The organism is Paenibacillus luteus (assembly GCF_006542765.1).
Lineage (GTDB): Bacteria > Bacillota > Bacilli > Paenibacillales > Paenibacillaceae > Pristimantibacillus > Pristimantibacillus luteus.
Genome location: NZ_SKCD01000009.1, coordinates 14,911 through 72,581, shown reverse-complemented (window position 1 = coordinate 72,581; position 57,671 = coordinate 14,911). Strand labels below are relative to the sequence as shown.

Sequence of the window (57,671 nt, the reverse complement as noted above, 5' to 3'; positions counted from 1 at the left end):
TCGTATTAGAAATCTGGAATATGGTTGTGAGATCTTGAATCGACAACGGTTCTCTCATATTTGTTTTCATATAAGTCTCGATTTGTTGATAAAGATCTTCTCTGCGATTGTTTTTAGTTTCAGGATTCCACGTGTGTACAATAAAATTCCAGTAAGCTTCGGCAGCCTCCTGAAAAGTAGGCGTTGTATAGACAAGCTCCTCTACCCGTAATTCGAGCTTCTTTAACACATTAATGTCAGGTACAGGGGATTGGTTCTCGATCAAATGCAGTATTCTTTTTAAATATTTCTCAAGATAAATGGAAGGGGTTTGTTCCTTTTCCGCAATCTGAAATATTTGAAGGATATATCGTTTAATCGAAGACCAGTCCTTGTTTGACAAATAGGAAACAAGCTTGTATTCATCGGAGACGGTCAGAAGGACAGCGAATGGACGGACTGTGCTGGGTGCTTCGGCAGCCCTAATGAGCTGATGCTTGCCGATTACAACACTTCCGTACAGACGCTCATTTAATAGCACATAGACCTCTTTGAGTTTTTCAATTATTTGGAATCGCTCGCTGTACACAATGGTCACAGGCTCATCAGCATGGTAGAAATACGTCTGCGTATGTGCCATAATTTTATCCAATAGGCTTCTAGGCAGCTCATATCCAGCGATGAGCACGGCGATTTCTTTGCCAGACTTTGTGGCAAATGCCCAGAGCTCATCAGGAGCGCTTACAAACGGACGGAGGGAATCAAGATAGAACTCAGTGGGATCCTGCGTTTGCGGAAACATAAAGTCTATATCTATAGACGATTGGTTTTGTGAAATGAGAATCAGAACGTATTGCTCGTAAGGAAATATCATTTCTTTGATTTCAGTGGGAATTTCTAGAGGATGCTCCGAGAGGAGCATCCTCTTTATAATTTCTTGGCTGCGTAAAGTCGCTTTTTGCTGTTGCTGCTTGTACAGATTCAGGATCGTTTGATTGAAGACTTCGTTAGACAAAGGTTTGAGCAAATAATCGGCTACGTTGGAGCGCATCGCCTCTCGTGCGTAGTCGAAAGTAGAATGTCCGCTTACCAAGACAACCTTAATGGCAGGCCATCTTTGTTGAATGGTCCGGGCAAGCTGCAGGCCGTCTACTCCCAGCATCTGTATGTCGGTGAATATAATGTCCGGAAGCAAAGCTGGAATTTGCTCAATTGCTTTCTGTCCGTTATAAAATTCATGAATGACCTGCAAGGGGATCTCTGGGTAATCGTTATTAAACTGCCTAATCAAATGCTTCAGTTCCTCGATAAAGATCGGCTCATCATCTACTAGGATTATTCTCATACGTCTGTCTCCCTCTATTATGCGTTAGTTTATGATTTTTCCAATTAGAATGACGGATGAGCCGTGGTCCGGGTTGTTCTTCAATTCATACGTAAATGACTCTTTCGCAAACAGCTTCATTCTGGCCATTGTGCTGATCAGTCCCATCCCGCCGAATGTCAATTGCGCATTGGGCTCCGTATCGAGCCCTGAAATATAATTTTCAATTTCCGTTTTACAACGGTTCAGGTTATCGAGTGTCCATCCCACCCCATTGTCGCATATGGTTATTCTCCACTCTTGCGAGTCAACGGTAGCATGCAGCTTAATAATTAATGGACGATCATCATCGGGAAAGCCATGCTGAATACAATTCTCTACCAAGGGCTGCAGGGTGAGTTTAGGCAACAATAGGTTGGCTAGTGCGTCGTCAATTTGTATGTCATAATGCAAGCGGTGCAAATAACGTGATTTCATTAATTCAAGATATTTCGTCGTATAAGCAGCCTCCTTATCGAGCATGACGATAGCGGATCTTGTTTCAATGGAATACCTGAGAAAGTCAGCCAGGTTGCTGCAAATGTAAGTTAGCTGTTCGGTTTGCTTGTTCCTGCTCAGAGCCTGAATGACTCCAAGCATGTTGAATAGAAAATGGGGATTGATCTGGGACTGCAGTGAATTGAAATGGGACTGCAATTGCATGGTTCGAAAATGAATCGTCTCTTCAAGGGAATGGTGCAATCGTTCATTCATTCGACGAAACGAGCGGTTAATTCGTTCAATCTCGTTCATTTTGTATTTGTTTTCAATTTCAAGCTTGTTGTCTTCAAGATCTATGGAATCAATCACTTTTTTCAGCTTAGTTAAAGGTGAGGTTAAAGCTTTGGAAAGGATCAGAAACAAGATTACGGAGAAGAATAGAACAACAAATATCGTGAGTAGAGCGACATTGCGAAACAATTTAATAGGACCAAGCAGCTTGTTCTCGGGAATGGCAAGTACAACAGAAAGATCCATTCTATCCGAGGATTGCATAAATAAGTGTTCATTCCTATCGGTAGTTTGATGGACGAACGACTGCTTGGAAGACTCTTGAATGAAATTCCGATAGCGGATGATATCATTTGCTAAGAGATGGTCAGGTGCACTAGAGCTTGTCCAAATCACTTCGTCGTGGGCTACAATGAGGAAGTGATAATCGGTTAATTGCGAGACTTTGTAAAGACCGACAATATTCGCGGCTTCGATCTGGACTTCGATATAGCTGGATTGGTTAATACTGTCCAGTGCGCGAGTAAACGAGACGGTAGAGACATTATTGCTTGGCATCCAGTGATCACCTGAATCAAAACGAATGACAGCGGCTCCTTCCGCACTTCTAGCTGGCGATAGCCAGTTGTCGTGCAGAATGGATTGAGCGAGAGTCAGCTGAACGGGCTTAGTGGAGAACTGTTCCCCTGATTCATTAAACACAGAGATGCGATAATAATTCTGATAAATCGAGTTCATCAGCAAGAGGAATCTATCAATGGATTGACGGGAGTAGAACTCTTCCAATTCATTGTTGGAGGAGGTAAGGTTTTTAAGATAATCAATCATATTGTGACCAGTATTATCGTAGCTCATATAAAATTGAGTGCTGATCATATTAAACTCGGTTGAATAATCCTCGAGGTTTCCAGTAATGTTGGTTATAATTTCATTTAAATTGCTCGTAATATTATCTTCAATATTGTTTTCTAAATAGGTATAGATCGGAATCGCTACTCCAACGCCGAGCAGAATAAGAATGAGCATATAGGTTATAAAAAGCTTGGCTTGCAGGCTCTTAAGCATCAGGCCAGGTCACTCCTCTGCTCTTTCGGCATGTAATTAAAGTGATTGTAACATAGATCCACATTCATTTTGGATAGATGGAGGATAATCCACATGGTTGTTGTACAATAATCTATTTAACTAAACCCCTTATGTTCGTAAAATAAATTTGAAAGCGCTAACAGTTATTGGTTGGCACTTGAAAGTATATAACGAACTGGGGGTATATTTAATGAGGTTAAGAAAAATGATGTGTTGGATGCTTGTGCATGTGTTAATTGTCGCCAGCATATTGCCAGCTTCGGTATCGGCGCGTCAATTGACAGATGAAGCTGCAGTGAAGTTTGTTGATATGCCGAATGATTGGTCGACAGAGGCATTGCAGTTTGCTATTGACCAAGGTTTAATGAATGGCACAAGCACCAAGGAGCTCAAAATTTCTCCAAAGGGCATAATGACCAGGGCGCAATTAGCCGCTATTATGAACCGTGCTTTCGGCGCGATTCATAAGGCTGACCTTGCTGGGGTCACAGACGTTCCCAAGACGGCTTGGTACGCCGAGGAAATTGCCAAAGCCAAGTATATGAAAACGTTAGTTGGCGTAAATGCGACAGGCAGTCAAATGTCTCCTGAACGTGCAATTACACACGAAGAGGCATATGCCGTATTAGCTAGGGCATTCAAGTTACCGGCAGCATCGGATGCTCAGATCGCCGAGTATAAGGACCACGCCCGAGTATCGCCTTGGGCTGTCGAGTATGTTAAGGCGCTTGCCGGGAACGGTTATCTGGCGGACTTGCCTATTACCGAGGACAAAGAACTACGTCCTAAGGAGCCGATTAGCCGTGCTGAGTTTGCTCATGTGCTCTATCAATTGACGGGCGAATTAATTAGCAGCGAGGGTACTTACAGTGATGATATTACCGGTAATCTTCTCGTTAGAACCAGTAACGTGACATTGAAGGGAATGACCATTAGCGGTAATCTGGTGCTCGGCGATGGAGTTGGGGAAGGCAATGTTACGCTAAATGACGTTACTGTAGGTGGTGATGTCATTGTACGCGGCGGCGGAGTCAATTCGATCATTATTACAGGTAATAGCAAAGTGGGTAACGTCATTATTGCCAAGGTTGGCGGCAATATTAGAATTCAGGTTACCGATCATGCATCCGTATCATCCGTTTATGTGGACGATGGACAGGAAAATATTATTCTACAGGGTGACATTGATTATATTGAAGTGAATACCTCAAATCTGACAGTTGTTGTGCATAATGCGAAAGTCGACAAGCTGGTTGTCAAGGGCTCGAACGTTATAATTAAAGCCAATGCGGCAACGAGAATTGGTCAACTCCGCAGCTCGGAGCTTGCCAAGAACACCGTGCTTCTTATGGAAGGCAAGGACGGAAAAAACATCCCAAGTGGAACGGAGCTCGCTGTAGGTTCTTCAAGTACAACAGTGACAACCGTCCCGAATGTTCCGGCAGAACCTTCAACACTATCGCTTGATCAATCATCCTTGCAATTGCTAGCAGGTGAAGAACATCAGTTAGTGGCAACCACAAATCCTTCAAGCTTGGCCAGCGGTATTGTCTGGACATCGAGCAATCCGGCAATTGCAACGGTTGATGCTTCTGGAAAAGTTAAGGCTGCAAGCATTGAAGCTTTGAAATCATTGACCAAGAGTCAAAGAATAACGACGATAACCGCAACGGTCAATGGCATAACGAAAAGCTGTACCGTTAATGTCGGCCCGGTTAAAGTATACTTTTATCAAACCGGGGACGTTGAACTGAATCAGGTAAAGGAAGGCGTGCAAGCCATCTGGAGCAATTATAGCGCCGATGCAAAAGAGCTCGTATTTTCTCAACCTCAGTATGTAGACGGTATGACAAAGGTAACTTTCGATATTGCGACAACGAAAAACATAAATACAACGGTAAAAATAAGATATATTAATCGCTTCTATAAGCCGGGATCAGGGGTTAATATTTTCGAGTATGCATTGCCTGTGAATGTATTGACGGGATCTCATCAGGTGACCATAGATTTAAGTCAATTTCAGGGAACATACGACGGCCAATATAACGGCTCCAACCCGGATTACGCCGGAGCACGTCAACGTGCGTACGAAATTACTCGATTTGAAGTCGCACTATCCGGCAGCACCGCGGAATTGGACACTCAAATTACGAATTTCAAAGTACACACAAATACAGCGTATCAACCACAAATGTTTGACGTATCGAAGTTCAATGAGGTTTTCCCTGAAACTTCTGAGATTTTTTCGGTTCAGAATGAGTACGATGGACAAACCCGTGTGCCTAAAATTTTCATTGCGGATCATTCGCAAGACGCATGGAATCGAATTGACGAATACATCGAAATGGGCAAGGAGTGGCCCGGTCAATTCGGCGTTGATTTCAGCGTCGCCATGTTTGGAGCGAACCGGGAATCGGTAGATAAATTAAATGCTGCCGGCATCAAATCCATGTTTGAAATCAATAAATCGTTCCCTTATTACACTCACTATGTGGAGTCAACAGACGATGCATTGGTTAGAATCGGAGACGATCGAAACAGCCCGTACTTCTTCCCCGCTCATGGAGAAGACACGACACAGCCGGCTGTATTCAAGGCTTTGACGAGCATTGTCGACGAGGCGAAGAGACAAGGCTTCAAGGAATTCCTGCTTGTCGATTACGTCTGGCCCTGGGATGGAAGATGGGGATATGGCGATGCTACGGTCCAATCCTTCAGAGAAGATTTGAATCGTACGGATGAAGGCATGTGGATTGGTGATGGTGCAGGTGGATTTAAGCATGTGTTCTTCTGGGATTATTTGAATATATACTCGGATTACCCTATTACGCCAAGCGATGTAGCCAATTTTAATGCATTAAGCTACACGAATCCTGCTTCATTGACATCATGGGACGAGTATGTACCTGTCAGCGAACCGCAAGCGAGTATCGGCCACGACAAAATTAAGCGAAACTTGTACCTGTTTAATGCACTATGGCACTATGAGCATCTAAAGTTTTATCAGAAGCTAGGAGACTATGCAGACTCTATCGGTATGAACCTGTTTGCATCCTTCAATACAGAGGATACGATGAACGGTACGGATACCTATATGATGGGGATGCTGCGGAATATTGAAAAAGTCGGTTACGAATACTTTGGAAATCCTGGGCAAAACACAACATTCTATCACACGATGAGATATTATACCGACAATATGAATAAGTATGGCCACGACATGTCGCTTATTGCAGAAATTAATGAAACAGGTCATGGTCCTGCCAAACATTCATGGGAAGTTGCTTATGCTTATTATTACGACAGCACAACTGTATCCAAACCGATTGATTACAACAATCAATATATGGAAGGCAGTTGGCACAAGGTTTCTGTCTATGATCCAAAATATACATGGGACAGGTATGCCAATTGGTATTCGGGAGCAGAAGGGTTTTTGCAATCGCACAGGGAAAGCTCTGAGTTGCAGCCTATAAAGTCGACCGTACTCGTGTCCAGTCGCTCGGTGCTGGAATACCAAGCCGGATCAATCAATTCCTATGACCAGGCAGGGAATATCGCGAATGTACTGGATCAACTGCACATCCCGTTCGATTCGGCAGGGAAGGAAGGCTTTGACGATTACGCCAAAGATGCGAAGGTCATTGTATACTCCCCGGCGGAATCAAGCCCTAAGCACGAACAAGCCCTTGAGGATTGGTTAAGCGTGGGAGCAGACAAAGCGCTTGTTACCCATTCGTTCGTGCCGTTCTCTAAGGCTACGGGTATTATTGATTTGACTCCGATGGATAAAGATTTGACATGGGATGGATTCGGAAACTGGGGTACTTCGTTGAATAGCCATCGAATTGACCCGAGTGGGATTGTAGGTTTAACGCTGCAATCTCTAACTCCAACACAAAAAACGATTAGCTACACGGTCAATGGCTCAGTTCTTACAGCCGATTTGGATATTTATGGGCTTGTGGGCAGCCAAGTGCTGGTTAAGGCTGACGACGGCATAACGCCGCTGATCTCGAGAGTTGTCCGTGGCAGCAATGAGATCGTGTATATTAACGCCGACATTTCCAATCGTAAGCAATTAACGCCAGCGAAGGAGGCTATGTATAGAGCGATAGCTGCTAAAGCGATGGAATTTGCGGATGTGAAGCCGGAAGTCGATGCCGATGCAGGTCTAGCGGTGCATTTGTATGAAGTCCCCGGAGGTACTTCCGCTGTCATCTGGGATAAAGCAACATTTGTTGACCAAGGCGTCAATTCTTATGAAACAATCGATGACGGTCGGAAATTCCATCATTTCTATCGGGACGCAATATCGCATGGCGAAGTCCATATACCGGTAGGTAGTAAGAACACACAGTATACGCTGTATGACTTTTTTGCTGATGTTGAAACTCAGGTGAACTCGGGAGCAGAAGGTGTCGTCAACTACAAGGCAATGACTTCCACGGAGTTGTTCTACATGGGCAGATCTGACGATGCCGCGTTTGCTCAAACACTCGCGAATGCCAAAGCTACGAGGGCTAAGCTGGACAAGTTTACAGTTAACATTCCGGAAGCTGATAAGCTGGACGATGCAATTGCTGACTCGCCTGATAGCCGATATTTCTTGGAGATTGATGGCGGCATGACTTACAGCGATTTGATGGCCACGGACGGCACAAGTGTCATATTTGAGGGACGTGATACTTCGAGCGATGAGTGGTACACCATTGGAAGGAAGAACTTTAAGCGAATTGCGTTTAATAGTAATGAAAACTGGGGATTGCCTCTAGGTCAACGTTTGCCGGAGGAAATCAGAGTGACAGTTTCCAGAAATTCACATTCATCTTTTGATTCCACAATTCTTACTACTTTAAAGATTATAGATACGCAGAACCACAATGGAACCGTCTACGATTATTTGACAGGGACACTAACCGAAGTAGGGGTATATAAATACGGTGAATTCACGAATGACGCAGAAGTTTTCAGCGATTCGGGAGCCGTAATGAAATTAAGCAATCGCTTGGACTTTCATCCCCCTTATGGGAAAGCAGAAGGCCAATCTGTTTACGGCGTGTTGAAAAGTGTGCAAGAGGCAAAATCATTTAATGAAATCGTAGCCCAAAATCCCAGTAGTGAGTATTTCCTTTCGTTCAAGGGCGGTATGGATGCTTCTTCTGTTCCTAACACCGACGGAGTAACGTTGATATTCGAGGTGCGAAATGAAGGAGCTTCAGATTGGACGATCTTGGGCAAGAAAAACTTTGCAGATCTCTATTTCAATTCATACGAGGGTATTACGGCTGATACAACCCAATGGGCACTTGCTCTGGGCTCAAATGCGCCAGAGGAGATTCGTGTTACGGCTTTTATGAATGGTCACCCTAGCCACGATATGACGTACCTAACCAAGTTGGATGTGGTTACAGCAACCGACAAAAAAGTGGTAGACTTTCTTTCTGGAACTTTACTCGAAAAAGGGCTGTTGGATGGAGGTGTGTATACGTCGGTACAAGGCGAATACACTGATGCATTCCTGGCACTAGACCAAGGACGTTTAGCGCTGCACCCTGCGTACGGACCTAATATCGGAAGATCCATATATGGGTTGCTAGCCGGAGTTAAGAAGACGATTCCGCAAGCCTTACCTTTTGATGACGCCATTATCGACAGCTCGGAGAGCAGCTATTTCCTTATGTTCAGCGGAGGAATAGATGCTTCGCAGTTGGGAAGTTCAGACGGAACAACGATGAGCGTGGAAGGACGAGCAAATTCTTCTTCTGAGTGGACGCTGTTAGGCGAAGTCAATTTTGAAGGAAAAACGTGGGAGAGTGAGGATTTATGGGCGTTGCCTTTAGGGTCTGCCATTCCGCAACAAGTGCGTGTGACTGTTTTTAAGAATGGTAGTACTTCGGGTGATAGTACGCACATTACTGTTCTAGCTGCGGTGGATAAAAACAAGAATGAACAACTGGATTATCTTTCGTTCGATATCATTGAGAGCGGATTGACGCTGCAGGTCGGAGACACTACACCTGTCGTCATTGCAAATTCCGGAGCCGTTATTCAAAAGGCAGGGGACGGTTCATTGTTCATTCATCCTCCTTATGTATCCAATACGGATAAATTGGTTTACGGAATATTAGCTCCCCCACCCGGAGCCCAATTGATTGCGGATGCAAAATCGGTACATGACGCGAGTGAGTACTTTTTGACTTTTGAAGGCGGTATGGACCCTGCGTATTTGGCGCAAACAGACGGAACGATGGTAACATTCGAAGGTCGTAAAGATGGGAACTCGCCGTGGACCATACTTGGAGAGATTGACTTCAATGGAAGGCCTCTTGACGATGGGAATACGTGGGCATTGCCACTGGGCGCAACTGTACCGCAAGATATTCGGATCAAGGTTTTTATGAATGGAGATACACCATATGATGGGACGTATCTTACAGCGCTTGCGATCATTACTAAAAATGATTTGCCGGTGCACAACTTTCTTGCCGGTTTGTTATTCGAGAAAGGATTCTATAATAATGATGGTAGTTATGATTCGGTAGCGGGAGCCTTTGAGGATGCAGCTATGTCGCTAAATGGCGGCAGGCTTGATATGCACCCTCCATACGCTTCGAATAAAGGGAAATCTGTATACGGTATTATAACGGCAGTGAACTAAGTCAAGCAATCCAAATTATCTTGGTGGAATGGGGAAGCCTCGTTGGAGGCATTTGCATCGCGCTCGGCATGCTGTTGATCAGCATGGAGCGTCAGCAGAAGCCGGCCTCGGCTCTCTGAACAATTCATTACAGCGCCTCCGGCGCCCGGACAGCGTATGCGGCGAAAGCCGCGCGCAAGGAACGGGATGCCGGGGGCGCTTTCTTTTAAAATGGTTTGATTTCAACAATTGACACTTTCGCTAGCGACGTATCCCGGTCGGAGAAGTCGGGTGAATCGCCGCGAGTGAATATGGCTATTAGGAAATTCCAGTACGGGGCCGTGCAAATTATTGTGCATGACGGACGGATCGTCCAGATTTTCGTACGGAGAGAAAACGCTTTGAAACAAACCTTTTGTCCTTAAGTTGGAATAAATGGATTAATTATTGTCATGAGGGGTGGGGTACAAGTACAATTGAAAAAACGGTATCAGCTATTTAGAAAGCGCTACCAAGGGGTGGTTAAATGAAAAGAAGAAAGTTTCTCTTTAAAATTTTTTACGCATATACGGCGATCGTCCTGCTGTACACGTTTGTGGCGACAGGGGTATTCTTTCAGAAAACGAATCAATTCATGAATTATCAATTGTTAAACAGCCATAAGGAATTTCTGCAGCAGGTTCGCGATAAGAGCGACACGCAAATGAGCGTTGCGTTGAATATCGTACAGCAATTGAAATGGAATCCGAAAATTATGAAGTACTCACAAGATAATGAAAAAAATTTTTACGAGATTACGAAGCTAAGCGAGGACCTGGCAACGACCGTCAATTCATTTTCCAACTATGGACTTATTCTGGGCGTTCAAAAGGCAACCGATAATTTCATTATTACCTCCCAGTTTACGGATGTGGAGGATCATTATTTTCAAACCTTAGGGTGGAGTCCAACCAACTATTTGGAAAGAGAAGCCTATTTGAGCAACAAAACCAAGTATCCGATTTTACTTGTTCATCACTATCAAAATAATACAAATACCAGCAACAGATACATCACTTTAGTGAAGAAAGAAGTAACCTCTGCAGGTGGGGAAATCATTTTTTATATTTCATTTTATGAAAACATGATGATTCCTAAGCTGGACACTAATGGACAAAGAGGCTTCGCTGTATTGGATGCCAATGGGATTGTCACGATGTCTTCCTCCGACCCCCTGTCCGTCGAAAGCGCCATTCTCGAGGAAAAGCTGATGGAAATGAAGTCATCCTTTGAATACCGAAACATCAAGCGGGGACAGCAGGTCATCCATTTCGTTAGCTCATTGGTTCTGCCTGATACGAAATACGTGTACGTGACGGATATGCATTCCCTGCAGGAGCAGGTTGCCGCTTTGCTGGGAGATTCTATGCTGATTTTTTTGATTCTGCTTTTACTTGGTGCGATAATCCTGCCTATCGTGTCTATTAGCACGTACCGCCCTTATTCGACCATTGTGCAGGCTAATGAAAAACTGCTGGAAATCGCCGAGAAAAGCAAGCTTTCTTTAAAAGAAAAATATTGGAGAGATCTCCTCTTCGGGTACATGTCGAGCGATCAAATTGAGCAGCGCAGCAAAGAATTCAGTATGGGGAGAATCGAGCTTCCCGTTACGGTGGTTATTTTGGAGTTATCTCAAAATGAGGATCGGGCGGAGCAGTTCTCGCGGGAAGGGATTCGTAAGATGATTGCGCAGCTGCAAATTATGATTAAGGAAAGCTTGAGCGGAGCGGAGCATGAGCTGCTGGAAATGGATTCATCACGCTTTACCATCATCACCTTTGGCTTACATACGGAGGAACTGGAAGTCGTAATCAAACAAATAGTCTCTTCCTTCCAGCAGCTTGTTCATCTTGATTTGACGGCTCTGATCGGCAAGCCTGCCAGATCTTTATCGGGCGTGCAGGAATCATATCAAGCTGCTCTGGAGCTGTTGGAATTGCGATATATGACAACCGTCCATCAGCCGGTTCTGACCGTGGAAAGTATCGGAAGTATAACGGATACAAGCTATTATTACCCCCTGGATATGGAGCGGGAGCTTATTTCCTGCGTGGTACGTGGAAGGCAGGACCAGGCCATCAGCTTAATGAAGCAGTTGACGCAGGAAAATCTGTTTAAACGAAATTTGACAAAGAGCAGAATATCCGAATTATTATTCGCATTAGCGGCAACGGCAAATCGGATTTTGCAGCAGCTGAAACGGGACCCGAACGATGTATTTGTGAAAGGGTATAATATTTATACCGAGCTTTCCGCCTATGAATCTCATCAACAGCTTGAGATGAAGATCGAGGATGTGTTTTGCCGCATCATTAATTATCAGTGCGAGCTTTTGAAGCCGGACGAGCCTGTGTTGGCAGATCAGATGTTAGCTTTCATTCACGAAAATTATCACAAGGATCTATCCTTAAACGATGTTGCGACCCATTTCAAATTATCGGAAGGCTATACAGGAAGATTGTTCAAAGACCGTACAGGTGAGAATTTTAAGAGCTATCTGAATATGTATCGTGTGCAGGTTGCCAAAAAGCTACTGGACGAAAACAATATTAAAATTGATGACTTGGCCAAAATGGTCGGCTGCAATAATGCCATTACGTTTACCCGCATGTTTAAAAAATATGAAGGCATCTCCCCCTCACAGTACGGAAAACAATCGGCGGGAGGGTAATTCAAATCAATGAATCTTTCTGGAAACGGAAAGGTTCGTTTTTGTTAAATGTACGAAATTGTTAAGAGGTGGTGCGAATAGCCGTTATTGTTAAAAAACGCAGAAAACGATTGTTTTACACGTCAAAAGGCTATGCTAGAATGCAGTCATCGGGCTCGATACCTATAAATGATTAGATAAAGGATTGGGGGAAGTGGTGCGGCCATGCTGAGGCAAATTCGAAGAGATTACCTGTTATATCTATTTCTGATTCCATTTTTGCTCTGGTACGCTTTATTTATTTTCAAACCTATGTATGGCCTGCAAATTGCATTTAAGGATTTTTTGCTATTTCGCGGCATTGCCGAAAGCCCATGGGTTGGTCTGGAGCATTTTAAAGTATTTCTTGAAAGCCCTTACTTTACCCGAGTTTTAGTCAATACCTTGGTGCTTAGCTTGTACAGTCTCTTGTTTGCATTTCCAATACCGATTGTTCTTGCTCTTTTGATGAATGAAGCGAAGAATATCATTTTTCGAAGAACCGTACAGACCTTCACGTATTTACCCCATTTTATTTCTGTGGTCATTGTGGCGGGAATTGCAACCAATTTCTTGGCGCCCAATAACGGTGTGATTAACTTTATTATAGACAAATTAGGCGGATCAAAAGTTTACTTTTTAACTGTTCCGGAGTATTTTCGGTCGATTTTCGTGCTGACCTTTGATATTTGGAAGGAAGCGGGCTTTAGCTCCATTGTCTATTTTGCAGCGTTGTCAGGGATTAATCCCCAACTTTATGAAGCCGCAGTAATTGATGGTGCTAATAAGGGCCGTCAGATGTGGCATATTACCCTCCCAGGCATTCTGCCTACGATTATGATTTTGTTGATCATGAAGGTAGGTCACATTATGGATGTCAGCTATGAAGCCATTATTCTCTTGTATCAACCCGTTACGTATGAAACCGCGGATGTTATTAGCACCTATACGTATCGGGCAGGGCTTCAGGAGGGGCATTACGATTTGGCTACTGCCGTCGGTCTGTTTAATGCTGTAATTGCCTTTATTCTCGTCATTGGTGCCAACAAGCTGAGCAAGAAATTTACGAATACTGGATTATGGTAGGTGAATTGGCATGAAGCTAACACGAGGTGAAAAATGGTTTTCTGGATTTAACTATGTCTTATTAAGCTTGACGGCATTAGCCGCCTTGTATCCGTTTCTCTATGTGCTGTCGGCCTCCATTAGTAGTCCTGAGCAGGTTGTGAGGGGAAATGTGCTTCTTTTTCCTAAGGACGTGACGTTTACAGCCTATCGGACCGTTCTGGCAGAGAAAGGGATTTGGCTCGGATATGCCAATACGATTTTCTATACGTTGTTCGGAACGATGGTCAGCTTAATGCTGACGATTCTAGGAGCCTATTCCTTATCCAAAAAGCGTTTGTTTGGCGTTACCGTTATTAATTTCATTATTGCTTTTACCATGTGGATCAATATGAGCGGGGCCGCCGGCATGATTCCGTATTACCTGAATCTGCGGGATTTGGGTTTGTTGAACAGTCGTTTCGGGATCATCATCGCTTTTGCGATCACTACCTTTAACGTATTTCTGCTGCGAACTTTTTTCACTACTGTACCGGACTCGCTGGAGGAGGCGGCAAGGGTGGACGGTGCCAACGACTGGAGCATTATGTGGAGGATCTACATTCCGCTATCTGTTCCGGCTCTAATTACCGTAGGCCTCTTTTATGCGGTGGGGAGATGGAACGCCTATTTCTGGTCGATGGTTTTGCTCACAGACCAAAGCAAGATACCTCTGCAGGTACTGCTCAAGAAAATGATTGTCGAAATGAATGTGAACAGTATGCTGGACAACGGAGGGCCAGTGGATATAGCAAAGGAAACAATTATATATGCCACGATTATCGTTGCCATTTTGCCGATGGTACTTGTATACCCTTACATTCAGAGGTTTTTTGTCCAGGGAATGATGGTCGGTTCAATTAAAGAATAAACATACGGAAGGAAAGATGTGCTTTGATGCATGGAAAAAAGCTAGCAAAAATTGTTTTTTGTGTAACGTTAGTAGCGGCGCTGGCAGCAGGCTGCTCCAATAGCCCTAAACAGGAAGGCACAGTGGCGGTAGACACCAATAATTCGGGAGAAACCAGTAAAACTCCGTTGGAGCTAAAAATTCATTTGCACTATAACGACTCCCGTGTTTTTGATAATAACTCCCCTGTTTTCGCCAAAGCAGCAGAACTGACCCAGGTGACCTTGAAGGGAACGGCTTCCCCAACGGCGACAAACAGTAAGGAAACCTTCAATCTCATGCTGGTTTCAGGCAATCTGCCTGATATTATTCACGGAAGTAAGGATGACATGAACAATGCGGCGCTTCAGGGCGCTTTAGTGCCTTTGGATGACTTGATCAAACAGCATGCACCGCATTTGAAGAAATTTTTGGACGACAATGATTGGGTTAGAAAAGGCTCCGTTGCGTCGGATGGCAAGCTCTACTATATCCCGTTTGTAGCGGATGGCGAAGCATCCAGCGGATTTTTTATCCGCAAGGATTGGCTTGATAAGCTCGGATTGCCGTTTCCTAAAACAGTGGATGAGTATTACAAAGCATTAACCGCATTTAAAAACCAAGACCCGAATGGCAATGGATTGAAAGATGAAGTTCCTTATTTTAACCGGAACAAGGCCGGTGTTATCGAGCTGGCCCAATTGTTCGGAGCCCGATCGGTCTGGTATGAGCAGGACGGAAAAGTTCATTACGGTAAATACGAGAAAGAATATAAGACAGCTATGAGCAATGTTGCCAAATGGTACAAAGAAGGGCTCATCGATAATGAAATTTATACCCGTGGCTCCAAAGCAAGGGATGTTCTTCTAGGCAACAATACGGGAGGTTCAACTCACGATTGGTTTGGCAGCACAGCTTCCTACAATGATTCGGTCAAAAAGAGCGTGCCGTCCATTCAGTTTGTTCCGTTTATGCCGCCAGCGGATATAAACGGAACGGTGAAAGAAGAGCAAAGCCGACCACTGCTTGTCGCACGTGGCTGGGGGATTTCGTCTTCAAACAAGCATGCGGTAGAAACCATCAAATATTTCGACTTCTGGTTCACGGAAGAAGGGCGGCGCTTAAGTAACTTCGGGTTGGAAGGAACTCATTATGATATGGTCAACGGCAAGCCGATCTTTAAGGATGAAGTGCTGAAAAACGAAAAGTCGGTTCTAAACCAGCTTGTGGAAGTTGGGGCACAGCTTGAGATTGGCGTGAAACAGGACTTTTCCTATGAACAGCAGTGGATGAATCCAATAGCCAAGGAGGGCGTCAACATGTACATCAATAACAAGACGCTGCTTCCCTTGTTCCCTCAGTTGACCTTTAACGATGAGGAACAAAAAATCATTAGCCAAAAATGGTCATCAATTGAAACTTTTATTATGGAGAAGGAACAAAAGTGGGTCATGGGTGTTGAACAAGTGGACGCCAACTTTGACTCTTATTTGAAAACGTTAAAGGATATGGGGATGGACGATATCGTTAAAATTTATAACGATGCGTACGAACGGTATCTGAAAAGCTAGGCCAGTTCTGAAATTATAAAGCATAAGGGTGAGTACTATGTTATTAAATGTAATCCATCGGCCGGAAACGGGAAAAAATTATCCGTTCTATAAGCTGCAGCAGGAATATGCCCACAAGTTGAATCTGAAGATTACCTTGATGATCCCTGTTTCCTCCCTGGAGGATGACGCGATGGTTGAAGAAATTAAGCAGTATCATCGCGATTTTGGAGATGAGCTTGCGTTATGGCTTTGGCGGATCAATAAGCCGGAATGGGGAGGGAATACCCCCTTTTGGCTGGCAAGCGAGGAGAACAAGCGCAAATCGCTTGAATACGCGCTCCAGCTATTCCGCACCAAGCTCGGATGTGAACCGGTTTCGATTGGAAGCTACCTGTTGGACGCTTTGTCCATGAAAATCGTGAAAGAGCTAAGTCCTGCTACGACAACGGTAACGGCAAGCTGCTTCGAAGAAGGAACGAAAATTTTTCATGGGTGCAACAACTCTTGGTATCTGTTCTCCGAAGGCGTATCGTGGGGACCCTGGTATCCGGGAAAAGGCCATTCCTTCCGGCCGGCGGCGAATGAAGAAGACTGGGCGGGACTTGTCGCCATTCCGCATTTAAGCCGGGATCTGGTGCTGGCTTACGAAGGCAGAAACGATTTTTTTGCAAGCCATCCCGCCAATGTGCAGCGAGGTCTGGCAAATAAAGGCCTGAGCCATGACTACGACTTCAATCTGGTCGACCAGTACCGAATGCAGGAGGATTACAATGATGGATACTCGTTCTATCATGTTCATGTAAGCCCGAGCTGGCTCGGCGATAATCCCAATCTGCAGGATATGCCGGAAGTATCCCAGCAATTATATTTGGAAACCCTTGAATATCTCGCTCAGCTTCGCGATCAAGGAGAAGTACGGGACATGTACATGAAAGAATTCGGGTACTGGTTTCGGGACAACATCCCTGTAGGCAAGCCTATCGTGGCTTTAGGCAAAGAAATTTTGTTTGGTTCAGGAAAACATTACTTCTGGTATATCGATCCGTATTTCAGAGTATTAATCGATTCGAATCAAGGCGGGTCCATCGGCGATATTAGGCCTTACGCTGGACGATTCGCGGCTCATTCGGGGCCGGATTCTCCGATGAGAGAAATTGCATCCTACCCGTATATCATTCAATCCCAGCTTCGGTCGGGGGCACAGCATCACTCTGCCGATGACGGAGCGAGGACAACCCTGTTTGTTTTGAACGGGGAAGAAAAGCTGGACCTATGCTATTGTAGCACCAAGGTTGCCGCTGTTGAACGCGGGGATGAGGGGACGAGGGTTCGTCTCACGCCTGCATCTTTATCGTTCAAGAATGGTTTACAGATAGAAATCGAAACCATCTATGAGTTTTACCCCAACGGAATCATAATGATTAGACGAAAGCTTGTGCGCACTTCCGACCAGGCAGCTAAAATCGGCATTCAGGAGTATTTCAAAGGATGCTATGGGTTTACGGAATATGCGGAGGATTTGCATGGAATTATACTGGAAGTGGAAGGGGACGACCGAAAAAAGCTGGTTTACGACTATAATTCAGAATGGATTCAGGTCCCTAATGGTACAAAGGCATCCGCCAGCATTCCTCCAATCCAAACGTACATTTCGCTTGAACCTGCTGAAGGAACGGCATTATTGGCCGAGGCAGCTGAAGGCCACCTGTTTAATCCGTATTACTCGTTGAAACTCCATTATGAACTTTCCGAGAATCGGAAGGAGGCTGTGACATGTCTGACCATCCGAAAAAATTAATGTACCGATGCCCATTATGCCTGTTTGGCGGAAACGATGTATACCTCAAGCAGACAGACGAGGTTTACAGCTGTATGAAGTGCAGTTTCACTGGTTCCGAGGCGGATATCATTGCTATGTATGATGATTACCGGAAAAGGTATCGTCTGATGGAACATCGAATTACCTTGGACATGCAAAGAAAGATGTAGTGCACGGCCCATGAGGAATAGATACGTGGCCGCATTCTCAAAGGGTACTTTCCTGCGAGGGGCGGCACGATTTATTTTTAGTAAGAAAGACTAGGAGGTCGATGAATTTGCTTAAGCGAAAATTACGAAGAAGTATCAGTAGCTTAATCATTTTTCTGTATATTATGGGTTCCTTCAGTGGGTTTATATTTTTTCCTCCCCCTACCGTCCAAGCGGCACCGGTTAAATTGTATCCGCAAGCGGACGCAGCCGTTGACAGTCAAAATCCAGCTACGACATACACTAATATGAACGGAACGTACCAATTGCCCATAATCGAATCGCCCACAAATGCCAAACGGCCTTTCTTGCGATTTGACCTTGCATCGGTAAATGCCAATATTGAAATTGCACAGCTTTTTGTAAGCGCTTCACCTAATTCTACACCCGTTACGGTATCCGTCTATGCGATTGAAGATGATAGCTGGGCAGAAACGTCTCCAGGACTTACCTGGAATAATCAGCCGGCGCTGGGTGCATTAATCGGCACCTTCACGCTGCCGTCACAGGCCGTAGGCACTTACGTGGAATACGGCGTTGACATTACCGATTATATTCGCCAGCAAAAGGAGGGAGACGGCCTTGCCAGTCTGGCCCTTGTCGGCGAGGTATCCTTAAAGAACATATATGCGAAGGAAGCTACCGTTTCCAGTCGCAAGCCGCATCTGGACGTTACTTACGATACCACGGCACCCTCATTTCAATCTGCTGTGGTTGGAGCCGGATTTCGCGACATTACAGTCCAATTTAATGAACCGTTGTTTGATGACACAGGGGACAACTTGAAAAGAAATGTCCTGCTGGCCACCAACGGTACAACGTATTCCGCCCTCGGTCCGGGCGATACGGTAAGTCTGAGAGGCAATAACATGATTATTTCCTTGCAATTGCCGCTTAAGGGCGGTCTGAATAAGCTGAAGCTTTTGGGAGGCAGCTTGAAGGATAGGTATAACAATACCAGGACGACCGAAACCGTCACTGGCAGCCTGGTTGGAGAGGAGGATTTAAATCCACCTGGTATGCTTGGCGCCGAGATGAGTGCTGATGGAGAAAGCATTATATTGAGCTTCAATAAAGCCATTGTATGGAATAGCGGTGATGCGGCATTTAACAAAATGAATGTCAAAATTTCTTCCAATAATGGGTTCTTCTATAGCGACCTTGCAGCCGGGGACAGCGTATTCATACAAAATAATACGCTTGTTGTGAGCTTCGCTACACCGCTGGTGGGTAAAGGCTACAAGGTGAAGGTGCTGATTAATTCGATTAAGGGGTTTTCCAACAATCAGGTATTGTTCGGGGAGACGGTTACCGAGGCGTTAATGGGACGTGTGGTCAAAACAGTCCTTTCAGCGTCTGCGGATGCTCATGTTAACAGCGGAGCAGGTACTGTTGGAGCTAATTATGGCAGCCAAACCGGGATGGAATTAAAAGAAGGAGGCACAACGTATAATCGCCGGATATTCTTGAAATTCAATGTGGGTGATATAGGAGTGTTGAACAGTGCCTGGCTACGGCTGTATTTTTCCGATGCTTATACGACTGCGCAGCAGCTCAAGCTGTACGCCGTTACGGATGACAGCTGGAGCGAGACAGGCATTACCTATAACAACCAGCCTTCCTATTCTACCCTGGTCTCCAGCATGTATGTTGGTGGCGTCAACGGCTGGTATCAGTGGAATGTAGCGGAATACGTCAATCAGCAGAAATCGGCTGATGGCACCGTGTCCTTTATGCTGATGGGCACCAATTCCAGCAAGAACCGAACTGTCAGCAGCAAAGAAAGCGGGGCGAACAATCCACAGCTTGTGGTTGATTACGATGTTGCTCCACCCGTGCTGATTCAATCTCAAGTTAGCATCGAGAACAAAGTGATCCAACTTCAATTTGATGAGTATGTCAAGGAAGCGGCAGCAGAACAAAACGCTCTGAAGCAAGCGATTGCTTTGGCGAGAGATGGGAGCGAATTTGTACCGTTGGCTGCCAATGATACCGTAACAATAAACGGCAGCACGTTAACTGTAACGCTAGCGAACCGTCTGGATATTCCGGGAGCGAGGATTCGGCTTGAGGGAGGTTCGTTAAAGGATTGGGCCGATAATGAAATGGGCTCCGCGCAGTTGCTGACCGATCTTGTCTACGATGCGACAGCTCCTATTTTAAATTCTGTGGCCATGCTCGATGACGCCAATCATGAAATTAAAATCACCGGCACTGAGCCATTGTACAGCCGTCTATTCAACCCGGAGGAGCTTAAAGCCGCTATAAGCTTTGCCATCGATGGCAATACCTATCAGCCCCTGAGCCAGTATGATTCCGTTATGGTTTCTGGCGGTAATTTGGTTGTCCATTTGGCGGAGAAGGTAAGCGGTACGTTAAGCCGAATTCGAGTTGCAGCGAATACCGTGAAAGATGAAGCCGGTAACGCTGTTTCTACAGAATATACCAGCGAGGCGATAACTGCCGATTCCATGCCGCCCCAGCTATTGTTTGGATATGCTGTAAATCTAAACAAAAAAATTGTATTGGTGTTTAATGAAGTGATAAAAGCGGCATCTACGAATCTTGAAGAGCTAAAGGCTTCACTGCAAATTTCTACGAACGGTGGGGGCACCTATCAGCCTCTTGGAAGAGATGATTCCGTGCAGATCAGCGGTAGCACGCTTACCATTCATAAAAAAGAGCCAATCACAGGTACAGCAAACCGGGTCTTCATCTCTGCCGGAATAATTAAAGATCAGGTTGACAACGTGCTGATAACGGCCATGGAAACAACGGATATAGCGGCAGGACGTACGGACTACCCATACGCGCCGCCATCCTCCGAGACGTTGGAGCGGGCTATGATCGATTCGGCAAATATCGTTTTCAGCAATAAGGATGCGGCTCAAGGATCAACATCCGAATTAACCGGTTCCAAATCCTTTGAGGCTATCGCTGTATCGGTTATATCAGGCAACAACGATCCCAAACTGGTTGAGCGGTGTGTCCAAATTATTCGAAAAATGCTGACTAATGAAGTCAACATGCCGAATCTGCAGGGAGGATTAGATTCAAGAGGCCAATCCTCCATGGTTTTCTCCATCGCACTGTTATGGAACAATCAGGAGGTAATGAGTCGATTGACAGAAGCCGAAAAGTCGCAGCTGGTGACCTTCTTTAAGGCTGCTTTGATCAGCACGGCATTTACCTCCAGTGACTACGACCAAGACGATAATAGGCGGTCCGGCTCCAGATTGGCTATGAATGGTGATCCTAACACGTATACGGGCAACCCTAATTTCTGGGAGCCGAATATGACCTTGCTTTATGCCTCGGCTTTTGTGTTAGGAACAGAGAATGTCAAGGCAATCCTTCAAAGCTATAATCACATGGCTTTCATTCAAGAATTAGCAAACAAAGGATTAACATCGATTAAATCATGCTATGAGAAAACAACAGGGTTTGGTACCCTTACCGCTAAGGCAGCCAGGGTCGAAGGCAATGTGAAAAGCAATTTATGGAGCTTCAGGACCATAACGATGGATGCGTATCTGGCTAATCCGATGAAGCTTTATGCCCAAACTCAACAATTAACCTGGGACCGGTATGCCGAGGATGGAGATTACATGGGGCAACTGGGTATGGAGCATGAGTTTGACTCAAGTGATGCCAGCGGACCTCGAGAAAGCGCCACATACGCTGTGCTTGGAATCGATCCATCTCTTCAAAACCGAGCACTACTGGATTATTTCGGCTATTGGAATGCGCCGGGCAGCGAAGCATTGCGAGATCAGGTTGACATGCTGCAAAAGGTGGGCGTTTCCGATTATTATGCCAAAACAATAAACGGATATTATTCACAGTCGCGAGGGGGGACCAAAACAGAGCATTTTACCGGTGATGTTTATACCATTGACACCCTGATATCCATTGGCGGCTTAATCCCGGGCTTGTTCCATGACTCCTTTGACTATATGGAAAATTCCTATTCCGCTTTGACTGATGAGTGGATACTTGGCGGTGGAGACTGGAGCGTAACGCAAGATATCATTATGCCCTACAACATCAAAAATCCGTTAACGACAGCGGAAGGGGCCAAAGAATCGGATGAGGAGGAGAGAGTGCTTCAAGAGATTAGCGGAGGGTATGCTTCGGCGTATACAATGAAAAGCTATTCTGATGTCAGTTATCTCGCTTGGGTTCGAATGAGCAGTCCCGGAGAAATCGGGATAATGGGAAGAGTGCAGGATGCCAATAACGGTTATTTGCTTATTTACGGCAATTGCAGCCTAGCAATCAAGAAGAAATCGGGTGGAACGACTACAACCCTGATTGAGAAGCCTTACACCTTGCGAACAGGAGAATCCTACCGGTTTAGAGGCGTATATACTGGCAGCACTATTGAATTCTACATCAATGGAAGAAAAGAACTGAGCATAACTGATACTGCGTTTTCATCGGGAGGAATAGGGTTGTTTTCCAATCAGGCTTCCGGAAAATTCGATGGCATTCTGGTTCAGCCTACATCCATGCCCAAGCCCGTCCTTCATACGATTGGAATTGGAGATGAGCAAGTAACGTTGCATTTCAACGGGGTTGAAGGTGCGCTGTATTACTATATCCGTTATGGAACGGAGCCGGGCAGCTACACCCATACCATAAAAACAATCAGCACATCCCCGATTGTCACGGGCTTAACCAATAACATTACCTATTATTTTGCGGTTTCGGCCGTTGGGACCCTAGGAGAGAGTGCTAACTCCGCCGAGTTATCCATGACGCCAAGAGCCGCAACGGCAGTATCTCCAAAGCTGAAAAATTTGGTCGCGGACGGAAACAAAATCATTGTCGATTTTACAACTAATTCTATTAATACGTCTTATGTGATCCATTATGGGAATGCCAGCGGTGAGTACAAATATAAAGTAGAACATGTAACGGGCAGTCCGTGGGTTATCCCGGCCGCAATTTCGCAAATGCCCAATTATGTGGTAGTGGTCCCATGGAATGAGAACGGTGCGGGCATGCCTTCCAACGAAATGGCAGTAGTACCGAATGACACGGTCCTCTTGAAGGATTATTTTAATGATGGAAGCTACATAGAGGACTGGCAGCTTTCTGCCGGTACTTTCAGTGTAGATCATGCCGGTGGTAACTATCGTTTGAAAAGCGCAGCCAATAATCCGGACCGCATCTTCGTGGCTCAAGGCTTTCATTGGAAAGATTATTCGATTACCGCCAAGGTCGAAATAACCAACCCGTTCGCCACTACCTGCGAAGAGTATTTGTTGGGGCGCTATTTGGATTATAACAATTATTATTTGCTAGGGTATAAGTACGATCAGGTGCAAGATAAACAAGTAATTGCCATTCGGAAAAAAGTAGCGGGAACGACTACAACGATTAGCCAGAAGGAATTTTCAATTGCTCCGAATAGGGAGCATTTATTTCATGCTACCTTCGAAGGCAGCGAGATTAAGTTATATGTGGATGGAATACTGGTGGTTGAAGCAACGGATTCTGATTTGCTCGTTGGCACTGCCGGAATTTTGTCGGGCAAGGCCGTTGCCTTTTATGATGATTATACTGTCGAATTGCTAAACGGTATGGAGACGCCCGCGATAGAGAATATAGAGACCGATGATGGGAAGGCGTTCATTACATTTACTCCCGTTTCCGGTGCGGAGGGTTATCGCGTGAAATACGGGGAGCAGTCGCACCGTTATACGGAACAGAAAATGGTAACTGAATACTTGTATGATCCCGTTGAAGTAACTGGACTAGTAAATGGTAAAACCTATTATTTTACGGTAAGTGCATACGATGCAGAGCATGAAGGCGGAAATGCTGTGGAATTTTCGGTAACCCTCCCGGTCATCCATACTATTCACAACATCGACCAGATTCAGGTGGTGACTTCTGTCGGGGTAGCTCCTGTTTTGCCGAAACATGTCAATGCTGAATTTAGTGATCATAGTATCCAGGCCATTGAGGTGAGATGGAACAGCATTGATCCGGCCACCTATTCACAGTCGGGCAAATTTACGGTTACAGGCTCGGTTTACGGAATTGCTACTGAAGTCGAGCCAAGCTGTCTTGTTACTGTAAATCCGGCTTCGGGAGCTGGCAGCGGATCAGGAAACGACTCAAGCAGTGTAATTTCCCCACCTGCCAATTTACAGGTGAATGTAACGGCTTATGGAGAAATTGTAGTCGCTCCGATTCTGGAAATAGCCGGAGGCAAGACGGTCGCTAATGCGATAATCGATGCTGCCACCATGAAAAATGCGGTTGAAATCTTGCGGCAAACTGGTGGCGGCAAAACGCAGATTTCAATTGTTGTAAACACGGAAGCAGCCGTAGCTATGGTGCAGATTTCTGCTTCCGCTCTAAGCGATGCTCTGAAAGCTGTACCGGAGGACCATTTGGCGATTCAAATTCGTAACATCGGCTATAATTTACCGATTAAAGTGCTCGATTTGACTGAAGTGGTCAATACGCTTGGAGCCGAATTAAAGGATGGGGTGGTAACGGTCAGGATGGCAAAGGTTATGGGTAACGCCGCGGCAGAGCTGGAGCTTAAAGCAAAGGGAAAGGGACTGAAGTTGCTGGACAAAGCTGTAGACTTTGGCATCACAGTGGAAGCCAAAGGAAAGGTAATCGGGCTTCATAGCTTCAAAAACACTTATGTTGAAAGAACCATTGCTTTGGATAAAGTCGTTGATCCCCTTAAAGCTACCGCAGCGCTGTATGATCCGGTTGCCGAGAGCTTCTCTTTCGTTCCTGCTATATTTAAGCAGGCTGATGGAAAGATGGAGGTTACCATCAAGCATCCTGGTAACAGCGTGTACACAATTATGGAATATACCAAATCATTTGCGGATTTGAACGGCCATTGGGCTAGACAGGACATCGAGCTGTTGGCTTCCAAGCTTGTGCTGAACGGAAAAACCGAGGTAAGCTTCATGCCGGATACCCCTGTTACCCGAGCAGAATTTACCGGCCTTTTGGTTCGATCACTTAATCTAAGCAGCGCAATGTTGGCTGAGTCTCCATTCTCTGATATTAAAGCAGAGAACTGGTTTATGGACTCCGTAAGATCGGCGGCCCATGCGGGGTTAATTAATGGTTTAGGCAATGGAGAGTTCCAGCCGAATGCAACTATCACCCGCGAGCAAATGGCAGTCATGATTGAGCGGGCAATGAAGCTGGTCAGCAAGAAGAATGGCAAGGAGGGTAAAAAGCCCATAGCATTTGCTGATGGCCCTAACATATCTGCTTGGGCTAAGGAGGCTGTTGGAGCTATCGTTGAAGCTGGAATCGTAAACGGGGTAACGAATCAATTGTTCGCACCCCAAGAGATGGCCACTCGTGCGGAAACTGCGGTCATGCTGAAGCGCCTTTTACAATATCTGGAGTTCATAAATTAAGTGAAGCGAGAAGAGAGCTTGAGAAACAAGTAACCGATGAAAATGAAATATCAAGTCTAGTTGAGGTTTTTAAAAAAGCGTTTTACTGTTGGTGGTTTTAATTTGAGTAGTTTGGCAACTTTAAAACCAGAATCCAAGGTGACTTGGATGCTTCACAATGGTCTGCCCATAACTACGTTAAATTGTGTATTAAGAGAAGGTAACATCATATTAAAAGAAGCCTGCCAAATGGCAGGCTTTTGACTTTTAAGCGATTATATTTACATGTAAAAGCCCGTCATTTTTAACAGTAACGCCCTTAATAAAGCTTGGAAGAGTAATATCTTAAAATTTGAAGGAATATGTGGTAACTTGTCGAATGAAATAATAAGGATTTAAATGGTAATTTTTAATTAGGGAAGATAAAGCATAGTTTAAAGGTCTTGCACTTCCTTGAGAAGCGGATGCTAGTTAGTTTTATATCTATTTATATTGTGGAACAATAGGAATTTTAGTTTTCTACTGTTATTAAGCAAAGGGGAAATAGGAGTGCAATATATTTTTGGCATGGCAAAAAAGAAAAAGACGATGATGGTTGTCTTCGCGTTGGCAGTATTCATAATTATTTATTCAGGAATCGCTATGGCTCAGGGTACGGCCACATTGAAGATTACAGCAAGCCTCAATACTTCCACTTATGGGGAGGAAGTAACCTTCACCGTCACCGCCGTCGATCCGGCAATCGGAGGAACGACCCCGAGCGGGACAGTCACGTTCAAGGATGGTATTCAAGACCTTGTAACAACGGGATTAACTAAGGCTGAACCATTAATTACAACAACAAGTACAAGAGTTACTCCTCCTCCTAACGGGTCAGCGAACTGTTCGCCTACTTGTCCCATTATTCAATGGGGAGCTTACACTTTCTGGGCTTACAGTTATTCGGATAATCGCATTGGGATGAACATTGTTACTTACGACGCTTCCGGCAATATTGTTCAGCAATTGGAAAAAGGGGGCGCACGTTATTTATCGAAGATTACGATGGATGCTGCAGCTAAGACCTTCACCTTCTGGGGCCAAGATGACATGACGATTACGGTGGGATGGGGAGAGCTCCTAAGCGCCTCGTCCAGCGCCAGCTTTAAGACATCCGACCTGGCGATCGGTTCGCATTCCATTATCGCTGCCTTCTCGGGGGACGACTCCCATGCCGCAAGCGAAGGGTCCGCTACGTATACCGTACACCCTAGGTACACGGTGGTGTATAACAACAACGGCAGCACAGGTGGAGACGTGCCCGCTAACAGCAGCTCATACAATGGCACTAAGGTGTCGATTTACGGCAACGATGGAAATCTAGTGAAGGTGGGCTACACGTTCGCAGGCTGGAACACGCAAGCAGATGGACAAGGAACTGGCTATGAAACAGACGCTGAGGGCGTAATTGCGTCCGATGTGACGCTGTACGCACAATGGACGAAGGTTTTAGAGGTTGGAAAGGGTACTGAAAACGATCCTTATCAGATTGCAACAGGCGAGGATCTCGATACGGTCAGGAATTATTTGAACTCGGGTCTTTATTATAAGCTTACGGCGGATATTGATTTGAGCAGCTACGGCCAAAGATGGTTGCCAATCGGGGATTCTAGCAACTGGTTCGAGGGCCATATGAACGGCAATGGACACAAGATTACAGGCTTGACGATAAATAAACCAGACGATACTTATATAGGGTTGTTTGGTTATATAGGCAATGATGCGAGTGTTTCCAATATGATATTGGAAAATGTAAATGTTACAGGTAGACAAGATGTAGGTGGCTTGGCAGGCCGTAACCTTGGCGGAGAGATAAGCAATAGTTACGTAACAGGAAGCGTATCGGGAAAAGCCTCCAATGTAGGCGGTTTGATTGGCTACAATTACTACAATGGATCGGTTAGCAACAGCTTTGCCACGGCAAATGTAACAGGAAGCAGCTCCAATATTGGGGGTTTAATTGGTAATAATTATGGAACGATTAGCTACAGCTATGCAGCAGGAAATGTGACAGCAACCGGAACCGGTACCAATATAGGCGGTTTGATTGGGAGTAATAGCGGAACAAACAGCTACGGCTATGCAACAGGAAGTGTAACAGGAACCGGCACCAAAGTAGGCGGTTTGATTGGCAATAATACTGGAACGATTAGCTACAGCTTCTACGACTCGATTACAACTGGACAATTGGATACAGGCAAAGGCGTTGGCCAAACGACCACAGAGATGAAAATGCAAAGTACTTTTGCGGATCAAAGCTGGAACTTTACGAGTACATGGGGAATAAGCCCATTGCGAAATAACGGATATCCTTACTTGCAAGCGATACAAAAATATGTGACATATGACGGAAACGGAAACACAGGCGGAAATGCGCCGATTGACAGCACGTCGTACTCGCCAGGAGTAACTGTCAAGGTTGACAGCAATGCAGTAACTTTAGTCAGAGCGCACTATACGTTTGCAGGTTGGAATACGAAAGCCGACGGCAGCGGAACGGATTATGCTGCAGGTGCTGCATTCAGCATGGGCGCGTCCAATGTGACATTGTATGCGCAGTGGACATTGAACCCGACATACACAGTGACGTATAACGGCAACGGCAGTACAGGAGGAAGCGTACCAACCGACAGCGGCTCATATGAGCAAGATGTTACGGTATCGGTATACAACAATAACGGAAATCTAGTGAGAACACACTATACGTTTGCGGGCTGGAACACGAAAGCGGATGGAACTGGAACGGACTATGCTGCAGGCTCTGCATTCAACATGGGCGCATCCAATGTGACACTGTATGCACAGTGGACATTGAACCCGACATACACAGTGACGTATAACGGAAATGGCAGTACAGGCGGAAACGTACCAACCGATAGCGGCTCGTATGAGCAAGGCATTACGGTATCGGTAAACGATAATATCGGAAATTTGGTGAAGACGGGCTATACGTTTGCAGGCTGGAATACGCAAGCGGATGGAACTGGAACAGACTATGCTGCAGGCGCTGCATTCAACATGGGCGCATCCAATGTGACACTGTATGCACAGTGGACATTGAACCCAACATATACGGTGACGTATAACGGCAACGGCAGCACAGGAGGAAGTGTACCAACCGACAGCGGCTCGTATGAGCAAGGCATTACGGTATCGGTATACGATAATATCGGAAATTTGGTGAAGACGGGCTATACGTTTGCAGGCTGGAATACGCAAGCGGATGGAACTGGAGCGAACTATGCTGTAGGCACTGCATTTAACATGGACGCGTCCAATGTGACATTGTATGCGCAGTGGACATTGAACCCAACATACACAGTGACATATAACGGCAACGGCAATACAGGAGGAAACGTGCCAACCGACAGCAGCTCGTATGAGCAAGACGTTACGGTGTCGGTGTACAACAACAGCGGAAATCTAGTGAAGACAGGCAGTACGTTTGCAGGTTGGAACACGAAAGCGGATGGAACCGGAACGGCTTATGCTGTAGGCACTGCATTTAACATGGGTGCTTCCAATGTGACATTGTATGCACAGTGGACATTGAACCCAACATATACGGTGACGTATAACGGAAATGGCAGTACTGGAGGAAGCGTACCAACCGACAGCGGCTCGTATGAGCAAGGTGTTACGGTGACGGTATACGATAATATCGGAAATTTGGTGAAGACGGGCTATACGTTTGCAGGCTGGAATACGCAAGCGGATGGAACTGGAACAGACTATGTTGCAGGCGCTGCATTCAACATGGGCGCATCCAATGTGACACTGTATACACAGTGGACATTGAACCCGACATATACAGTGACGTATAACGGAAATGGCAGTACAGGCGGCAACGTACCAACCGACAACGGCTCTTATGAGCAAGGTAATGCGGTAGCGGTATACGACAACCACGGAAATCTGGTGAAAACAGGCTACAAGTTTGCAGGCTGGAATACAGCGCAGGATGGTAGCGGCATTAGCTACGCTGGGGGGGGAGATTTCCTTATAGGCTCGGAGAACGTCACCTTGTATGCGCAATGGCTGTCATCGAACGCATTACTGTCCGCCTTGTCATTAGATAAGGGGACGCTCAATTTTTTACCATTACAGACGACATATGCCGTAGTTGTGGAGAATTCAGTTTCGAGCCTTGATTTTTTCCTGAGCAAAGGGGATCCTACGCAATCGCTAACGGTTACGGGGGCGACCTACAATTCGGAAACAGGTGACGTATATTCCTACAATGCTTCGAGCTTGGCCATCGGACCTAACCCTATTAAGATTACAGTGACGGCTCAAGACGGCTCAAACACGACATACGTGATTACGATTACCCGAGAAGGTATTATGGGAGTGCCGATGAAGTTAGACCCTTCGGTACGTACGCTTACGTACCCAGGCGGTCTCGTAATTAGGCTGCCTGACGGTTTGATGATTCCCGAAGGGGCGACATTGATGGTGCAAGAATCAAACGTCGCGCCGTCCGGAGAGGTTAAACTCGCTAGAGCCGGACAGGTTATCAACTTTCAATTTGAAGGTATAACCATTACTCAACCCGTACAGATTACACTCGGGTATGACGAGAGCTCTGATCGGAGTAAACTCGCAATTTATTATTACAACGTGTCTACTGGCAAGTGGGAATACAACGCTTCTCGAGTAACGGACGATGGCATCGAGACGACGGTCAGCCATTTCTCCACATACGGGGTGCTTGCGGATACGACCGCACCGAATCAGGTAACCATCACATTGAGCGCAAAAACGGCAAACTCGATCGAACTTCATCTTGCCGCAAACGATGATTCCGGCGTGGCCAAATATATGATTTATCGTGATGGGACGCTCATTGTGGAAACGGCGGAAAGTACGTATGTCGATACGGGGCTTTCTGCTTCGAAGACATATACCTATACCGCAAAAGCTGTCGATATGCTGGGGAATATTTCGAATGCTAGCGAAAGCATGATAGTCGCAACAAGCGGAGATGGCGGCGGCTCATACAATCCAGGCTCGCCAGTGACGGACTCCAAGGTCACCTCCACAGATGGCAATTTAACGCTTCCCGCAGGAAAAGTGGGAGAGGTTAGCCTCGGAGATGAGATTAAGATTGTCATTCCCGCACATGCAACCCGCAAAGAGCTGGAATTAAGGATTAACAAAGTCACTAACATACAGGCGTTAATTATGAGCAAGGACGTTTTGCTCAGCCCGGTATTTGAAATTGTGAAAAACTTTACGGAGAACTTTGACAAACCTGTTACGCTCTCTCTTAAATTTATTTCAAATAGCTTGAAGGGCAATGAGAAGCCGGTCGTCTTTTATTATGACGAATTAAAGAAGGAATGGATAAAAGTCGGCGGCACCGTTAGCGGCAGCAACATTACCGTAGATGTCAATCACGTCGCAAAATATGCTGTATTTGCGGTAGCGGATGCTGCCCCTCCGGCAACAGTGAGCTTCAGCGATATCGCCGCACACTGGGCGCAAGCTAGCATCAAGCAAGCGGTAAGCGCCGGCATCGTCAGCGGTTATCCAGACGGCACGTTTAAGCCGGGCCGTACCGTTACCCGCGCAGAATTTACGGTTATGCTAATGAACGCGCTCCAACTGCAACTGGATGGAGCAGAGCTGACGTTCAGCGACAGTTCCAAAATCGGCTCCTGGGCACAGAAATCTGTCGCACAGGCAGTGAACGCGGGTATTATTAATGGCTATGAAGACGGCTCCTTCCGCCCGAATGCGGAAATCACTCGTGCAGAAATGACCGTAATGATTGCAAAAGCCCTAAACCTGGCTGACGGAGCGGCTGCGGCATCTGGTTTTGCAGATGACAAAGATATTCCAGACTGGGCGAAAGGCACAGTGGCGGCACTGAAAAAACTAGGCATTATCGAAGGCAAAAACGCAAACCAATTTGCTCCCGGAGATAAAATGACAAGAGCAGAGGCGGTAACGGTGCTTTTGAAAATGCAGGAACAAAAGAGCAATTAAAGGAATCTGGAGAAAGGCTGCTTTGAAGTCAAATTCAAAGCAGCCTTTTTTTTGTAATCAAATTAACAGCACTTAATGACACTTGGATGAAAATATGATTCTTTATGCCAATTTCCAATACCTATATCCCATCTGGTAGAATAGGGAAAACCTTAATTCGCTATATTCTAGCAGCTTAATTATACGCTTGGGGAGGTAGACCATGGATAAAGAACTAATCGCGCAGCTGGCGCAGTGGCATGAAGATGATGAACACCAGAAGATTGCAGACACCCTGACGGAGATTGCTCCAGAGGACAGAGACTACGAGGTGGTCAGCAGCCTGGGAAGAGCATATAACAATTTGGGACGGTATGAAGAAGCGCTTGAACAGTTTGCCATAATTGCGGAACAGGGGCGCAATGACCATCTGTGGCATTTTCGTGTGGGCTATTCCTACTACTATTTGAATCAATATGAGGAAGCAGTGAGAGTACTGGGTATCGCCCATAACCTTGATCCTGACGATGAGAATACGGCTAGGTTATTGAACTACAGCCAGCGCAAGCTACGCAAAGTGCAGCACGCCGCGGCCAGATGGGCTATGAGAGAGCAGCATAATAATTCGCGAACGGCTGCAGCTCCTTTTGAAGGAATGGCCCTGTCCGATTTTTGGGACGATAGCGATTACGCGCTAAGAGAATATGTATCTGCCCCGCCTACGGATGAGCTAATTGCTTCTTTAGAAGAAGAGCTCGGTTACAAGCTTCCCGCCTCGTATATCAGTCTGATGAAGCAGCACAATGGGGGAGTTCCTTATCCTACTTGTTTTCCGACGGAGGACGCTACCTCATGGGCCGAGGATCACATTGCAATTACGGGCATCATGGGCATTGGTCGCGACAAAAGCTACTCCATCGGCGGCGATCTTGGCAGCTCGTTCATGATTGAGGAGTGGGGTTATCCTGACATCGGCGTGGTAATTTGTGACTGCCCTTCAGCAGGCCATGATGTTGTGATGCTGGATTACCGGAACTGCGGGAGGGACGGCGAGCCCGAGGTGGTTCATGTGGATCAGGAAGATAATTATGAGATTACGTTTCTAGCCGAAGACTTCGAGACGTTTATACGTGGCCTGGTGAGTGAAGAGGAGTACGATACCTCTCAGGAGGATAAAGAGGAGGATTTGCGGAAAGTAGCCGTTGGCAAATTCTCACCCTTGTTAGAACAGCTGTGCAGTCGAGTGCCTGAGGTGGAACAGCTTGAGCAGAAGATCCGTACAGTCTGTACTCGAATCGTTGAAGAAAAGGGACATTTTTCTTTTCATGCGGATGAGCTTTCAACTTTGATGTACGATGTGCAGTTCTGGCTGTACACGAACTCTTATCCGAATACGAGCCGTCAACAATATTTGGATGTATATGAGAAAATGATTGCTTTTGGCGGCGAGTTCGGTCAAGGCGGATATGCTCCCGGCTGGATTAGCGACTGGCTGGATGGGCGGATACGGGAAGGGTTGATTGTTCAGAAAAACGGGGTGATTCGCTTCACAGACCAAGCCCGCTCAGAAGTTATTGCACGGCTGGATGAATCATAATTAGTTGAGATTGACCCTAATTTTTATATATGAGAAAATAATGGGAATTTTTTAAAAGATAGAGGCAAGAGGGAAAAGTTAAATAGCAGGAATGCAAAATGAATGCTAGAAGATGAGAGCTCTGTCGGTTAAAATGACTGGATACGTTTTAGAAGAAAGGATGATAGATATGTCAAATGATAACGAAGCTCGTCTTTCTGCGGGTTCTGTTCGAGAAGCTGGTCGTTACCCTATCGACCTGACAGGTCCTCGTAGCCACACGCTTGTCATTCAGCCCGGTGTGGGCAGTCTATCCATTGGACCTTCGCGATTAGGAAAGAAGGCAGACCTTCACGTCACGCCTAATACGAACATCGATTGGACCGTATTTGATGTCTTTGCGACGCCAGCGGGCTCTCCTTGGCCGCGATTTCTACATTATACAGGCAGTGACGCCGGCTTCTTTGACTGGGCGCAGAAACGTCCCATTGAAGAGATGACGTGGACTCCAATTCTCTCTGCGGATACGCGTGTGGACGCAAGTCATTCCAATTTGCATGGCTTGCATATCAAGTTGGACCAGTCAAAGGAATCTCTAAGGCTGAAGCTTCCAAAGCGGAGTTTCCGCCTGAGCATTTCTGGCGATTTATCACGTTTTTCGGCCGATGGAAACGTACCGTTTTCTCTGACGCTAGCGCCGCGCACCAGCCGACGCAAGAATGATACTCCGTTCTTGATGCCCGACCTCGGTGAATTGCAGCAGGTAACAAGCCTGACTCTCCAAAACGCACCGCTGGGACAGCCCATCTCGTTGGAGTGTCTAAAACGGTTCCCAAACCTTAACTCATTGAGTTTGTGGGGGAACTTTTGTGATCTGGACTTATTGGCTCGTCATGCCCAGTTAACGAATTTGGAGCTGCGCTTCATGCCTGACCTGAAGGACTTGCCGTCATTAGACGAATGGCCGTTGCTTGACCGTTTTATTGCTTATAATGTGGAAGAGAACGCTGGCAAGCGACTAAAACAGCAAATGAAAACACGCGCTAAAATCCGCCCGTGGACCGAGCATGCCTCAGTGAGCCAGTTACGAAAGCCTGAGTGGTGGACGACTGAGTACGGCCGCCCGTTCTCGTCCTGGCCTAAACGTCTGGCCAAGCAGGCTAATGAAGCTTACGATGCTGCAAAGGTAACCTTGGCGGAGGTCCGCAGCTTTGCTGAGGCAGAGGCAGCCATTACCGCTTTCACTGTGCGCTTCAACACCCTCAAAGGTATTGAAACGACCGAACGGGAAGATCTAGGTGAAGCGGTATGGCAACTTAGCCAGTCTGACCACCTGATTGGCCAGCCTATAACAGAGGAGATGGCTCAACGCTGGTTCGATACAGCACGCGATTACTAAATGAACTAAAAAAATTTATGTGGACTAGAAGTTTGGGAAATTGAACATTTTTCTCTAGACATGACTAGGTTGATTGGCGAATGCCTTACAAGCCCATATGAATGTCCAAGCATGGCCATCCGTTGAAGGGTGGCCATGCTTCGTAACTTGCTTTTTTCAAAATGAGCTTATCGCGTGCTTGCTACATAATTATAAATGGTATCTCTGAGCTCAAACTCGTAAGTCAAACCATTAACAATCCCAACAACGCGATCGTTGTCATAAAGGTCAAGCATGAATCCAGCCATTTCTTTCGCGGTATGGAACTTCGGCACAGTCCCGTGATATTCGAATTCGGAGACATCAAAGGAGCGCTTCGCGAATTCTGTTTCTGTTGCGGCAGGCGCTAACACTTTAGCTTGCATAAGTGCAGCTTTACTTTTCAACTCATGAGAGAGTCCTTCAGTAAAGGCACTGACATAGAATTTAGTTGCGCAGTACGTAATGGCATTTCCCACAATCGTATAGCCGCCACCGGATGACACATTGATTAATTGTGTTCCTTCAATATTGGAGTAGTCGCGAACAAAAAGAGAGGAGAGTATTGTCAACGATTCTATGTTCAGATGCAGCATTGCAGATATTTTATCTAAATCTTGCTGGGCTACTGAAGCAAAATTGCCAAACCCCGCATTGTTAATCCAAGTTTCAATCTGGAAACCTTGTAGACTGTCATAAAGCTTATAAGCATTCTCGGAAACGGATAAGTCTGTCGCACGAACGACGACATCCACATCAGGGTAGATACGGGAAATTTCAGACTTTAATTCCTCCAGCTGTTCCTCTCTACGGGCTGCAACAATTAAGTTTTTGCCGCGAGCTGCAAAAGCTAGAGCAGTTTCATAACCTATACCCGAGCTTGCACCTGTAACTACAGTATATTTCATGTGACGTCCTCCCGTTTTCTACAAGAATATATGGTAAGCCAACAACGGTTTAATTATATAGGTTAGAGTTTACTCTAAGTCAAATGTTTTTTATAATTATGGGGATGCTTAAAACTAATATAAATTTGGGGGCGTGTATGTATACCATCAGCGATGTAGCCAAAATATTAGGGATAACTGCACATACACTGCGATATTATGAAAAGGAAGAGATTATTGCTCCGATACGTAATGCAAATGGAGAAAGAATATATGATGAAACTAACCTCGCTTGGCTGCGTTTTGTAATGAGGTTGAAACAAACCCATATGCCAATTGTACAAATTAGAGAATATGCGCATTTATATTTACAAGGCGATCATACGAATCAAGCCCGCTTGAACCTTCTCGAAGAGCATAGAAACTCTGTTCAGAATCAAATTAACAACTTAACAGCCACTGAGAAGATACTTGGAGACAAAATTGCAGCCTACAAAAATTCCGTTGCTAAAGGGACAGGCATTGGATAAGCATGCGACGACAACAGATGGATAGTTAAAGGCTTTTCTCGGGTAGGCTAAAAACATAACAATGACAAAGATTGTCACTATTAGCGATTAAAATGGATTTGAGGGAGATGAAAACATGTATTGTACTGTTGAAGATTTGATCATTGAATGGAAGCGGGAAGCCGTATTAACTGAAAAGATATTAGAAAGCTTGACCGATGAAGCGCTTTTGCAGCAGGTTTATCCCGAAGGACGCACATTGGGAAGGATCGCATGGCATTTCGTCACGAACATCCCGGATTATTTAACGGAATTCGGAGTTCCGATAGCCAAAGTGCCAAATTCGAGCGTAGTGCCATCCGCTAAGGAAATTACGGAGGTTTTTAAAACGGTAAGCTCTCAGGCAACAAATGCTCTTCAAGAGCGGTGGACGGATGATACGTTAAAACAAACCCAAAATGCGTTCGGAAGAACGGAGTCCAACGCGACGATCTTTATGGGATTGATCAAGCACATCGTTCACCATCGCGGTCAGGTTACGGTACTGATGCGCCAAGCTGGGTTATCCATACCTGCCGTATACGGCCCTTCCAAGGAGGGGGGGCGCAGATAGGAATGACGCCACCGCTTTAACTTTTGCTCTATAGATGATACGGTGAACATTATTATATATAGGGTCAAGTATTTTTGGATATAATGGGAGGAAAGGAGCGATGGAAATGTCCTACATTGTTGATTTTAAAAATGTGTCTACGGTTGGTTTAGAGTCTTCACCTGTAGTAGAAGCGCTAGCCGGTTTACGTGCTAATGAAGCCCGTTACTTTATGAACAAATACAAGCATGAATTTACGGTTGTACAAGCTAGCGAAAGCAAGGAAGCTCTAGATTATGTGAATCGGATTTTAAAAGAAGAACGTGATATTGAGTTTGCGGCCAAGCCTTTAGAAACGTCACAGTTTCAAGTGGAAAATATAAAATTCACTTATGTCTTTTATGAGGATGGTCTTGCGATTAACGTCATGTATACGGTTGATGACCCTAAGAAGCGGGCCGTTGGTTTTAAGCTTTCTGAAGGCATGGAGATACCAAAGGAGTTAGAAGAGAAGTTTAAGTTTGCTAGGCAGAAGTCTAAACTGGCAGGAACCATTCGAGGTTCATTTTTTGTAATTAAAAAAGAATATTAAGACAAGCATATATGCAAAGAAAAAAATCAGGGCGATCCTTCTGCGGGATGGCCCTATTTACTATTGGGATAGACAAAATTTCCAATATTCAGGTAAAAAGTCGGTAGACTCGGGAAAAACGATTGCTATAAAATAGATAATAGATGAAAGATTAAGCCGGGTTGAGGCAGCAAAAGCCATTTTACCTAGGAGGGATTGTGTTGCAGCAGCTCTTTAACGATCTGATTAAGCAGGATGTAAAGCCGTTTCTAGCCAAGCATGGTTTCGCAAAGAAAAGTTTGAATTTCAGCAAAAAAACGGAAGGCCTCATCTATATTATCAATTTCCAAAAGTCCTCTGGCAATTCGGCGGACAATGTCATGTTTTATGTGAACTGCAGCATATATGCGGAAGAGCTGGCGCAGATTCAATCAAAAGAAATTTTGACGGCGCCTCAGGAAGTGGAATGTCACTTCAGAGCAAGAATCGGAGAAATAGCCCCAGGCGCTCCGGATCGATTTGCAATCACTCCCGATACAAATCGGGAAGAACTGGGAAAAACGCTGTTAAACAGATTGGATGATGTTATTCATTTCTATGATGAGATGACTAGTGCCAGATCCATTGTGGATTACTATGTTTCCGGTCCATATTTGCATCTGGGCGAAGAGAGCTTTCATTTGCTGCTGCAATCCAACGATATAACAAAAGCTAAACACTATTTAAACGCTTTGCAGGAAAAGCACGGAGCAGAAAACCGATGGGCTATCTTTGAAAATAAGTACATAGCTATTTTCGACAAATATGGAGTGGACTTTAAAGTAACTTGAGGAGGGCAACTTGTGGGAAGATCATTCGCAAATTTGCATATTAAGTCGGGAAATTTGGAGAAGACCATGGAAGCATTAAGAGAGCTAAGCGAAGGGCACTCCGAAGTATTAGGCGTGTCGAATCACGAGGCTCAGCCGATTCCAATCGTTATGTACTTAAGCAAAAGCAATGAGAATTGGATTAGTGTTCTCCATGATTATTTTGTATGGGGAACAGTGAAAAAGGTTGGCAAAAGGTTATCTGAGATTATTCAGGAGCCGGTAATGACCGCGGGATATATTAATGAGGAAATATTCGAGTTGTCGGTTTTTGAGAGTGGCGAAATTAAAGCCGAAAAAATCTTTTGTGAAGAGTGGACGAGGGATGAATATGGGCTCCTAGAAGAGCGTCTTCAGGATGATTACTTACGAGACGAGTTGCAAATTGACGAAGAAAATTTCAGCAGGCTCATAAGCATGACGACTCCATTTCAAGCTGTAGATCAGCTGGAGGAACTCCTAAAGCTACCTTTATGGAGTGATTCAGAGTGGGTTCCACATGAAGAAAGTTTAAGGGATCAATTTGAGAAGGTTGAATTTCATTCTAAAAACACAGGCACCGTATAGAAAAGGCTCGTTGCTTTAGCTTCTGAAATGATTCTTCCTTCTGCTCGGAGGCGCTGCAGCGCTTCTTTGGGGAGCTGTCGGAGCATTTTCCCAATATGAATGTAGAAGATGAGATATTTGAAGCGATGGAGGAGGCCGGGACAGATAATCGGTTGACTGACTACTCGCTCGGCTCCGCCGTCATCTATGCGGCTTTTGCTTATTCGGTTGCGGAGGAAGCCTATACGATAATGCGGGAATTAGCTTTAAAACACCAGGTAGGCTTTTTTAATGTCAGCAGCAATGACGGAGAAATCATTTTCCCTTGAAGACCCCAAGTTTATCAGGCTAAAGTTTACTTCGTCTTAGAGTCTGAGGGTTAAGCCAGCCGATCTCCGTTCACATTGACGTTGTCCAGTATCGTATTTCCCCAAGCGGGGAGCAAGTCGGTTTCTCCCGTGAAGCGGCTTCCAGCGAGCGAGCCGTTATGAAAAGCAGCTCCTTCAAAGCTGCAATCCTCAAACCGGCAATACATAAACATTGCACTCCGAAAGTTGGCTTCAGAAAAACAGCATCGGATGAATATTGCGTCGTTTGCTATGGCCCTGCTTAAATTGCTTCCTGTAAAGTCGCAATCCTCAAATCGCTTGCCAATTCGGGCACTATTTAGCTTTGCGCCTCGAAACGAACAGCGACTGAATTCACGGTTCACATATCGGCTATCCAGCTTAACCCCGTTAAAATAGCAATTGGTAAATGTGGAAGTGTTCAGGCTTGAAGCATCCACAAATTGTGCATAAGAAAGATCGACTCCTTGTACAGTCATATACTGGATCGATTCTGTCAGAACGATGCCCCGAAAATCCTCTAGACCGTCAGCAGTCTGGCCGAATGGGGAGGTTGGGAAGGATCGATCTTTTTTATGCAAGTTTTGTTTGCCCGTAACAGCGGCTAAAGCCTGATTCGCATCAGCGATTTGCTCGTCGTCCCATCTTGCAGCGAGCTGCTTCTTCCTCTCTATATTCCTTCACCCGATCCTTATTCGTTGATGCTTTCTTAGCAAAGGTTTGCAAAATGCTATTCCAGTCTTTCCCGTTCACAATAGCTCCTTGAAGCTTGTCCAGCGTTTCGGGTTCGAATCTTCGCATCATATCCGTTAAGCTAATATATTCTTCTGGAGCGCCAAGAGGCCTTTGCGGCGGCGTTTCGTAATGAACTGCTTTAGTATCCGGGTCTACGGTTCTTGTTTTGGAGATGTCTCCAATCTGACTAATCGTATCCATAGATTGTGCCGCTTCATTCTCTTTCATGTAGTTGTCTGCAAGGTACTGAGCTTGAGTAAGCCCCAATTCTAATAACGCTGCCCGTTCTTCTTCACCGGATAAGTCGTTAATGAAGTTGGACTGAATGATGCCGTACACAGCCTCCTTCACCTCAGAGGGTTGATCTGCGAGAAGACGGTTTAGCGAATCGTTAATTTGGACGGTTCCAAAATAGGCAGCCGAATGGCTTTACTCTTCTATTTATAATATCGAATTCTCCTTCCATATTTTTAATATTAATGGACAAAAAAGTAATCGGAGGAAAAACAATAGGACAGGCGAGGGAATATTCCCCTCGCCTGTTAGAGATCCTATGATCTAGTCCCCCGTGTTCCTCCAAAGCAGGTCCAGCAAAGATATTATCTGGCCAGCGCTGCCTGATTTACTCTGGTGTTCCTTGGGTTACCCCATGAATATAGGTGAGCCATGGGGTATCCAGCGCTCCTTGTCCTGGATTATAGGTGAAGAAGTATTCTACGGTATCCCCAGATTGCAGGTTGTTTACAGGGTAGGTATAGTTGCCGTTCCCTGCCGAAGTCATCGCTACGTTTTGCTGTGCACCGTTATTTATTTTGTAGTGCAAATCGGCAAAGGTTGCGCCATTTACGTAAAACGTCAAGTTATTGCCTGCTTTTTTCAGGCCCCGCACGGCATCGCCAATGACGATAACCGTTGATGGCGCGGGTACAACCGTGATGGTAGAGCTGGCTGTTTTGTTGCCGTCGGCGGTTGTAGCCGTAACCGTTGCCGTGCCTGGGGCGAGCCCCGTCACGACACCGTTCTGATTTACGGAAGCGATGCTGGTGTTTGAGACGCTCCAAGTGACTTGTTTATTCGTAGCATTAGAAGGGGCAACAATGGCGTTTAACTGCACATTCTGTCCTACTTGCAGCTGTGCAGCGCTTTGATTTAAGGTCACGCCGGTAACAGGAACGTTCGTAGGATTCTGGCCGCCGTTTTCTTTATACACCCGTACATAATCCACCAGCATGGTTGCCGGGATATCAGCAGGGCTCGGAGCTAGACCTCCATCAAAGTGCCCGCCGATCGCCAGATTCATAATGATGTAGAAAGGCTGATCAAAAGGAGCGTTTGGGTTGTTGGGTGCGGCTACGGAATACCATTGGTTTCGGGAAACTTTAAAGAAGAACTCGCCATCCACGTACCATTTGATGTTATCCTCTTCCCAAATTATCGTATACACATGATAATCATTGGCAAAGGTTTGCCCTTCCGAGAAATGGTATTCCCCGGCAATATATCGATTCACTGGCCATTGTCCGCCAAAGTGTACGGCGCCGCTAGTTGTGCCTGGCAAGCGTCCTTTGGCTTCCATAATATCAATTTCACCGGATGCTGCCCATGCGCCATAAGCCGAATCTTCTGGAAGCATCCAGAGCGCTGGCCAGACGCCATTGCCTGTTGGCAGCTTAGCGCGAATATCCACTCTGCCGTACTGGAAGGATAAATGGTCTTTGGTATTTATTTTGCCTGAGGAGTATTGAGCATACCGGCTTGGATCCTGCGGGAACGATTTCGGATCGTTCAACGCCCGAATATTCAGCTTTCCATCTTGGACAAATACATTTTGCGTACTATTTGTATAGTGCTCCAGCTCCGCATTGCCCCAGCCCCAGCTGTTGGGATCGTTACCGATATAATAGCCGGTTTCATAGTTCCATTTGTTCGTATCGAGCGCTGTACCGTTAAATTCATCCTGCCAGATCAGATTCATGCCGGCAATGGCTGGATCGCTTGGGGTACCGATTGCCACATCGTCATGATCGGATACATCCGGACGGGGAGCATCCGGGTTCCCGATAAAGGTATAGTTCACGAAATTGCTTCCTACACTTCCGCCTGCCTGCCCGTTCAATGGGTAGCCGATCCGAATTTGCATATTCACTTGGACGGGCTGGAACCAAAGGCCATAGATATAGTCGGCCCAATATCCCCACTGATTGGCATCGGACATGGTATTGTAGCCATTGCCCGAGTATGAAAATCCGCTCTGGCTGGAATTCGCCATGTCTACCCATTGCCCATTGATGTTAATTTGGTAGATAAACTTTCCAAGCTCGGTGCCTATGGGTGCGCCTCCATCAATTTTAGGCAGAGGTATGCCAATGACGCCTTTCGCGTCCGCTGTAAAGGTTGTTCCGTCGTAAGGAGTAAGAACGAATGAGTTTCTTACGGGTTGATTAAAGGTTATGGTATAAATGACGTTAGCCGACGAGGTCTTCGATTCAAGCTTAACGTTGATCGACTCCGTCACGGTAAACCAGAAGCCGCCGCCTCCTTCGGTGAATTGGCCGAAGTTGCTATCATAGATCCAGCCGCTAGCTGCATTATTGTTAATATCAATCCAAGTGCTGCTGTTTACGGGTTTTACAGACACCTTCAAATCATCCGCTACGGCTTCATAAATAATAGCCGGATTATTGTTAAAGGTTGGATAGGTAAAGCCTACGCCGCCTGTGAAGCCTGCGGTAAGCTGCGGCCCTTGCGTGGGTGCCATAGCAGTGATCGTTGTTTTGTTTATATTTTGAAATACAAGCGTGTAGTTGAGCGTGGCGCTATTAGCCTTGGAGAATAGCTGAATTTCCGTTGTTGCGGAGAGAGTGAACCAATAGCCGTAAGTGCCGCTATCGCTCCAGTGCCCCCAGTTTTGGTTATAGACAAAGCCGCTGGCACTGTCAATATTGACCCAGTTGCCGCCCACCTTCACATTTACGCCTACGTCATCGGAAACATCGTTCCAGGTAGCGGAACCTCCGTTGAATACAGGCATGACAAAACCGTAACTCGCTTGCCCGACCCCAGATTTTGAGATGACCGGCCCGTCTGCTGCCGAGAAGTAAGCCATGGAGGTAACGGTGGTGCCTGCTGCCTCGACGGTTTGAATTTTTGAAAATGGCAATAGACCAACGCTCGCCATCATCGCTACCGCCAAGAACAAGCTCAGGACCTTTTGCTTAAACCGTTGCTCCGGATTGTGAACACTTTTCATTATTGTCCTCCTTCAATAAAATGGTTTCCCCCAAGCCTATACGTCAAAGAGTGGTCCAAAACGGATAGGTCTCTTGTGAAGCCCGAAGCGGGTTGGCTCGGACCAGCGGGCCCTTCTAATTGTGGGTGTTTGGTTCGGTGTGAGTTTGAAGGAAACCGCTTACATTGGAGTGTACCTTTATTCTATCGAATAGAATAAACAGCTGAAAAGGTCCATTTGTTTTTGTTCTGACCCAATTTTTTGGCTTTTGAATATAATGGCTTGTTCAAGCCGGCTAATTTCCGAATTTACAGCGCGGTATTCTGGAATTTCCCTTCTCTTTCAAGCTTTCGCCGCATGAGCTGGCGGTACTCCGTGGGCTGCATATCCATGACATCCCGAAATGCCCGTGTAAAGCTCTTGTAGCTTTCATATCCCACCATGGTGGCTACCTCGATAATTTTATGATCGGTTTCGGCCAGCAGCCGGCGAGCTTTATCCAGACGTACATCACGCAGATATTCTGCGAAGCCTTTGCCGATATTCTTTTTGAACAGGTTTGAAAAATAGGCATAATTCAGCGATACATGGTTGGATACCATCGCAAGGTCCAGCGGCTTATGGTAACATTCGTGTATAAAACGGATGGCTTCGTTCAAGTCCTGCGTTTTGCGATAGCTGCATTTATAGTCATAGTAAAACTGGTTTAGCCTCAGCAGCTGTTGCTGGAGCGCCTGAATATAATCACGAATGCCCGGATAATCGAATAGATTACGCAAGCATTCAATATCAAGCGCCTCTTCGCCCATGTAGGGGCGGATGACCCGCTCATATTCCTCCAGCATTTGCACCGTCGCGCCGCATAGCTGCTGCGTGTACCTTATGTGATAGCGCTGCAGGATGTTTTTGTGGAATAGCGCAGATATCCCTTGGGCGATTTTGCCGCTGTTTTTGGTGCCGATCAATTGAAATAATGCATAGAGCTCCTCATAAGGAATTTCCCATTGCTGTTCCAGACGCTCAATTTGCACGGGCAGGATACAGCGCTTATCCGGAAAAAGGTAGCTATGGCGATATAGCTCCAATGCTTGTGTGTAGCTGCTTGGCAGCCCCTTTAGGCCATGCTGTGGGCCGGTCATAGCTGCTGTGGCATCGATCTGGCTTGCCTTGAGTGCGGCAGGCAGCACATTCGTATCTATGGCCGCATCAACTGCAAGAATTAGGTATGGCCGGTGCTGTAGGCATAGATATCCCTGACTGCCATATACACGGTAAGCAATAGATTTAATGCTATGGGCGCTGTCTGCCCCAGGCTGGTTTATCCATAGTTCTTCCCGAAGCAGGACCAGCCGATAATTGTGCCATAGTTTTGGGTTTTGCTGCTGAATCTGGTGAATCCATGCCTCATCGTTTACCGCGCCTTGCATAAACATGCAAAGCTCCTTGCGGTCGGTCTCCTCGGCGCGGCGGGACATATGTTCCATATTGCGGGAGAGCGCCTGACGCGCCTTGATCTCCTGTCCAACATGCTCAACCGCGGTTTGCAGGTCCTCCCGTTTTACCGGCTTGAGCAGGTAGCCTTTTGCACCCAATCCAATGGCTTTTTGGGCATAGGCAAAGTCACTATAACCGCTGATTATCAGATAATCCACTTTAATCTGCTCTTCTTTGGTTTGGGCCATAAGCGCCAGCCCGTCCATATCCGGCATCATAATATCGGTAATGACCAGTTGAATGTTATGCTGACGTAATAGGTGCAATGCCTCAATGCCGTTTGCCGCACAGTAAATGGTATCAAGCTGCAGTGGAAATTGGCGCAGCATGGCCTGCAGGCCATCGCGTATGTGCTTTTGATCATCGACAATCAGAATATTGATCATGCCCTACCATCCTCCCAGATTCACATTTTCCCAAGGCAAGCGTAAGGTTACACAGGTATAGGCGCCCTGCACGCTGTCGATCGAAAGACCGCAGCCCTTGCCATAATGAAGCTGTAGCCGCTTATGCACGTTTTCGAGGCCCAGCCCGTTTTTGCTGGTTACGATTGGCGTATCTGAATCGCCGCTCAGCACAGACTGCAAGCTAGCCAGCATCTCCGGGTCAACGCCTGCACCGTCATCTCGTATTTCAATGAGCAATAGGCTGTCATTCTCTACTCGTACAGTCATTTGAATGTGTACGCTGCCGCCTAAAGGCGCAGCATGATGAACCGCATTTTCAACGATGGGCTGCATGCACATTTTTGGAATGGCATAGCGAAGTACCTCCTGCGGGAGATCCGCCGTCAATACAATGCTGCCGCCTTCCATGAAGTTGATGAATTTAATATAGCTTTCAATGTTGGCAAGCTCCTCGCTGAGGGCAACGGTATCGCTGCGCCATTGCATGCTGTAGCGCAGCTGCGAGCCTAACGATACGAGCGCATCGGCGATCGCGGGCTGGCGCTGAACCTCTGCCAGCATGCGGATGGATTCCAGCGCATTATACAAAAAGTGAGAATTAATCTGCGAATGGAGCGAATGCAGCTGGGCGTTTTTGGCAATGAGCTGCTTATCCACGACCTGCGTCATCAGCCGTTTGATTTCATCCAGCATTTTGTTGTAGCTGACAGCTACCTCATCTATTTCGTCGCCAGCTTCGTGTTCATCTAGGCCAATGTCGATTTTTGCATCCAATTGGCCTTTCCGCACCTGACGCATGGAAGATAGCACGCTATCCAATCGGCGGAAAATGCGCCGGGTCGTATGCGATACGATAAGCATAATTAGCAGCAGCACACAAAAAGCAATGACGACTACAGAAGCATACCAACTGCGCGGACCCTTCATCAGTTCCTGATGGGAGGCAATATCCACCACATAAGCGTTAAGCGGGGCGATGTAACGGTATAGAGCATAGTAAGTTTGGTCGCCAACATGCACCTTAATAGGGCTATTCTGCTGCAGCATATCCAGCTGCTGGTAAATGCTGCCCAGAATATCGTTCAGTCCTTCCCCGGCGTTCTGAGAGAAGACATGCTGCGGGTTGTATACATGATTTGCAGGGTTTGTTCTGTCCATGATGACCGAAAAGAAATCCCCTCCGCTCTCCTCCAGCAGGTCGTTGAAAAACACGCTGTGCTCGGCACGAATTTCCATAACGGTAGGAAACTTGTTCTGCTGGCCTTGAAGGCGTACCAGCCGATAATAGGCAAGCGTATGCTCACCATCCTTAAAAGCAAACAAGCGGTATGCCGCACCGCCTTCGTCCCGAAGAGTCTCCCAGTAATCCTGCGGCCAAAACTTGTCGTAATGGTAAATTTCGGGCCAAATTTCAAACAGGTTCGGGTTATCGACATAAAAGCTGAGCTCACTAATTATCTCATGGCTTTCAATGATATTATGCATCTGCTCAAATTGATTTTGTTTAAATTTCACGAGACGGAGGCCATCCCCGCGCATATTAGAGTGGATAAAATCGACAAATGCTTTTTGGGTAAGCGCAGTTGAGGAAGCGTTTTCAAACATCTCCATTCTGCTGCGCAGCTGTTCGTTCAGCCGCGCGACATGGCTGCTGCCGGTGGCCATAGCATCCTTGTATAGCTGGGTCTCCTGCGTACGGATAAATAGAAAGGATACCAAAATGGCAGGGATCGCAATGACTAGGCTAAAGGCCAGAAACAGCTTTTGGGATATGCGGGCTTTACGGTAAAGCTTTCTCATTTTCGTCAGCAAATACTTCATGCCAATGCCCTCCCTACCTCCGTAATATACCATATATTACAAACCGGCTGGTAGGTAACTAGGCGTTAATGGCAAAGTTGCATGCAAAGCCGGAAATACCGGCCACCATTACGGCAGCCGGCAGCAAATACAGTATAGGTATAATTACTCCGCCATTTTAGCTTTTCGTACATCCAATTCGGCTTGGCGATATTCCATTACCTTGTCAAAACCGTAATTTACGCGGCGGGCAAGAAAATTATCGAAGATTTTATCGAAGGCGGCCTCATCCTTAGCCGTAATTAGCTCAGGCAGCACTTCCTCCCAATTTTGGGAAATTCGTGCCCAGGATACCGCTACTTCTGAGTCGCCAAGTGGATCTAGGCCTTTGTAAATGCCGCTATCAATATCGGCTTGGCCATTGGCGAAATCCTCCATTTGTTTAATGACAGGAGCTTTCTCCGGTCTCCATTGGTTGATAATAACAGGATTTCGCATCATCCAGTAGGTATCCATAATGCCATATTCTTTTTCCAGCTTCTCGATATCGGTTTCAAGCAATTTTGCCATATCAGCCTTCAGCTGAGGCTTGCCGCTCACCGTTTCCCACGTCTCGCCTTCCTTGCCAAGGAATAAATCCCTTTGCCCTTCTTCGCTGGCCAGATAGGTCAGAAAGCGGATCGCTCGTTCAGGGTTTTTCGTCGATTTGCTGATCATAGTGACCATCCAGCCATCCATGTTGCCAGGGAACAGCTTAGCGGAATCACCATTGCTGTTCTGTGGCCCATCGACTGCAATATAGTATGAATCCGGGTTCCCGCTCGCGGCCAGCATTGGATTGACAGCCGTCATTCCCGTCCACTCGCGAATCATCATGAAATAGCGGGCATTGTTCGTTTTTTCCTCTACTTGCGTATCGGAGTCTACCAGGAAATCTACATTAATCAGCCCGCGCTCGTAAGCCGTGCGGAAGGTTTTCAGCCAAGCGAGGTAATCCGGATTGGTAATTCTGTCGTAAACTTTACCATCCTTTTCATGAGGAACGGCGAGCAGATTTTGCAGGTATTCACTCATTCCATAAGGAACATTTCCCTGTGCAAAGAAGGGGCTAATCGGTTGGCCTTTATACTCGGGATACTTATCCTTCAGCAGTTGTAGCGCATTCAGAAAGCCCTCCGGCGTGCTTAAATCCGGCTTGCCCATCTCCTCGTACAGATCTTTTCTTACCAAAAAGGTTTGGTTGGCGGCCGTCATGCCGGTTTCATGCATCAGATTAGGGCTGTAGGAATCATTCGGAACGCCATACGTATTGCCATTTTCTTGACGATACCACTTCAATGTGCCGTCGCCCGCCACCTTGAAAAAGTAGGGATCATACTGCTCTGCCAATTCGTTTAAGGCATACACATGATCGCCTTCCCATAGCTTTTTGACAGCGTTTTCCCAAGAGCCCATAGAAATTAAGTCGGGCAGTTTACCGGAGGTCATCATTAGAGTAATATGCTCGTTGGCTTCGCCGGAAGGCACTTCCAGTTTGACGTTGACGCCAGTTTTTTCAGTTACATATTTGGAAGTCAGGCTTTCTCCCCAGCTGTGGCCATACCAGGATGCGCCTACGAACCAAGATAGCTCGACCGGGCTAGTATCCAGCTGCCAAGCAGGCTGTTCGGGATTCGGCGTTGTTTCGGTTTGCGGCTGCTGCGTACTTTCCGCAGGCGGCGAGGACGGCTTATTTTCGTTATTCTCCGTTTTGGTACACGCGGCTAGGCCTAGCGTCAGGATCATGGCTAGAACGATTACCATGCTTAGCTTAATGAGGTTGTGCTTCATGACATGAACACCCTTTCTTTACTGTTTTTTTATAGGTCCCATACGCCTCGCTAACGATCGCTTAGAGAAACGCACAGCACTTACCCTTTAATTGCGCCAATCATTACGCCTTTGACCAGATAGCGCTGAATAAAGGGATAGAACACGAGAATAGGCAGCGTGGCTACCATCATCGATGCAAATTTGATGGAGTTGCCGGGAAGTCTTGCGCCGAATTGGGCCATGGCTTGCTGCTGCATGAAGGACATCGAGTTTTCTGCAATGATCTTGTACAGCATGGTTTGCATGGGCAGCTGGTCCTGTGAGCGAATGTAGATTACTCCCTGGTAATAATCATTCCAGTGATAGACCGCGGAAAATAGCGATATGGTAGCCAGTACGGCCATGCTGTTGGGCAATACAATTCTAAACAGAACGCCATAATCCGAGGCCCCGTCCACTTTCGCGGATTCCTCTAAGCTGTCGGGAATGGTGCGGAAGAAGCTCATGAAAATGACCATATTGAAAAAATTGTACATGGCCGGAATAATGAATACCCAGAAGTTATCGTAAAGGCCAAGCTTTGTCATCAGGATAAAGGAAGGGATCAAGCCGCCTGAGAACAGCATCGTAATCAAGGCGATTTTGAGGTAAATCTTGCGGCCGATTAAATTGGACTTGCTCATTCCGTAAGCTACAATAGCAGTAAATAACACATGTGCCACCGTTCCGATCACCGTGCGCAGCGTAGTAATGTAGAAGCCGTGCATCAGGCTCTTATCATTAAATACCACACTGTAGCTAGCTAGTGAAAACTCCTTTGGAAACCAGTTTACGGTGCCTAGCATGGCCTGCTGCGGAGCATTAAGCGAATTTATAAATACAAACCACATGGGGTACAGCGTCAGAAAGCAAACTGCCAGCATCAGCAGCGCATTGAATACCTCAAATACGCCAATTCGCCGAAATTTTCTGCTTCTTTCCATAGATCGGTCCTCCCTTTCTTAAAAGATGCTGTCGCCAGTTAATTTCTTGGATGTGTAATTGGCCAAAAATAAGAGTCCCAGCGCCACGATGGAGCGAACGAACAAGACGGCCGTTGAGAAGGAATGGCGCCCCGAGACCAAGCCCATGTTATAGATATACAAATCGAGGCTTTCCGCCATCTTCATGTTCATATTGTTTTTCAGCATAAAGATTTGTTCAAAGTTGCTGCCGAGTATTCCGCTGACGGCGAGGATGAACAAAATGGCGATGGTGGGACGTATGCTCTGAATGGTAATATGCCACATCCGCTGCCAGCGGTTAGCGCCATCAAGTTCGGCTGCCTCGTATAGACCCGGATCAATGCCAGCGATTGCAGCGATGTAGATAATGGCACTCCAGCCCGTTTCCTTCAGCGTATCGGAGAAATAGGTAATCCACCAAAAGTATTTAGCGTCGCTATTAAACAGAATTTCGCGATCCTGCAGTCCGAGCGCCATCATCAATTGGTTGATTACACCGCCCTCGCCCAGCCAATTGAGCATAATGCCGCCAAAAATGGTCCATGCAATAAAGTGAGGCAGGTACGAGATGGTCTGTACCGTTCGCTTAAAACGAATCGTCCGTATTTCATTCAGCATCAGGGCGAAAAAAATGGGAATGGGAAAGCCTAAAAGCAGCTTGATGCTGCTCATCCCTAGAGTATTGCGAATCGAGCGCCAAAAACGGTCATCCGTAATGAAATCCTGAAAGTGTTTCAGTCCCACAAAGGGTGATTGCAGCATGGGCTTGGCAATACTGAAGTCCATAAATGCAATAATCAGCCAAAACATCGGAATATAACAAAAGATAAACATCCATATAATTCCTGGTATTACCATGCTTTGCAATTGCCACTGTCTAAAAAACGTCTTTATTTGTCCTGTCCTGTATTGAAACATGTTCTGCGCCCCCTTCCTTTTCATCGTATGAAAATAGGCCTAGGAAAAAAAGGCCATGATTTTTGACCCTATCCCATTTTTTTGGATTTGTTTGACTGGCCGTCAAAATTAAGTATGCTGTGAATAAATGAAGGGAGTGTGCAAGGGATGAGCAAGCTTTTATGGGAGCAGGATTTTTTAAATGGTCATACCGATTTGAGCGCATGGAATATTCGACTTGGCAACGATTTGCTTGATAACGATGGCAACCCAATAGACCCGGGCTGGGGCAACGGGGAACACCAGTTTTATACCGGACATGCTAACAATCTATATATCGATGAATTTGGGTTAAACCTATGCGCGCGACGTGAATCCATTGAAAAAGACGGTCGGCCATTTGCGTACACCTCGGCACGTATAGATACGAGAGACCATTTCTCCTTTTGCTACGGAAAGCTTGTCGTTCGCGCAAAGCTGCCGGTAGGACAAGGGCTATGGCCAGCCATTTGGCTGCTCCCACAGCATCAGGCCTACGGTCCTTGGCCTGCCTCTGGCGAGATTGACATTATGGAGGCGAAAGGCCGTTTGCCGAGGCAAGTATCCGGGACGCTGCACTACGGGAAGGATTGGGACCATAAGGTTATCGATGAGTTTTCCTACCAGCTTGAACACGGAACCATTAACAAGTTTCGTGATTATTCACTGGAATGGAACGATAGCTCTATAAGGTGGCTAGTAGACGGGCATTGCTTTGCCGAGCGACCTATTGAGCCGGGCGTTATGCCGTTTGATGAGCCTTTTTATTTGGTGCTTAACCTTGCCGTGGGCGGCTGGTATGACAATGTGGCGGTGGATAAAACAGCGCTGCCAGCGGTCATGACGGTTTCAGGCATATGGCTGTACGAAGGTTGAAAATTAGCTGCTTGGAGTCATCTTGGGGGGAAGTAAGAAGGAAGTAGAATAAGCAGAAATAAAACTGCAAAGTCAGGCGAAATAGGGCATACCTGTTATGGGGATGCTCTATTTTCGCTTTTTTGTTTTTGAATCATGACAATTGACGGATATAGGCATAACAGGCAAACAGTAATTTTCTAGTATTAATTCTGACAAAACATAGTATAATAGTATGATATATTCAGATAGGCTAACGGAAGGCAGGTATTAAGTCTCATCCGACTTTTGTCGGCAGACTATCCATACCATTTAAGGAGGTGACGGGAGAGATGAACCTTGAAAACATTGAAGCTTTTGTGTATGTGGTGCATTTCAATAGCTTTCGTAAGGCAGCGGATGCGCTGTTTTTGACGCAACCGTCTATATCATCACGAATCCGGACGCTGGAGAAGGAGCTCGGCGTCGAGCTGCTTGTCAGGGAGGGCAAACGTTTCTCATTGACTCAGAAAGGAGAAATATTTTTGCCCCATGCGCAGCAGACTCTCAAGTCCTTCAAAAGAGCGGAGCAGCTCATGTCCGGCAAAACAACGGAGGTAAAAACGCTGCGGCTTGGCTGCACGGAGACAATTTCCCATTATGTAGTGCCACATGTTATGCCTAAGCTAAAGGAGCGTTTTCCTAATTTTCAGATTCGCATTATTACGGACAACAGCGATTCTATTATAGAGAAGGTGTTAAACAAGGAGATTGATCTTGGTTTTGTGCGGAGTGTTTCTCATCCCGCATTGGAATCTGTAAAGTTTATTGAGGATCCTATTAAACTATGCGTCTATCAGGGACACTCCTTTTTGGAGGAGCCGCCGTTATCAATCGAAGCACTGGAAACGGAGCCACTCGTCTTCTATGAATGCGGTTCGCTTAATTGGACCAAAATTCATCGTTTATTCGAAACGTTAAGCCAGCCGCCAATTATCGACTATCATATCGACAATATGGAAACGGCAAAAAAGCTTGTGCTTGAGCGTCAAGGTATTAGCTTTTTGCCAATGCTGTGCATTAGACGGGAGGTAAAGGACGGCCTGCTCATACCCGTTACGATTCCTTCATTGTCCGAATTGTCGCTGGTAACCAATCTTATTATGCTGAAAGAAGGCGATTCTTCCATATTTGAGGCGGTTTTAGAGATTAATAAAGAACTGAAATTGATAGAACGGTTCTATTGATTGGATTTAAATGCTTATTGGACGTACTCTACCAAGGGTGATAATGTTAGGAGCATATTGTATCCTTTTCCATGGAAGTCGCTGCCGTATCGATTAATAGGCTGCGGAGATAAGCGAATAAGCATGGAGTGGCGTCGGGTGACAAATTTTTTTTTTATAAATCCGACTAAATACATAGGAATATATGAATATTAAATAGGAGGATGATGATTATGTATCAACTAACAAAATTGCGACCAGCTCTCAAGAGCGGAGGCTTTAAGCTGGTGACGCTCGTCGGTGTTATCGCGCTGCTTCTTTCCCTAACTACTCCGGCGTCCTACACGTCGGCGCAAGCGTCGAAGACGACGCTTGATCTTTCAAAGGGAAGCATTAAGATCGGCAATGGATCCGTCACAGGCAAAACGACTGCAGGAGTGGCGGCGGGATATAACGCAAGCGGCTATATCATTACAAGCAGCTCCAGCTCTGAAACCGCTAATACGGTTACAATCAGCGGTGGTACAAATGAGATTGAGCTTAAAAACATTAAAATTAGCACCAGTTATAGTGGAGTGTCTCCTGTTTCGATTGAAACTGTAGGGACAACGGTAAATTTGACGCTTAGCGGTACAAACGTACTCACCTCAGGCAATCCGAAAAAGGCTGCGCTTGGCGTAGCCGAAGGGACTAATCTTACAATTGGTACGGTGGACGGAAGCAACAGCCATTCTTTGACTGCTAATGGGTACGGCGGTTACGCGGCGGCAATCGGAGGCAATGAAGCTGCTGCATCCGGCGCAATTTCTATTGATGAAGGTACGATTATTGCTAAGTTTGTCCGCAGCGGCAACTATGGGGCAGCAATTGGAGGCGGCCAAGGTGGAGCGGGAGGAACGATCGTCATCAATGGTGGCGCCGTTACGGCAGAATCGTATGGCGGCTATGCTGCTGCTATAGGAGGCGGGTATTCCACGACCGGCTATAACGGCAAAACAACTGAAGTAACGATTAATGGAGGAACTGTCTCGACAAAAATTCCAAATGCGGCAGTGTACGACTCCATCGGCTATGGCAAAGTCGGCTCCGGATATACGTCAGCGGTGCAGGCATCAACTTCCGTTGTCATTGATGGAGGCAGCATTATAAGTCGTAATGACAGCAGCAATATTACGGCGCTTCTGTACAAACGGCAGCCGGTCAATGACGCAGGTCAGCAGCTGTATGCAGCGGGTGTTAAGCTAGAGGACGCCCCGGCAAACGGCACAGCGGTTGATTTACAGTACGAGGGCAATAGTGTTCAGACGAATACAGTAAACGGCGGGTATGTCTATTTGTTCTTATCGGCAGGCTCCCATGACGTAGCCATTACGCGCGGAGATACAGGGGAGACATACTACGGAACTGTAAATGCGGGAGAAGGTACGACCAGCAGCTCGTTTGTTGCCGGTATTGCTTCACGCACGATTAAGAATGCGCCTGTTCTATCCATTGAGAACGGTGATTTCGAGGATAAAGAATTAAACGAAGGTAAAACAAGCGTGCTCACGGTTTCCAATTACAATGAAGTTGTTAATTTCGGCGGCTATGCGCTGCAAGCGGGCACTGATTTTGTTGTCCAGTGGTATAAAGGCTCAACGCCAATCGCTGGAGATTTAGAAGACGAAGCCAAATTGACGGTTACTCCTCTACAGGGTGATTCATACAAAGCTAAATTTGTAGCAGTGTCTGGTGGCAAGGTAATTGGTTCCTCATCATTCTCTGCTGGCAAGACATCCCTTGGTCCTAAGGAAGGCGGCATATCGGTTCCAAGCGTGCCTGCCAAGCTAAGCGTTACTTCCGAGGCGGAGTTCACAAAGCAGCCGGACCCAACAGCGGGTGCAATTACGTATACGTTGAAGCTGACCTCAGATGACGGACAGAGCACGCCAATTGAGGGTGCTACAGTACGGTTCTATCAGGACGGCTCAAAAAACTTTTATTCGAGAGTAACGGGCACAGGAGACAAAGCAGGCATTATTAGCTTTACCTTTAGCGCTCTTCTACCAGGCGAGCACTCAATCCGTATTGCTTACGATGGAGGAAAAGCAAACGGAATTTCTTACCAAGGTGCCAGCTACTACAAAAACTTTACCGTAGTGAAGCCGGTGAAGCCGTCTGGTTTTACGACAATTGCAGCGAAGACGGGAACGAATAACGGAAAGATTTTTGGCGTAAATGAATCACAAGAATATATTAAATGGATTCCGACAATCGGGAACGATCAGCAAATCTATTCGGTAACAGGTAATGTCATTGAGAATCTAGAGCCTAGCCTGTACAGCATTCGTTACAAAGCTTCTTACAATGGCGACGTGTATACATTGGCGTCAGACTATCGTTACCTTGTATGGGTTCAAACGGCACAATGGACAGTAACGCCAATCGAGTCCGACTCCGTTGTGTGGGAGACAGGCGCTGTAGATGTTATAGCTGGAGGCAGTGCGCAATTATATGTGCATGCAAAAGATGGCTATACAATTCAAGATGGCGATATTCAAGTGAAATATGCTAACTATACCTATAACAGCGAAACGGGACTATTAAGCCTCAATACGATTACGAGCAACATCCGCATCTCTATTAACGCTAGCCTGGTCGAATAAAGCAAGACACAATCCAATCAACAAGAGAGGAGTTTGCGCAATGAAAAAGGGAAGTTGGCTGCGGCTGGGGCTTGTGGCTGCCATTGTTACGAATTTGTTCACGGCGGTGATCCCGAATGCGTCTGCAGATGAGTTGAAGACGACGCTTGATATTTCCAAGGGCGGTATTACAATCGGCAATGGCACCGTTACGGGGAAAACGCCAAGCGGTGCAAATGCTGTCTACAATGCAAACGGCTATATTATTACGGGTTCCTCAACTGCCAACGTAGTGGCTATTAGAGGCGGCGTAGAGCAGCATGTGACGCTGGAGAATGCCTCTATTACCAAAACAACCTCTGCTTATGTATCTATTCCGACGATTTCAATCGAAGGCAGCGGTACAAAGGTGTATTTGACGCTAAATGGTACGAATGTCGTATCGTCATATAACGGTGCAACCCAAAAGGCACCTATTAGCGTGCCAGAGGGAACGGAGCTGATTATTGATTCAATTGACGGCAAGGATAGCCATTCGTTAACAGCCAGCAGCTATAGCGGCGCGGCTGCGATTGGCGGCAACATCTCGGAGACTGCAGGCAGCATTACGATTAATAGCGGTACGATAACAGCAAACTTTAGAGCGGCTAGCGCAGCCGCCGCAATTGGTGGAGGAAAGGGAGGCGCCGGCGGAAATATTGTCATTAATGGAGGCGTAATAACGGCGGAGTCTTACAATGGTACAGCGGCGGCTATAGGTGGAGGTGATGTATCCTCTTCCTACCCTGCAAAGACGACACGTGTCACCATTAATGGCGGTACGATAACAGCCAAGGTACCTTCTAATACATCCAGCTATGCTTATGATGTAATTGGAACCGGCTACGCTTCTACCGCCAACAGGGCAGATAATGTGCAGAAGACGACCGTAATAATCAACGGCGGCAACCTGTTTACTAACAACATTAATCTTCTTAATGGCCGGCAGGCATTGAACAAGGACGGTCAAACGGTGTATGCAACGGCGATCAAGGTGGACACCTCCACCCCTCCTGCCAATGGTACGGCTGTAGCAGTCCAATACGGAGACCAAACATTGAATACGTCCATATTGAGCAGCGGAACGGTATACCTGTTCCTGCCTACCGGTACGTTACCAATCGATATTACGTTAAAAACGACAGGGAAAACCTACTATGGACATGTAATAACAACGGCGTCGACGACAAATTATCCGAATAGTAATGCAACGGTATCTCGTGAACTAAATACGTCCCCGACGATTTCAGTTCAAGCAGATGTGGGAGGAGACGCTCATTTTTATTACGGCACTCCGGTTGTCCTTTCTGTTAACAACTTGGGTTCGGTAGTGAACAAAGGCGGTTATCCGCTTGTGTATGGTACGGATTACACGGTTGAATGGTTTAAGGGAGCGGGCGCCAATCCGACGGCTCTTGTGAACAATTCTAGCAATCCGTCTCAGCTCACAATTACGGCAGCGTCTGGCGATCTATACAGAGCCAAATTTGTTGCTCTTACCTCCGAAGCCTCGAAACTCGAAGCGGGTAATACGGGCAGTTTATCCGCTTCGCTGACCGCAGATTGGCTGAAGAGAACGGTAAGCTTCACGAATGCGAAGGAGAAGTACAGCTTCGGGGAGGAAGCAACGATAGCTGTAGAATTAAGCGCAGGCAACGACAATGTTGTATTCAGGAGCTCAGACGAGAGCATTATTTCTATTGATCCAGTGACTGGTGCATTGAAGGCGCATAAGCTGGGCACAGCAACATTGACTGCTGCTGTAGCGCAAAATGCGACAGCAAAGCAATCATCAGCCATTACAAGCCATATTGTAGAGGTTGTTCCGCTTCATCCACTTGCCCCTGTTCAGGTTAGTGCAGTGCCGGGCAATGGAGAGGCAGTGATCAGCTTCGAGAAGCCAGATGCTCCAGACGGAAGCGTCAACACAGCCTATACGGTAACGGCATGGAATGGCGGAGAAGCGGTCAAGACCGCGACAGGAACGTCCAGCCCAATTACGGTAATAGGATTAGAGAATGGAACGGCCTATTCCTTTACAGTAGTTGCAACCAATGCGACTGGTGATTCAACGGCATCCAATCCGTCTGAAGAGGTAACGCCGGCCACTGTGCCAAGCAAGGTATTTGGCGTGGCGGTGACGATTGGAGACGGTCAAGTGGAGGTTGGTTTTAATGAGCCAGCATCTAATGGAAGACCAATCAGCGGCTATACCGTTACGGCGTGGACTGGCGGCGCAGCAGCTAAGACGGCGACGGGAACGTCTAGCCCAATCACGGTAACGGGACTAGAGAATGGAACGGCGTACACCTTCACGGTGGTTGCGACTAATGCAATTGGGAATTCGCTAGCGTCTGATCCTACGGAAGAAGTAACGCCAGCTCGTGTGCCAAGCAAGGTATCTGGCGTGGCGGCGACGATTGGAGACAGTCAAGCGGAGGTTGGTTTTAATGAGCCAGCATCCAACGGAAGACCAATCAGCGGCTATACGGTAACGGTATGGAATGGCGGCGAAGCGGTTAAGACGGCGACGGGAACGTCTAGCCCAATTACGGTAACGGGACTAGAGAATGGAACAGCCTACACCTTTACGGTGGTTGCGACCAATGCCATTGGAGATTCGCTGGCATCCGATCCGACGGAAGAGGCAACGCCGGCCCATGTGCCAAGCAAGCCGACAGGTGCAGCGGCGACGGCTGGAAATGGTCAAGTAGA

At 46.3% G+C, this 57,671-nt stretch carries 34 protein-coding genes (1 of these 34 running past the window's edge); 21 read left to right on the top strand and 13 right to left on the bottom strand.

The window, feature by feature from the left end; all coding sequences use genetic code 11:
• Together E0496_RS06735 and E0496_RS06730 are read right to left on the bottom strand one after the other, a co-directional pair.
• On the bottom strand, positions 1-1,324 hold the 5' portion of the coding sequence (locus E0496_RS06735) for a response regulator transcription factor (protein WP_141500865.1). The gene continues 227 nt to the left of window position 1, outside the view; only the first 1,324 of its 1,551 coding nucleotides appear in the window; its start codon is at positions 1,322-1,324; the stop codon falls past the left edge of the window.
• Positions 1,325-1,348: 24 nt separating this feature from the next.
• Complete coding sequence (locus tag E0496_RS06730) at positions 1,349-3,139, bottom strand: sensor histidine kinase (protein WP_141500864.1); 1,791 nt, start codon at positions 3,137-3,139, stop codon at positions 1,349-1,351.
• A gap of 211 nt (positions 3,140-3,350) precedes the next feature.
• Here E0496_RS06730 and E0496_RS06725 point away from each other — a divergent pair, with 211 nt between their 5' ends.
• Entirely contained in the window at positions 3,351-9,821 is a 6,471-nt protein-coding gene (locus tag E0496_RS06725) for an S-layer homology domain-containing protein (protein WP_141500863.1), read from the top strand.
• On the opposite strand, the gene E0496_RS36830 is transcribed toward E0496_RS06725, so the two are convergent.
• On the bottom strand, positions 9,818-9,949 hold the full coding sequence (locus tag E0496_RS36830; protein WP_277755831.1) for a hypothetical protein: 132 nt from the start codon (positions 9,947-9,949) through the stop codon (positions 9,818-9,820). The two genes, E0496_RS06725 and E0496_RS36830, sit on opposite strands and share 4 nt — an antisense overlap.
• Before the next feature lie 162 nt (positions 9,950-10,111).
• On the opposite strand from E0496_RS36830, the gene E0496_RS37130 reads away from it, so the two are divergent.
• The 6 genes from E0496_RS37130 (at position 10,112) to E0496_RS06695 (ending at position 17,872) form a co-directional block, all read left to right on the top strand.
• Complete coding sequence (locus E0496_RS37130) at positions 10,112-10,225, top strand: DUF2292 domain-containing protein (protein ID WP_421923388.1); 114 nt, start codon at positions 10,112-10,114, stop codon at positions 10,223-10,225.
• Positions 10,226-10,326: 101 nt separating this feature from the next.
• Positions 10,327-12,510, top strand: a complete 2,184-nt coding sequence (locus E0496_RS06715) for a helix-turn-helix domain-containing protein (RefSeq protein ID WP_141500862.1) — start codon at positions 10,327-10,329, stop codon at positions 12,508-12,510.
• A gap of 204 nt (positions 12,511-12,714) precedes the next feature.
• A complete protein-coding gene (locus E0496_RS06710; protein WP_141500861.1) occupies positions 12,715-13,614 on the top strand; it encodes an ABC transporter permease in 900 nt (299 codons plus the stop codon).
• Between the two features lie 10 nt (positions 13,615-13,624).
• Positions 13,625-14,503 carry a carbohydrate ABC transporter permease gene (locus E0496_RS06705; RefSeq protein WP_141500860.1) on the top strand — a complete coding sequence of 293 codons (879 nt, stop codon included), beginning with the start codon at positions 13,625-13,627 and terminating at the stop codon, positions 14,501-14,503.
• Between the two features lie 26 nt (positions 14,504-14,529).
• Entirely contained in the window at positions 14,530-16,092 is a 1,563-nt protein-coding gene (locus E0496_RS06700; protein ID WP_241674624.1) for an extracellular solute-binding protein, read from the top strand.
• 37 nt (positions 16,093-16,129) lie between these two features.
• Positions 16,130-17,872 carry a hypothetical protein gene (locus E0496_RS06695; RefSeq protein WP_141500858.1) on the top strand — a complete coding sequence of 581 codons (1,743 nt, stop codon included), beginning with the start codon at positions 16,130-16,132 and terminating at the stop codon, positions 17,870-17,872.
• Between the two features lie 14 nt (positions 17,873-17,886).
• Here the strand turns inward: E0496_RS06695 and E0496_RS36105 are convergent, their stop codons facing one another.
• Positions 17,887-18,075, bottom strand: a complete 189-nt coding sequence (locus E0496_RS36105; protein WP_206669722.1) for a hypothetical protein — start codon at positions 18,073-18,075, stop codon at positions 17,887-17,889.
• A 95-nt stretch (positions 18,076-18,170) separates the two neighbouring features.
• Between E0496_RS36105 and E0496_RS06685 the strand changes: the two genes are divergently transcribed.
• The 4 genes from E0496_RS06685 to E0496_RS06670 all read left to right on the top strand — a co-directional run bounded on the left by E0496_RS06685 (position 18,171) and on the right by E0496_RS06670 (position 34,477).
• The gene (locus E0496_RS06685; protein WP_161601331.1) at positions 18,171-25,514 is read left to right on the top strand and encodes a CBM96 family carbohydrate-binding protein; all 7,344 of its coding nucleotides are present in this window, start codon (positions 18,171-18,173) and stop codon (positions 25,512-25,514) included.
• A 546-nt stretch (positions 25,515-26,060) separates the two neighbouring features.
• A complete protein-coding gene (locus tag E0496_RS06680) occupies positions 26,061-31,523 on the top strand; it encodes an InlB B-repeat-containing protein (RefSeq protein ID WP_206669721.1) in 5,463 nt (1,820 codons plus the stop codon).
• Positions 31,524-31,725: 202 nt separating this feature from the next.
• On the top strand, positions 31,726-33,099 hold the full coding sequence (locus E0496_RS06675) for an SMI1/KNR4 family protein (protein WP_141500854.1): 1,374 nt from the start codon (positions 31,726-31,728) through the stop codon (positions 33,097-33,099).
• Between the two features lie 169 nt (positions 33,100-33,268).
• Complete coding sequence (locus E0496_RS06670) at positions 33,269-34,477, top strand: hypothetical protein (protein ID WP_141500853.1); 1,209 nt, start codon at positions 33,269-33,271, stop codon at positions 34,475-34,477.
• Between the two features lie 167 nt (positions 34,478-34,644).
• Here the strand turns inward: E0496_RS06670 and E0496_RS06665 are convergent, their stop codons facing one another.
• Positions 34,645-35,403 carry an SDR family NAD(P)-dependent oxidoreductase gene (locus tag E0496_RS06665; protein ID WP_141500852.1) on the bottom strand — a complete coding sequence of 253 codons (759 nt, stop codon included), beginning with the start codon at positions 35,401-35,403 and terminating at the stop codon, positions 34,645-34,647.
• 137 nt (positions 35,404-35,540) lie between these two features.
• Between E0496_RS06665 and E0496_RS06660 the strand changes: the two genes are divergently transcribed.
• From E0496_RS06660 to E0496_RS06635, 6 genes are all read left to right on the top strand, one after another.
• On the top strand, positions 35,541-35,912 hold the full coding sequence (locus E0496_RS06660; protein ID WP_141500851.1) for a MerR family transcriptional regulator: 372 nt from the start codon (positions 35,541-35,543) through the stop codon (positions 35,910-35,912).
• Between the two features lie 115 nt (positions 35,913-36,027).
• On the top strand, positions 36,028-36,504 hold the full coding sequence (locus tag E0496_RS06655) for a DinB family protein (RefSeq protein ID WP_141500850.1): 477 nt from the start codon (positions 36,028-36,030) through the stop codon (positions 36,502-36,504).
• A gap of 106 nt (positions 36,505-36,610) precedes the next feature.
• Entirely contained in the window at positions 36,611-37,075 is a 465-nt protein-coding gene (locus E0496_RS06650; protein WP_141500934.1) for a phage tail protein, read from the top strand.
• Between the two features lie 197 nt (positions 37,076-37,272).
• Positions 37,273-37,884: a DUF4304 domain-containing protein gene (locus E0496_RS06645; protein ID WP_141500849.1), complete on the top strand. Its 612-nt coding sequence runs from the start codon at positions 37,273-37,275 to the stop codon at positions 37,882-37,884.
• A gap of 12 nt (positions 37,885-37,896) precedes the next feature.
• Positions 37,897-38,490 carry a hypothetical protein gene (locus tag E0496_RS06640; protein ID WP_141500848.1) on the top strand — a complete coding sequence of 198 codons (594 nt, stop codon included), beginning with the start codon at positions 37,897-37,899 and terminating at the stop codon, positions 38,488-38,490.
• Between the two features lie 95 nt (positions 38,491-38,585).
• Positions 38,586-38,798, top strand: coding sequence for a hypothetical protein (locus E0496_RS06635; RefSeq protein WP_175598021.1), 213 nt, complete (start codon positions 38,586-38,588; stop codon positions 38,796-38,798).
• A gap of 50 nt (positions 38,799-38,848) precedes the next feature.
• Here E0496_RS06635 and E0496_RS06630 read toward each other — a convergent pair whose 3' ends face one another.
• The 8 genes from E0496_RS06630 to E0496_RS06595 all read right to left on the bottom strand — a co-directional run bounded on the left by E0496_RS06630 (position 38,849) and on the right by E0496_RS06595 (position 50,215).
• Positions 38,849-39,397: a pentapeptide repeat-containing protein gene (locus tag E0496_RS06630; RefSeq protein ID WP_241674619.1), complete on the bottom strand. Its 549-nt coding sequence runs from the start codon at positions 39,395-39,397 to the stop codon at positions 38,849-38,851.
• Between the two features lie 40 nt (positions 39,398-39,437).
• Entirely contained in the window at positions 39,438-39,890 is a 453-nt protein-coding gene (locus E0496_RS06625; protein ID WP_241674618.1) for a hypothetical protein, read from the bottom strand.
• A 283-nt stretch (positions 39,891-40,173) separates the two neighbouring features.
• A complete protein-coding gene (locus E0496_RS06620; RefSeq protein ID WP_141500846.1) occupies positions 40,174-42,801 on the bottom strand; it encodes a family 16 glycosylhydrolase in 2,628 nt (875 codons plus the stop codon).
• Positions 42,802-43,088: 287 nt separating this feature from the next.
• A complete protein-coding gene (locus E0496_RS06615; protein WP_141500845.1) occupies positions 43,089-44,660 on the bottom strand; it encodes a response regulator transcription factor in 1,572 nt (523 codons plus the stop codon).
• A 3-nt stretch (positions 44,661-44,663) separates the two neighbouring features.
• Positions 44,664-46,502, bottom strand: coding sequence for a sensor histidine kinase (locus E0496_RS06610; RefSeq protein ID WP_161601330.1), 1,839 nt, complete (start codon positions 46,500-46,502; stop codon positions 44,664-44,666).
• A 144-nt stretch (positions 46,503-46,646) separates the two neighbouring features.
• Entirely contained in the window at positions 46,647-48,311 is a 1,665-nt protein-coding gene (locus E0496_RS06605) for an extracellular solute-binding protein (RefSeq protein WP_141500843.1), read from the bottom strand.
• 80 nt (positions 48,312-48,391) lie between these two features.
• On the bottom strand, positions 48,392-49,276 hold the full coding sequence (locus E0496_RS06600) for a carbohydrate ABC transporter permease (RefSeq protein WP_141500842.1): 885 nt from the start codon (positions 49,274-49,276) through the stop codon (positions 48,392-48,394).
• A gap of 18 nt (positions 49,277-49,294) precedes the next feature.
• Complete coding sequence (locus E0496_RS06595) at positions 49,295-50,215, bottom strand: ABC transporter permease (RefSeq protein ID WP_141500841.1); 921 nt, start codon at positions 50,213-50,215, stop codon at positions 49,295-49,297.
• 147 nt (positions 50,216-50,362) lie between these two features.
• On the opposite strand from E0496_RS06595, the gene E0496_RS06590 reads away from it, so the two are divergent.
• The 4 genes from E0496_RS06590 to E0496_RS06575 all read left to right on the top strand — a co-directional run.
• Entirely contained in the window at positions 50,363-51,109 is a 747-nt protein-coding gene (locus tag E0496_RS06590; protein ID WP_141500840.1) for a glycoside hydrolase family 16 protein, read from the top strand.
• A gap of 311 nt (positions 51,110-51,420) precedes the next feature.
• The gene (locus tag E0496_RS06585; protein ID WP_141500839.1) at positions 51,421-52,314 is read left to right on the top strand and encodes a LysR family transcriptional regulator; all 894 of its coding nucleotides are present in this window, start codon (positions 51,421-51,423) and stop codon (positions 52,312-52,314) included.
• Between the two features lie 212 nt (positions 52,315-52,526).
• On the top strand, positions 52,527-54,938 hold the full coding sequence (locus E0496_RS06580; RefSeq protein ID WP_141500838.1) for an autotransporter outer membrane beta-barrel domain-containing protein: 2,412 nt from the start codon (positions 52,527-52,529) through the stop codon (positions 54,936-54,938).
• 40 nt (positions 54,939-54,978) lie between these two features.
• On the top strand, positions 54,979-57,671 hold a 2,693-nt coding region (locus tag E0496_RS06575; protein ID WP_141500837.1), incomplete at its 3' end, for a fibronectin type III domain-containing protein.

Excerpts from the sequence above, each read along its gene's own strand:
- E0496_RS06730 (WP_141500864.1), bottom strand. The coding sequence starts at position 3,139 with ATGCTTAAGAGCCTGCAAGCCAAGCTTTTTATAACCTATATGCTCATT.
- E0496_RS06725 (WP_141500863.1), top strand. The coding sequence starts at position 3,351 with ATGAGGTTAAGAAAAATGATGTGTTGGATGCTTGTGCATGTGTTAATT.
- E0496_RS36830 (WP_277755831.1), bottom strand. The coding sequence starts at position 9,949 with ATGAATTGTTCAGAGAGCCGAGGCCGGCTTCTGCTGACGCTCCATGCT.
- E0496_RS37130 (WP_421923388.1), top strand. The coding sequence starts at position 10,112 with ATGGCTATTAGGAAATTCCAGTACGGGGCCGTGCAAATTATTGTGCAT.
- E0496_RS06715 (WP_141500862.1), top strand. The coding sequence starts at position 10,327 with ATGAAAAGAAGAAAGTTTCTCTTTAAAATTTTTTACGCATATACGGCG.
- E0496_RS06710 (WP_141500861.1), top strand. The coding sequence starts at position 12,715 with ATGCTGAGGCAAATTCGAAGAGATTACCTGTTATATCTATTTCTGATT.
- E0496_RS06705 (WP_141500860.1), top strand. The coding sequence starts at position 13,625 with ATGAAGCTAACACGAGGTGAAAAATGGTTTTCTGGATTTAACTATGTC.
- E0496_RS06700 (WP_241674624.1), top strand. The coding sequence starts at position 14,530 with ATGCATGGAAAAAAGCTAGCAAAAATTGTTTTTTGTGTAACGTTAGTA.
- E0496_RS06695 (WP_141500858.1), top strand. The coding sequence starts at position 16,130 with ATGTTATTAAATGTAATCCATCGGCCGGAAACGGGAAAAAATTATCCG.
- E0496_RS36105 (WP_206669722.1), bottom strand. The coding sequence starts at position 18,075 with ATGGGCCGTGCACTACATCTTTCTTTGCATGTCCAAGGTAATTCGATG.
- E0496_RS06680 (WP_206669721.1), top strand. The coding sequence starts at position 26,061 with ATGGCAAAAAAGAAAAAGACGATGATGGTTGTCTTCGCGTTGGCAGTA.
- E0496_RS06675 (WP_141500854.1), top strand. The coding sequence starts at position 31,726 with ATGGATAAAGAACTAATCGCGCAGCTGGCGCAGTGGCATGAAGATGAT.
- E0496_RS06670 (WP_141500853.1), top strand. The coding sequence starts at position 33,269 with ATGTCAAATGATAACGAAGCTCGTCTTTCTGCGGGTTCTGTTCGAGAA.
- E0496_RS06665 (WP_141500852.1), bottom strand. The coding sequence starts at position 35,403 with ATGAAATATACTGTAGTTACAGGTGCAAGCTCGGGTATAGGTTATGAA.
- E0496_RS06660 (WP_141500851.1), top strand. The coding sequence starts at position 35,541 with ATGTATACCATCAGCGATGTAGCCAAAATATTAGGGATAACTGCACAT.
- E0496_RS06655 (WP_141500850.1), top strand. The coding sequence starts at position 36,028 with ATGTATTGTACTGTTGAAGATTTGATCATTGAATGGAAGCGGGAAGCC.
- E0496_RS06650 (WP_141500934.1), top strand. The coding sequence starts at position 36,611 with ATGTCCTACATTGTTGATTTTAAAAATGTGTCTACGGTTGGTTTAGAG.
- E0496_RS06635 (WP_175598021.1), top strand. The coding sequence starts at position 38,586 with ATGAATGTAGAAGATGAGATATTTGAAGCGATGGAGGAGGCCGGGACA.
- E0496_RS06620 (WP_141500846.1), bottom strand. The coding sequence starts at position 42,801 with ATGAAAAGTGTTCACAATCCGGAGCAACGGTTTAAGCAAAAGGTCCTG.
- E0496_RS06615 (WP_141500845.1), bottom strand. The coding sequence starts at position 44,660 with ATGATCAATATTCTGATTGTCGATGATCAAAAGCACATACGCGATGGC.
- E0496_RS06610 (WP_161601330.1), bottom strand. The coding sequence starts at position 46,502 with ATGAAGTATTTGCTGACGAAAATGAGAAAGCTTTACCGTAAAGCCCGC.
- E0496_RS06605 (WP_141500843.1), bottom strand. The coding sequence starts at position 48,311 with ATGAAGCACAACCTCATTAAGCTAAGCATGGTAATCGTTCTAGCCATG.
- E0496_RS06600 (WP_141500842.1), bottom strand. The coding sequence starts at position 49,276 with ATGGAAAGAAGCAGAAAATTTCGGCGAATTGGCGTATTTGAGGTATTC.
- E0496_RS06595 (WP_141500841.1), bottom strand. The coding sequence starts at position 50,215 with ATGTTTCAATACAGGACAGGACAAATAAAGACGTTTTTTAGACAGTGG.
- E0496_RS06590 (WP_141500840.1), top strand. The coding sequence starts at position 50,363 with ATGAGCAAGCTTTTATGGGAGCAGGATTTTTTAAATGGTCATACCGAT.
- E0496_RS06585 (WP_141500839.1), top strand. The coding sequence starts at position 51,421 with ATGAACCTTGAAAACATTGAAGCTTTTGTGTATGTGGTGCATTTCAAT.
- E0496_RS06580 (WP_141500838.1), top strand. The coding sequence starts at position 52,527 with ATGTATCAACTAACAAAATTGCGACCAGCTCTCAAGAGCGGAGGCTTT.